This is a genomic window from Micromonospora sp. CNZ309 (assembly GCF_002846525.1).
This window is the reverse complement of the sequence record NZ_PJNG01000001.1, coordinates 2596347-2654017: the sequence shown is the minus strand read 5'-3', so window position 1 is coordinate 2654017 and position 57671 is coordinate 2596347. Positions and strand designations below refer to the sequence as shown.

Below are 57671 nucleotides of genomic sequence, written 5' to 3'. Positions count from 1 at the left end.
CCGCCCACTGCGCGTCGGTCAGGTCGTGCCGCCTCGTCACCGCTATGGTGGCCACGAGGTCTCCGGTATTCAGGTTCTTCTTGGTCGAAAAACCCTCTACCGGAGACCTCGCCGTCTATCGATCACCGACACGCCGCACCTGACTTCGAGACACTGCCTAGTAGTGCTTTGTTAGGTCGGCGTGTCGTTGGAGCGCCGGGAGTGTTCGGGTAGTTCGATGGTTGGTGTGACCCCTGATGAGCTTTCCGTTGTGCGGTAACGGCTTGAGGCGTTCGCTGCGGATGTGTTCATCCCGCTGGTGCGCTCGGATCAGCGGGCCAGGGGTGAGACTTATCTGCGGGGGCTGCTGCTGGACGGGCGGCGTGAGTCGATGCAGCCGATGGCGGATCGGCTCGGGGTGGATCATCAGGGGTTGCAGCAGTTCGTGACGACGTCGACGTGGGACATCACGGCGGTGCGGATGCGGTTGGCCCGCCGGGCGGTTGAGGTGGTCGAGCCGGTGGCGTGGGTGGTCGACGATACCGGCTTTCCGAAGGACGGTAAGAGTTCGCCGGGTGTGGCGAAGCAGTACTCGGGGACGTTGGGCAAGGTGGCGAACTGTCAGATCGGGGTGAGCGTGCACGCCGTCACCGACACGCGTCGTGCCCTCTGGATTGGCGGTTGTTCGTGCCGACGTCGTGGGATGATCAAGCCGTTGACGAGGCTGAACGGCCCGAGGTGGCCGCTGCCCGGGCTCGCTGCGCGATTCCCGCCGATGAGCGCCATCGGCCGAAGTGGTCGTTGGTCGTGGAGATGCTCGACGAACTGGCCGAGCACGGCCTGCGCCCACCACTACTGGCGGCGGACGCCGGCTACGGGGACAACAGCCAGTTCCGCAGCGCCTTGGACGAGCGTGGGATCGGCTACATCATGCAGGTCAAAGGCGACGCCCTCGCCCACAAGCCAGAGGTGCAACTGGTGCCGCGGGTGTGGTCCGGGCGTGGTCGCCCACCGACCCGCACGGAGCCGCGCTACCCGAAGACGGCTGTCAGCCTGGTCGAACACATCCGCGCCCCCGGCCGCTGTCGGCGACACCCTTCGGCCCGAGGTGCGCGAGGTCTGTGCGGCTGGCCATGCGGCGGGCGGCCGGGTCGACGCGGGTGCGGCGCCGACGAATCCACCGCCAGGCGACGGTCCCACCGACGGCCAGGAGCAGCAGGACGGTCACCTCGGCGACGGCGATGAGGGTGCAGGTGGTGGTCCAGGTGATGTCACCGCGCAGCACCGCGGCGGCGACCTGGATCGGCCCGCCGCCGGTGTATCCGGGCGGGCGGGCCAGCACGACGGGCAGCCACGCGCCGCTGGCGAGGACCAGGACCCCGGCGGCGATGCCGCCGACGATGAGGCCCGCGTCGTCGTGGCCACCGCGCGGCCCGGCCGGCCGGCTCATGCCATGGTCCAGCGGAAGTCGGTGTTGCCGAGCCGCATCTCCGTCTCGGTGGGTTCCAGGTGCACCGGGATACCCGGCCGCGATCCGACCTTGATCAGGAAGTTGCCACGGCCGACGGTGCCGCTGCCCTCAGCTGCGGTCCACGACGGCGGCGCCGACCAGGACAGCACCTCGCGCCGCTCGGCCTGCGACAGCGGCCGGACCCGGGCGACGGCGTCGAGTTCCTGCTCGGAGCACGGGCCGATCATCAGCACTGCGGATCGTTCGGCGAAGCCGCGAGCCTTGGCCCGGTCGTGAGCGGTGGGCAGCGCCTCCAGGTCGGCCAGGCTGTGGGTGATGAACACAGTGCCGGTGCCCTTCTGCCGGTTGAGGCGGGTGAGGCCGTCGGCGCGGTCGACCAGGCCGTGCCCTACGCGCAGCGCCCGCCACAGCTCGTCGAGCACGGTAAAGAAGGTGCGGGCCGGGGCTAGGTTGCGCCATCAGGTGCGCGGCTTCCACCTGGGCGAAGCCGTAGGACCAGGTCGACAGCAGGGTAGCCGGCGGTGCGTAGCTCGTCGGTGTCGTCGATGCTGGAGATGTCGACGCACACCGCCGGGGTATCGAGGCGGATCGGCGTGGTGGTCTGCCCTTCGAAGGTGTCGCCGAGCGGGCCGTGCAGCAGCGCCAGCAGGGTGCGGTGCAGGCCGGCGACGTCTTCACGGAACCGGGGGACGTCCCCGTCTTCCTGCCAGAGGGTGACCGCGCGGACCTCGGCGGGAGCGCCGCGGGGATAGGTGCGGTGGGGATCGGCTGGGCCGCGACGACCTGCTCCACGGTGACCAGCGGCGGGTGGGCGATCTGGTAGGAGATGACCCACTGCGGGGCGGCGTTCCAGCGCTGGACCTCGCGCTGTCGCGCGATGGTCCCATCGGGCGTGAGGTCATCGTGGTCATTGGCGCTGCCGGTTCCAGACTTGCCGGCCGGTGTAGCGGGGATTGGCCAGGATCGCCGCGACCGTGGTCAGCATCCAGTCTTGGCCGCTGCGGTGCCGGTTACGTGTCGGTCGGCGCTCGACGGACCGGCACACGCCGACCGCTCGTCGCTGCCTGACGGTGCTTGCAAACCTATGCCGATATGATTCCGGGATTAAGCAGAAAGCATTGTAAGATTGGCGCATGCTGTATCAGACACCCATGCTCGCCAATGACGACAAGCGCGTGCTCGGCGAACTCGAAACTATGCGAGACACCCTGCGGCATCAGATCGCCGAGCCGCACCGCTGGACGGGACAACTCCGACGTACCCTGATCGCCCATGCCATCCAGGGCTCGAATTCGATCGAGGGCTACCAGGTTTCTCTGGACGACGCAGCCGCAGCCGTGGCAGGGGACGAACCGGTGGAGACTAACCCGCAAACCTGGGAGGTCATCACCGGCTACCGGGATGCCCTGACCTACGTGCAACAGCTCGCCCGCTCGCGCGAGTTCACCTGGCAACACATGCTGATCAATGCGCTGCACTTCATGATGCTTCGGCATGACCTCGGCAAGTGGCCGGGCCGCTTCCGCCCGGGAGACATCCACATCGACGAGGCGCACACCGGCCGACGGGTCTACACCGGGCCGGACGCGGACGATGTTCCGTCTCTGATCTCCGAGCTGATCGACTGGCTGGCCGACGGCGAACCGGAGACCCCGCTGCTCGTACGGGCCTCAATGGCCCACCTAAACCTGGTCAAGATCCATCCCTGGCGGGACGGCAACGGCCGGATGTCGCGCTGCTTGCACACTCTCGTACTCGCCCGCGACGGTGTACTCGCCCCGGAGTTCTCTTCGATCGAGGAGTGGCTCGGCGTCGGGCGGAACACGTACTCCTACTACGACGCGCTCGGTGAGGTGGGCGGCCCAGGCTGGCAGCCTGACAACGACACCAGCAGGTGGATCCGGTTCTGCCTAAGCGCCCACCATCAACAGGCCCAGCTGGTCCGGCAACGCATTGATCAGGCCGCGCATCTCTGGGAACTGCTCGACATCTGGGTCCGGCGCAACGGGCTGCCCGAGCGGGTGGTCAGCGCCCTGCACCTGGCCGCTACTGGCAGCCGAGTACGCCGCACCGTCTTTCAACGCGATGAAAACCTCACCGACGACCAAGCAGCCCGCGACCTTCGCGCCCTAGTCCGGGCGGACGTGCTCGAACAGCACGGCGAGACCCGAGGTAGGTTCTACCTCGCCTCGCCGACCCTCCGCGATCTCGCCGCTCCAGCGCTCCGCCCGAAGGAGATCATTGACCCGTACCGACGGTGAGGCGCAGGCCGCCGCAACCGCGAGTCCGCGCAGGTCAGCCGCGCTGGCCTGGGAAATCCTCGGCTAGTGCTCTGACCGCGAACGTTTACGGTGTTGGGTCAGGCTGCGCGGGTGGCGGGTTGGCCCCAGCGTTGTTGTCTTCGCTGCGGACCGCCGCCCGTTACCTTTATTGTCGTCCCCAGCCGGGGACCCTCGGTCGCCCGGCCTGGTATGACTGCTTGCCCCTGTCGTTTGGATGATCCGGGGGGTGTTGTCGCCGGGTCGGGTGGCGTCGGTGGACCGCTGATAGGGACACGGTCACCCGTGTTGGGGTAGGTCTCTTCGTAACGTGGCTGCCGGCAGTCCGACGCCTGGACCAGCGGCCGGGGCCACGGGATCGATGCGTGGAGGCGGGTCTGGTGAGCGACGGATACGGTGTCTACCTCGGCTTGGACGTCGGCAAAGAGGGTCACCACGCGGTCGGGTTGAGCCCGGACGGCAAGCGGCTGCATGATGCGGCGTTGCCGAACACGGAGGCTCGGCTGCGGCAACTGTTCGACAAGCTCGCCCGCCATGGGCGGGTGCTGGTGGTGGTCGACCAGCCGGCCTCGATCGGCGCCCTGCCGGTCGCGGTCGCGAGGGCGGCCGGGCATCAGGTGGCCTACCTGCCCGGCTTGGCCATGCGCCGTATCGCTGACCTGCACCCCGGTGCGGCGAAAACCGACGCCCGGGACGCGTTTGTGATCGCTGACGCCGCCCGCACCCTGCCCCACACGCTGCGGCGGGTCGACGTCGGTGACGAGACCTTGGCCGAGCTGGAGGTCCTCGTCGGCTTCGACGACGACCTCGCCGGCGAAGCCACCCGCGTGTCCAACCGGATCCGGGGCTTGCTGACGCAGATCCATCCCGCTCTGGAGCGAGTCCTCGGCCCCAAGGTCCACCACAAGGCGGTCCTGGAGTTGCTGTCCCGCTGCGGCGGCCCAGTCGGGCTGCGCAAGGCCGGCCGCCGCAAGCTGGTCTCGATCGCCGCTGTTCATGCGCCACGCATGGGCGAACGCCTGGTCGAGCAGATCATGACCGCCCTAGACGAGCAGACCGTCACCGTCCCCGGCACCGCCGCGGCCGAGACGATCCTGCCTCGCCTGGCTGACAGCCTCCGAGATGTCCTGCGACAACGTGACCAGGTCGCCGGCGAGGTTGAGAGGATCCTCGATGCGCACCCTCTCGCTTCGGTCCTGACCTCGATGCCCGGCATCGGCGTCAGGACCGCAGCCCGGATCCTGCTCGAAGTCGGCGACGGCACCGCCTTCCCCACCCCCGGGCACCTCGCCGCCTACGCCGGACTCGCCCCCGTCACCCGACGATCCGGCAGCAGCATCCGCGGCGAGCACCCACCCCGAGGCGGCAACAAGAACCTCAAACGGGCCTTCTTCCTCGCCGCGTTCGCCGCCCTCATCTGCCTCGCCCGACGCCGCTGCGACGTCCTCTTCGCCATGCTCCGCGACAAGATCCCCTACCAGCCGCGCCCCACCAGCCCGGTCCCCGCTTGACGAAACCCATAGGGACACCCCCCTGGAGGCATCACCCCAGTCATCGCCGGGCGCGGCGTCGGCCACAGGTTCGGGCTCGGCACCCGACGGTGAGTCGTCGAACAGACCATCGCCCAGCTGATCGGGTCGAACTGCGCCAATTCCACCCCGTGTGACGGTCGGCTTTGACGGCATGTGGGACGAGGAGTGCCTGCACAGCCGTGCGCCCGCGACGCGGGGCAGCAGGTGCAATCGGGCCAGTACCTTCCAGGTCCTGAGGGTCGATATGGCGTGTTCGCTGAGAGCCCGGATACCAGGCGTGGGGCCGGTTAACCGCTCCCGGCCGACAGGGCAGGAGCGGATTAAGGTGATGGCGCTCGAACGAGGTGCGGCTCGTGTCGTCGGCATCTCTGATGCCCGATCACGGTCACCCCGTCGTCGTGCGCCTGCCGCTCTTGGAGAGGCGATGCCTGCGTTTGGTTGCGGCCACATCACGTCGATGGTGGGTTCGACACCGACGCTCAGGGTCGACCCGATGTCATCGAAGCCGAGTGGGCCTCCTATGAGCGCAGGCTGGGCCCGCAGGGAGTCGAACGAGCCGAACAGGCCGACTTCGCCCAGCCTCCGATTCCGGCGATCCTGCGGCTTCGAATGGTCCGGCGGCCGTCGGGGCGCCCCTGTTCGTGTCGGCGCCGAGTGGGATCGCGGGCCGGTTTCGACTTCCTGGCCCTGCCAGCCGTGTAACAGTGCTGTGAAAATTTCTGAACAGTCCCCTTCGCTGGGCTCCGCCAACCAGTACTTGCGGGAAGTCAACCGGAACGTGTTGCGGATCAGGTGCCAGGTCATGCTGCCGCGTCACCGCTAGGGTGTCCACGAGGTCTCCGGTATTCGGGTTCTGCTTGGTCGCTGAACTATCTACCGGAGACCTCGTCATATCTCGATCACCGACACGCGAAGATCCTCAAGCCCTGGCACTGACTTCGACGCAAGCCCAAAATGTTCCCGGCAAACAGGCGTAGGGCAGATGTCGTACCCCCACACGTCTGAAGAGACGGCGCTGCTCCTTGGAACGTCAGCCCTGCACAAGGTCGTCAGCGACTGGCAGGCGGTCAGGACAAGAAGAGTTCCCGGTAGACGGCAGCGGTGCCCAACGACCGCCCTCGATAGTATGATACGAAGCTCCCCGCGACGACTCCGAGGGATCTGGTCAGCGTGGCATCTACCAGGTAATCGGGATGGACGCCGTCGAGGCTCGTCCGGCGTTCGAAGCGCACTGTGATGACGTCGCCTTCGCACACGGCGAGGCTCTCATCGAACAACGGGAGATAGGCGGGCATCCAGTTGGTCTTGTCCAGGAGCGAGTCAATCGTCGTGTCTGCGCCGGGACTGGCGTCCAGCCGAATCCAGCACAGCAGCCCGTCGACCCTTCCGGCCCGCTCGATCCGGAGCTCCACCTCGGTCGTAGCGTCGAGTGGCTCCGAACGATCGAACCGGAGCTGCTCGACGGCCCTGCCGCTCGACAGTACGCAGCTCGGATCGGGGTTGACGACCGTCAGGCGGAGATCGAAGGGGCCGCCGTTGAAATCGAAGATCTGCCGCAGATACGGCAGCGCGTCGCTGGAGAAGGCGAGACCCGCCGGGAAGAGTTCGCGCAGGGAGACCGGTGCGACGAGCGTGTCGCAGGCGGCCGGGACGACTACCGCGCCAGGGTTTAGTAGGCGTGCGTGGGCGTCCGCCATCGCCGCCAGCATCCCCTCCGAGCTGGCGAACGAGCCGATAAGCTCTGCGACGCAGACGTCCGCTCGGAGGTCGAGGTCGTGGTCGAAGGAGAGCCCGTAGCGAAGTTCGACCTTCTCGCGCTCCGGTGACCGGGCCAGCCGCTCTGTCGCCACGGCGTGGCTGCCTGGCATGGCTTCCAGGGCGACGACACTCTTGGCCCCCTGACGGGCAGCCTCCAGCGCCCAGTGGACGTTCTCGCCAGTGCCGATGTCGAGCACCCGACGACCCGGGCAGGCCGGCAGTAGCGCCGCCCGGAAGGCGTCGTTCCGGACGGTGTCGTTGCTCATCGCGTAGTAGAGGTACGGATCGTAGATTGGGTATTCGCCGACCGAGGGCCAGATGGCTGGGCGGCTGCCGTACTCAGGTGAAGAGTCAACCGCGATGCCGATACGGCCATCGCGGTAGTTGTATGTCTCTCGGCTGAACGCCATGGTCCTTCCCCAGATCGTGTGGGCTGCGCCCTCGGACGGAGCGATCTGCCTGCGCGTCGCGACAGCCTAAGACCAGCGCGGCCAGCCTTCCAAGTCCGGAGGATATCGCGGTGGCCTGCCGCCCGACGTCACTTCGGGGCGTATCGATCGAGTAAGGTGAATCAGTGCCGAGTTGACTGTCTTGAGGTTCTTCAAGCAAACCGCAGTCTTCTAGGGCCTGTGTCGAAGTCGGCGGTGGTGGCTGAGCTGGTGTGACTGCTCGGCGTGTCGAAGTTCGAAAGTGCGTGAGGTCTCCGGTAGATGGTTCAGCGACCAAGCAGAACCTGAGACCGGAGACCTCGTGGACACCCTAGCGGTGACGGGGCGGTTCGATCTGACCGAGGTGCAGTGGGCGGTGTTGCAGCCGTTGCTGCCGGCGCCGAAGCGGTCGGGTCGTCCGTCGTTGTGGAGTAGGCGGCAGTTGATCGATGGGAAGCGGTGGCGGATCCGGGTGGGTGCCCCGTGGCGGGACGTGCCGCCGCAGTACGGGTCCTGGTCGGCGGTGTATGCCCTGTTCCGGCGGTGGCAGCGTGGCGGGACATGGCAGCAGGTGCTCACCGCATTGCAGGTACTCGCCTGCGCGGCCGGGCGGTGTCACCTGGGACCTCAGTGTCGACTCCACCAGCGCCCGGGCCTGAGTCCTGCCCTTATGCCTCGTCCGCGGTCACCACCTCGCCGGCAGGCCGGCGCATTCGACCATCCGCAGCCCCAGCGCAGGTTTCGTGGTGAATTCGACGTTCACGGCGCTGCCGGCCTCCTCACCGTGGGCGAGGTCGTCGCACCAGCCGCGGGGCAGATACAACTCCCGGTCGATCAGCGTGCGCCCGGCCGAACTGGCGTAGGCCAGAAACACCCCGAGCTGGCAGTTCTCCGTCCGTCCGGCCATGCCCGAGTACTGACGCTGCACCCCGGCCGACTTCATGCCCTGCTCTAGGAACCCGCTCTCATTGACGATGAGGTCGGGTATCCGGTATGGGTCAGGGGCACCAGGAGGGCAGCATCCCGCGCAGGCTGGCCGTGACGCCCTGGTGGCTGACCGCCACCAGGGCTGGGGCCTGATGGGTGTGCTAGATGTCGCCCGAGGTGGCTGCAGGGCAAGCATGAGCACGGGGCGTACTTCGTCGCTGGACCACCAGGCCAGGGCCACTAGGTGCACGTCAGGCGTGCGTCGAGATGATGTGATCCGTCTGCGCTGGTCAAGGTGCTGACGAGTTCTCGCCAACGTTCTTCGGTAGCGTTGATGCCCGGTCATTGCTCGGCCAGGCTGTACGGCGTGCGACACCTCACCTCGGTTGACAATCTGAGCGATGACGAGTTGTACCGGCTCGTCCGGCGATCCGCCTGGTATGCGGAGCAAGGTGAGGCCGTTGGGCAGGCGCTGCGCGGCCGGGTCGTCGGCAGCTACTTCCGGGCGACCTCGACTCGGACCCGGACGGCCTTCGCTTCGGCGGCGCTGAGGCTCGGTGCGGCCCACATCGCCTACGGACCGCACGATCTCCAGCTCAACACGGGCGAGACCATGGCCGATACGGCCCGGGTGCTCGGCACAATGCTGGACGCGCTGGTGGTCCGTACCGCCGGAGACCCGGCCGAACTGGCCGCCCTCACCGTGCAGGACGGCATGGCCGTGATCAATGCGATGACGGCCGACGAACACCCGACCCAGGCCATTGCGGACCTCTCCATGATCGAATTGCAGATCGGTCGAGTCGACGGCGTCCGGGTCCTGTACGTGGGCGAGGGCAACAACACGGCTGCCGCGCTGGCTCTCGCGCTGGCCCGGTTCCGCGACGTCAGGCTCTGCCTGGCCACCCCTAGGGGATACGGGCTGGAGCCGGCGTTGCTCGCCCGCGCCCAGCGCGCGGCGGAGGCCAACGCCAGCAGCATCACCGAGACGCACGAGCTGGCGGCCGGGCCGTCCGAGGTCGACGTCGTCTACACCACGCGCTGGCAGACGACGGGGACGTCCAAGCCGGATCCGAACTGGCGGGACACTTTCGCGCCGTTCCAGGTCGACGGTGCACTGATGGCCCGGTACCCGGAGGCGGTGTTCATGCACGACCTCCCGGCACACCGCGGTGAGGAAGTGACCAGCGCAGTCCTCGACGGACCGGGCAGCATCGCCTTCCGCCAAGCGGAGCAGAAGTTCCACAGCGCGAAGGCGGTCCTGGAGTGGTGCGTCGGCGGGACTGACAGCCAGTGAGTTGCCACAGCCAGTTCCGCACGATCGTCGCGGACCGGCCGGGCGCACCCGCGGTGGTCGACGGCCAGCGGATCCTGACCTACGCGGAACTCGACCGCCGCGCGGACGCGGTGGCGGGACTGCTGCGCGGCCAGGGAGTCGGCCCGGAGTCGCTCGTCGCGATCATGGTGGATCGTTCGGCCGCGCTGCCAGCGTGCGTACTCGGTGTCTGGCAGTCAGGTGCCGCCTACATCGCCCTGGACCCGCACACGCCGCGTAGGAGGCTGCGGTCGATCGGCGGCAAGCTGCGACCGGCCGCTGTCCTCACCGATTCGGGACTGCGCCGACGAGCGGACGCGCTGGGCGCTCCCGCCCTGGTCGTCGACGATCTGTGCGCACAGGACGACGACGGTGGCGCAGACGGCGTCCGCGACCGTGCCGCGGCGTCGCCGGCGGCACCAGTGCACCCCGACAACCTGGCCTACGTCATCCATACCTCCGGATCGACCGGCCAGCCGAAGGCCGTCGCCGTCAGCCACCGGTCGCTGCTGTCCCTGGTCGACTCCTACCGCCGGCTGTACGGCGTGGGGAAGAAGGTGACCAGGGTCCTCCAGCTCGCCGGCTTCGGCTTCGACGTCGCCACCGCCGACTTCGCGCGTACCCTGCTCACCGGCGGATGCCTGGTGATGTGCCCGGAGCAGACGGTGCTCAGCCCGCCGGACCTGGTCCGGCTCATCCGCGCCGCCGACGTCGAGTACGTCGAGATCACCCCCTCGGTGCTCCGCCCGCTTGTGGCGCACCTGGCGGCCGTCGGGGAGCGGCTGGACAGTCTGACCCACCTCGTCGTCGGTGGCGAGCTCTGGTCCGGCGCCGAGTACCGCGCGGCCCGTGCAGTCACCGGCCCGGGTGTCCGGATCTTCAACACCTGCGGTCTGACCGAGGTGACGGTCGACAACACCTGGTACGAGACGGACGCCGACGCCGGCTACGCCCAGGGCAGCGTGCCGATCGGCACGCCCTTCGCCTCGACCGAGGCGCTGGTGCTGGACGATGACCTGCAGCCGGTGCGGCACGGCGAGTTGTACCTCGGTGGTGATCAGGTCGCGCGCGGGTACCTGGGCGATCCGGCCGCGACCGCAGCCCGCTTCGTGCCCGCTCCGAACGGGCCGCCGGGAGCCCGCCTCTACCGCACCGGAGACGTCGTCAGCTACAACGCCGACGACGTTCTGGTGCACCGAGGGCGCCTCGACGACGTCGTCAAGGTCAACGGCGTCCGGGTGAGTCTCGCGGAGGTGCAGACCGCCCTGGCCGACTGCCCAGGCGTGGGCGCGGCCCGGGTGGACCTGCTCGAACACGACGCGCGGACGGTGCTCGCAGCCTATCTGGTCGCGGCCGATCCGACCGCCGAGCTGGACATCGCCGAGGTACGTCGGTGGATCGCCGCTCGCCTGCCCCGGGCGATGGTGCCGACCGTGATGGCGGTCGTGCCGGTCCTGCCGACGACCTCGGGCGGCAAGGTCGACCTGACCGCGTTGCGGTCCGAGGTGGCCGCCGGAGGGTTCGAGGCGGTGCCGGCCGAGGAGACCGCGCACGGTCATCGCGAGGCGCTGCGGCGGATCTGGTCGCAACTGCTCGCCGTCGACCGCGTACGCGGCACCGACGACTTCTTCGACTGCGGTGGAGACTCGCTCCGCGCGGCGGAGCTGGTGATCCGGGTCCGCGCCGAGCTGGGCGTGGAGCTGCCGCCCGGTGTGCTCTTTACCCAGCCCACCTTCGGCGAGCTGGCCGGACTGGTCAGCCGGGCCGTCGCTGCCGAACCGGTTCCGGTCGACCCCGCCGCCCTGGTCGGTCCGCTCGCTCCCGAGCAGCAGCGACTGTGGCTGCTGGACAAGACGGACAATGCCTCCTCGGCGTACAACATCCCGGTCGTTCTCGCTCTGCGCGGACAGGTGGACGTGCCCGCGTTGACTGCCGCCGTCGCTGGTCTGGTTCGCCGTCACCGCGCGCTGCACACGGCGTTCGAGGTCCATGACGGCCGGCCCCGGCAGCGGGTGCAGGACCCGGTCGCACCGCCGTTGCGTCAGGTCGAGGTGGCCGGCCCGCAGGAGGCCGAGGAGTGGATCACCGCCGAGATCCGGCGTCCGTTCGACCTGGCCCGGCCGCCGCTGCTGCGGGCCGCCCTGGTCCGGCTGCCTGATGCGGAGTCCCGGCTGGTGCTCACCCTGCATCATCTCGTCGCCGACGGGCAGAGCGTCCGGATCATCCTCGACGACCTGGGCCGGCACTACCGGGCCGTCGTCGCCGGGGGCCCTCCGCCGGCCGAGCCACCGGGCTCGTTGACCTATCTCGACTACAGCGCCTGGCAGGCTCGTCGCCTCGCGGCCGGAGCCTACGACGGGCAGCTCGCCGAACTCGTCGATCGGCTGGACGGCTGCGCCCCGGCAGAGCGCTTCCCAGCCCCGGCTGACGACCTGTCCGGGACGGTCACCCACCGCCGTGACCTCGGCGCAGACCGGACGGCCGAGCTCAGGGAGTTGGCGACCGAGTACCGGAGCACCATGTTCGTGACGCTGCTGGCCGCCTACGCCGGCCTGCTGCGTCGGTGGAGCGGGCAGGACGAGATCCTGATCGGGGCGCCGTTCGGTGCCCGTACCGTGCCGGGCACCGAATCACTCGTGGGGTTCTTCGTCAGCACCGCCGCGCTGCGGGTGATCCTGCCCGAGGCGCCCTCGTACGCGGACCTGATTCGCGCAGCGAGAGCGGCGGTGGCGCATGCGGCCGCCAACCCGGACGTGCCCTTCGAGGTGCTGCACCACCATCTGCGCAGGCGCGGGACGGACCTGTCCTTCACCTCCTGGTTCAACTTCCTCGGCGGCCCGGACATCGCCCCGGAGCTGCCCGGCCTCACCACCCGCGTGATCGACCAGGACCCGGCGGGGGCGATCTTCGACCTGAACGTCTACCTCACCGATCACGGTGACCGGATCGCGGTGACCGTCGTGCACGACCGGGCGACGATCGAGCCCCGCCTCAGCGCGGAACTGCTCGACCAGTTCATCGAGCTTCTGTCAGCGATGTCGATCGACCCCGAGCTGCCGCTCGACGGGCAGGTCCTGGGCGCCGGTCGCGGTGCGTCGGCACCTGCCGCGCTCCTGACCCCGGGGCCGGATCACGCCGGAAAGGTTGTGGTCAGCACGCGCTTCGCGGAGCAGTCGCAGCGCGTGCCGGAGGCGACGGCCCTGAGCGCGTCCGGCGGCACGCTCACCTATCGCGAGCTCGGCGACTGGGTCGGCGCCATCGCCCAGGACCTGTCGCTCGGCGAGGTGCACCGTCGGGACCTCGTAGCGGTGTTCGCGCCGCGGGGCGTCGCACTGGTCGCGGCGTTGCTCGCCGTCTCGTCGGTCGGCGCGCGGTTCTGCGTCCTGGACCCTGGATATCCGCCCGCCCGACTGGTGGCGCAACTCCGCGAGATCGCGCAGGCCCGAGCCATCCTCGTCGAGGGTGATCTGCCGTCCGCTCTCGCCGCGATCGCCCCGACCGTGATCCAGGTCGGCCCGGTCCGCGGCGGTGACCCGTTCTCCCCGGTGGCCGGCCCGGCCGGTCACGTGGGCTTCACCTCGGGTACGACGGGCAGACCGCGCGTCGTGCGGGCCGGCGACGCCCCACTGGCCTACTTCCTGGCCCGCTACACCGCGGAGCTCGGCCTCGGGCCGGCCGACCGGTTCGCCCTACTCTCCGGTCTCGGCCACGACCCGTTGCTGCGGGACGTCTTCGCGCCGCTGACCGTCGGTGCCTCGCTCTGCGTACCGCCCGAGGAGGTGATCCGCTCCCCGCACGAGCTGCACGCCTGGCTCGTCCGGGAGCGCGTCACCGTCGTCCACCTGACGCCACAGCTGCTGCGGCTGCTCCTGGTCGCGAATCTGCCGCTGCCGCACCTGCGTCTCGCCGTCGTCGCGGGCGACCAGCTCTTCGCCGATGACGTCACCGGAATCCGACGGTCGGCCCCGGGGGTGACGGTGGTCAACGCCTACGGGGCCACCGAAACTCCGCAGGTCGCGGCCTGGTCGGTGATCCGGCCGGGTCAGCCGGTGGGTCGACCGGATCGCCGGATACCGGTCGATTCCGGCATCCACGGCGGCGGTGTCATCGTGCTGGGCGGGCACGGCCGTCCGGCCGCGGTGGGGGAGCGCGGTCGCATCGTGGTACGCGGCGAATTGCTCGCCGAGGGGTGCGGTCCGGAATACCACACCGGCGACCTGGGTCGGGCGCTGCCGGACGGCATGATCGAGGTGCTCGGCCGGGACGACGGCCAGGTCAAGATCGCCGGATACCGGGTCGAACTCCAGGACGTGGACGTGGCGGCCCGGAGCCTGTCGTACGTGACCGACTGCATCACCGTGCTGGTGGGCTCGGGTGACGAGGCACGCCTGGTCAGCTATCTCACTTCCGTCGACGGCCAGACCGTGTCCACCGCCCGGCTGCGAGCGGACCTGCGTACCCTGCTGCCGGCGCACATGCTGCCGGTGGGGGTGGTGCGGTTGGACCAGCTGCCGTTGACCGCCAACGGCAAGCCGGACCGGACCCGCCTGCCGGCCTGGCGGCCCGACGGCAACGGAGCCTCGGAAGACACCCCCGCTCCGGTCTACGCCACGGCCGTCGAGGAGACGATCGCCCGCACCTGGCAGGAGGCGCTGGGCGTCGCGCAGGTTGGCCGCGAGGTCAACTTCTTCGACCTCGGTGGCACCTCGCTGCTGGCGATCGGCGTACAGCAGGCACTGGAGGAGCGCCTCGGACGCCCTGTGCCGGTGCTCAAACTCTTCGAACTTCCGACGGTTCGATCGCTCGCCGCCTATGTCGCGGGCGAGCAGGAGGCAGCGGTCGAGGTCCGTTCCGTCAGGCGACCGGTCTCTCTGGACTCCGCGCGCCGGCTGCGGATACGCGAGACATTGCGAAGGGACATGTCATGAGCGACCGGCACCACATCGCGATCGTCGGGATGGCTGCCCGATTCCCGGGAGCGGCGGATCTCGACCAGTACTGGGCCAACCTGCGGGACGGGGTGGAGAGCGTCCAGTTCCCCACGGACGACGAACTGCGCGCGTACGGGGTCTCGGAGGAGATGCTGCGGCATCCGGACTACGTCAAGGCCGTGGCCACGGCCCCGGGGGTCCAGGACTTCGACTCGGCGCTCTTCGGCTACACGCCGAAGGAGGCCGACTTCACCGACCCGCAGATCCGGATGTTCCTGGAGAGCGCGCACGCGGCGCTGGAGCACTCCGGTTACGACCCGTACCGCGAAGAGGCGACCATCGCGGTCTACGGCTCCGCCGGCACCAACCGGTACGTCGACAACCTGGGCCTGACCGGCGACGCTGCGGCGAGCACGAGCTTCGCGCTGACCTCCCTGAACAACACCGACTACGTCGCGATCACCGCCGCGTACAAGATGAACCTGCGGGGGGCGGCGATCTCCGTCTCCACGGCCTGTTCGAGCTCCCTGGTCGCCGTGCACCTGGCCAGCCAGGCGCTGCGTAACGGGGAGTGCGACCTGGCTGTCGCCGGTGGCGCAGAGGTGGAGATGCCGTTCGGGCACGGCTACCTGTGGACGCAGGGCAGCCCCTTCTCCCGCGACGGCCACGTGCGGCCCTTCGACGGCAAGGCCGACGGCACGCTCTTCTCCACCGGCGCCGGCGCCGTGGTGCTCAAGCGGCTCAGCGACGCGCTCGCCGACGGCGACACCGTGCATGCCGTCCTACGGGGCACCGCACTCAACAACGACGGATCGGCGAAGGCCGGTTTCACCGCCCCTTCCGTCATCGGCCAGGCGACGATGCTGGCCGAGGCGTTCGCCATGGCCGAGGTGACCGCGAGTGAACTGGCGTTCGTCGAATGCCACGCCACCGGCACCCCGCTCGGGGACCCGATCGAGGTGGCGGCGCTGCATCGCGCGCTGCAGGCGATGGGCGACGGCACCGGGACCACGGTGGCGCTCGGCTCGGTCAAGTCGAGCATCGGACACCTTGGTCATGCGGCGGGCATCGCTTCGCTGATCAAGGGCGTCCTCGCCCTCCGGCACGGTGCCCTTCCCGGCACGGTGAACTTCCAGGAGGCGAACCCCAAGCTGCACCTGGACTCGACGCCGTTCGTCATCGCCGACCGGCTCACGCCGCTGACCCGGGCACCCGGAGTGCCCCTGGTCGGCGGGGTCAGCTCCTTCGGCGTGGGGGGTACGAACGCCCACGTGGTCATCGAGGAGCCCCCGGTGCGCGCACCGCAGCCGGTGCGGGCACAACCCCGGATCGTGGTCTGGTCGGCGCAGAGCGAGGTCGCCGGGCGGCAGTACCAGGAGAACCTGGCCCGGTACTTCACCGACCACGACCCGCAGACGTTCCCCGCGGCGGTGCACACCCTGCAGCACGGTCGGCGGCCGTACCCGCTGCGCTCCGCGATCGTCGCGGACGACCCGGCGGTGGCCGCCGAGCGACTTGCCGCCGACGACGGCGTGCTGCGGGGAGCCGGCGCGGAGCGGCGGGACCTGGTCTTCGCCTTCCCGGGCCAGGGCTCCCAGCGGGCCGGAATGGGACACCGCCTCTACCGCGAGGACAAGGCCTTCGCCGACGCCATGGACGAGGTGCTCGACCTGTTCGGGACGCACGGGATCGAGGTCCGGGAGGACTGGCTCTCGGGCGACCCGGAGCGGCTGACCGGCACCGTCGCGACCCAGGCGTCCCTCTTCGCCGTCGAGTACGCGTTGGTGTGTGCCCTGCGGGCCCGGGGGGTCCGTCCCGGGGCGGTGCTCGGGCACAGCGTCGGTGAGCTGGCCGCCGCCGTGACGGCCGGGGTGTTCTCGCTGGCCGACGGGGTGGCCCTGGTGGCGGCGCGGGCCCGGGCCATGTCCGCCATCACGACGGGTGCGATGCTGGCGGTGGCCGCTCCCCTGGACGACCTCCCCACCGAACTGCTGGCCGGCCTGACGGTGGCCGTGGTGAACGAACCCCGACAGGTCGTCCTCAGCGGCAGCCGCGACGACGTGCTCGCCGCGCGGTCCGCGTTGCAGAGCCGCAAGATCCTGGCCACGGTCCTGCCGACCGCCGGCGCCTTCCACAGCCCGTTGATGATCCCGGCCGCCGTGCAGTTCGCCGCCGCGTTCGACGGAGTCGAGCTGTCGGCGCCGACGATCCCGTTCTACTCCGCCGCCGCCGGCGGTCTGATCGGCGAGGACCAGGCTGTCGACCCGAACTTCTGGGCCGACCAGGTGGCCGGCGTCGTCCGGTACGACCGGGCCGTGGCCGCCGTGCTCGCCGACGGGCCACGCCGCGTGCTCGAGGTCGGGCCGGGCCGCGTGCTCAGTGACCTCGGCAGGGGAACCGGGGGACCGGGCTCCTCGTTCACGCCGGCCCTGCCGCGAACCGACACGGACCTCGCCGGGCTGCTGGCGGTGGTGGCGCGACTCTGGGTCGACGGACACGACGTCGAGTGGCCCGAGCCGGACGACGCCGGCCCGGTCCGACGGGTGCCGCTGCCGGGCTACCCCTACCAGCGGCGCCGGCACTGGGTGGACGCACCGGCACTGACGACGCCCCCGGCGGTGGCGGCTGTCCCGGCGGTCGAGGCGGCCCTGCCGGTCAACGGTGAGCCGACCGAGGCCGGGACACCACTGTCGACCGTGGTGTGGACCGAGACGCAGGCGCTGCCGAGGAGCGCCGTGTCGGGGCTGTGCCTGCTCCTGGCACCGGCGTCCGAGGCGGACAGCCTTCCCGTCGTACTGGCGGTGCAGCAGGCCGGCGCCGCCGTGGCGATCGCCCGGCCGGCGGAGGCGTACGCCGAGGTGGGCGCGGAATTCCGGATCCGCCCCGGCTCCCGGGTCGACCTGGACCGGGTGCTGGCCGCGCTGGCCGGCCGGGGGACACCGGTCACGCTCGTGGTGCACGCCTTCACCGCTGGGCCCAACCCCGCACTGACCAGCGCGGGCGTGAACCGGGCCGTGGAGGCCGGCTTCACCAGCCTCTTCGTCACCGCCCAGACGGTCGCCGCCCTGCCGGCGGGCGGCGCGGCGGGCCTTCTGGTGCTCACCCGGGGAGCGGTCGACGTCACGGGCGCCGAGCCGCTCGACCCGACCGCCGCGATGCTCGTCGGGTTCGCCCGTTCGCTGGCGAAGGAGGCGCCCGAGCTGGGCTGCCGCGTGGTGGACGTGGCCTTGCCCGCCGACCACGAGCTCGCGTGCGAGCTGGGCCAGTGGCGGCGGCACGAGGTCGTCGCGCTGCGCGGTACGCGGCGCTGGGTGCCGACCCAGGTGGCATTCGACGCGGCGCCGTGGGAGTCGCCGTCGCCGCTGCGGCGCCAGGGGGTCTACCTGATCACGGGCGGCACCGGCGGACTCGGCATGGCGCTGGCGCGCGGTCTCGCCGGCACCGGGCTGCAGCCCCGGCTGATCCTGCTGAGCCGCACCGGCCTGGACGACGACGCGACGGACGAACGCTCCGAGCGTCTGCGCGCCCAGCTCGCGGAGATCACCGGACTTGGCGCACAGGTCCGCGTCCTGACCGGCGACGTCGCCGACCGCCGGGGACTGCGGCGGGCCCTCGACGTCACGGTGTCCAGGTTCGGGCCGGTCAACGGGGTCTTCCATCTGGCCGGGTTGCCTGGCGACGGCCTGGTTCGGCTGCGGGAACCCGACGACGTCGCGGCGGTGCTCAGCCCCAAGGTCCGGGGGACGGTGGTGCTCGACGAGGCGTTGCGGTCCGGCCCGCCACTCGACTTCTTCGCCTGCTTCTCCAGCCGGGCCGCCCATGACGGGCTCGTCGGCAGCGCGGACTACGCCGCCGCGAACGCCTTCCAGGACGCGTACGCCGTGACGCTGCGCCGGGCGGGGGTGCCCGCGGTCTCCATCAACTGGCCGTCCTGGGCGGAGGTCGGGATGGCCGCCGAGTACGGGGTGCGGACCTGGTCGACCACGATCGGTCCGGCGCTCAGCCCCATCATGGACGAGCACCGGCTGGAGGGCGCGGCGATCCTGCCCGGGACCGGTCAGCTGGACCTCATGCTGCGCGGCTACTGCGAGCTGACCGGGCGGGACCTGCCGGTGCGGCTCACCGACGTGGTCTACCACCAGGTCCTCGCCACCGAGGACGAGCGACGGGTGGAGATCCGGCTGCACACCGACGGCACCCTGGAGTCGTGGTCGCGTTCGGGCAGCGACCCGGGCGCCCCGGCGGTACGGCATGCCAGCGCCCGGGTCGCCGCGGCGGGTGAGCCGGGCGGGCCCCGGCCGATCGGGGAGCTGCGCTCGTCCTTCACCCACGAGCTGATGGAGTCGGAGGCTGACGGGCCGAGGCTGTTCCACCTCGGCCGCAGGTGGGACAACACCGTCGCCACCTGGACCCGGACGCCGGAGGAGACCTCCGAGTTGCTGGTGCAGCTGCGACTGCCCGAGGAGTTCGCCGACGACCTGGCGGTGCACCCGGTGCATCCCACCCTGCTGGACTCGGCGTCGACGGCGTTCCGGCGGCCCGACGACGGCTTCCACCTGCCGTTCTGCTGCGAGTCGATCGTCTTCCACGGCCGGTTGCCGGCGGAGGTGTTCGTGCATGTGCGGCGCAAGCCCAGCGGGCCGGGTGTGATCCGGGCGGATCTCGAGTTGCTCGGGTTCGACGGGCAGCCGCTCTGTGTGGCGACCGGGTACACCCTGCGCCAGATACAACCCGGCACGAAGGTGACCGCCCCGGCCGGCGGCGGGGAGAGCGGGGCGGCCGACGGGATCCCGCCCCGGCTGGGGGTCGCGCTGACCCTGGCCATCCTCGGTGCCCGGCATCCCGGGCAGGTGCTCGTGGAGAGCAATGCCCAGCCGCTGCGCGGCCGCGAGACGCCCGAACGGCCGGGGCCGACCGCTCCCGTCGTCGATCAGCGCCCGACGGCGGTGGCTTCCGCCGCGGCCGCCGAGGCACTGGCCGACACGGTCGCGGGGATGGCGTCGGCCGGACCGGTGGCGGCCACCGCCGGGCCGGGCGACGCGAACAGCCTGGAGTCCCGGATGAAGGCGCTGTGGGTCGAGGCGATCGGCGACCCGGACATCGGCATGGACGTCGACTTCTTCTCGGTCGGCGGCAACTCGCTCACCGCCATCGCGCTGATCTCCGCCATCCGGGAGACGTTCCAGGTGGAGCTCTCGATCGGGGCGATCTTCGATTACCCGACGATCGCGGCACTGGCCACGTTGCTGCGGGAGCAGGGACTTCGGTGAACGAACCCGTCGTGCTCACCAGTGACTGGGCGCTGTGGCCGGTGGCCCCGGTACGTGCCGCCGGCATGCCGTTCGACTGGCTCGCCGGCTTCGCCGAGGACGGGCTCGCCGCCGTCCGGGAGCTGCTGGCCGAGCCGGACTTCCTGGCCGCGCTCACCTGGCAGAACCCGGCAGTGGCCGAGTGGGCGCGGCGGCCCGGCTCCGCGCTCACCTCGTACCGGGCGGGTGTGCTGACCAGGTACGCCCAGCGGTACTGCGCGAAGAACGACAGCATCGGCTTCTTCGGGCCGGTCGGCTGGGCCACCTTCGGTGGTGCCGGCGACTCGCTGGAGGTGACCGGGACGGCGGGGGTGCGCAGCACCAGCGCCTCGTTCGAACTGTGGGCGGTGCGCGCGCTGGCGCAGCGGTGGGCCGAGGATCCCGCCATCCGGCCGCACCTGCCGGTGCGACGGGTGCCCAGCGTCAGCGTCCACGAGGGACAGGCGTACCGGCCGTTCCAGGTGCCGCTGGCGTTGGCGCCGGCGCAGCTCGCCCTGCTGGACCGTCTCGCCAGGGCCGGCTGCACCGAGGCCGACCTCGACGCCGACGAGCGGTCGGCCCTGGCCGGACTGGTCGCGCACCGGATCGTCGTCGCCGAGTTCGTGCTGCCGCCGTGCGCGCATCCGGAGCGGGAACTGCTGGCCCAACTGGTGAAGCTGCCGGAGAGCGGGGCCCGCGACCAGGCGGTCGCGGACCTGACCGGCCTCATCGACCAGCTCGCGGCGGCCGAGCGGTTCGTCCGGCAGCCGGCGGAACTGGCTCCGGTGTTGTCCGCGGTGGAACGGCGGTTCGCCGAACTCGCCGGCCAGACCGCCCAGCGGACCAAGGACGAGGCGGCGGCCGGACGCACCCTCGCGTACGTCGACTGCCGTCGGGACCTCGACGCGGTGGTGCCCGCCGGGCTGGTCGACCAGGTGGCGGAGCCGCTGGGGCTGCTCCTGCAATCGGCGCGGTGGCTGACCGCCGAGGTGCGGGCGGCCGTGGACGAGCGGCTGTGCGAGACGTACGCGGAGCTGCGGCACCGGCGGGAGACCGTCCTCCTCTCCGATCTGCACATCGCCGCGGCGGACGTCCTGGCCGGCGCCCCCGGTACGCTCATCGACGAGATCGGCGAGGACTTTCGGCTGCGGTGGTCGGAGATCCTGCGCGACGCGACCGGCCCCGATCCGGTCCAACTGGCCAGCGAGGACATCGAGGCGCTGGTCGACCGGCTCTTTCCCCCGTGCGAGCCCGGCTGGGCGGCGGCCCGGCAGCACAGTCCCGACCTCATGCTCGCCACGGGCCGGGGGCGGCCGCTCTGGGTCCTCGGTGAGCTGCACACCGCCATGAACACCCTAGAGTCGCGGTTCTTCCACACCCTCGCGGACGAGCCGGGGCGACTGGTGGAGCTGACGGCCCGGGACATGGCCGGTGGCCGGATCGTGCCGAGTTACCCGTACGGGCCGCAGATCGACTCGCGTCGGTATCCGCCGCTGACCGTGCACGTGCCCGACCGGTACCTGTACTGGGCGCACAGCACGGACATGGGCGCCCCGGACGGTGTGTCGGTCCTGCCGGCGACGGGACTCGTCGTCCGGGACCGGGACGAGGGGCTCACCGCCGGCCCCCGGGACGGGCGGTGGGAGCTGCCGGTCGCCGAGTTCTTCGGCGAGTTCCTCTCGGCCATCACGGTCAACCGGTTCCGGATTCCCGGGCCCGGCCCGCGGATCACCCTGGACGACCTGGTCATCCGGCGGGCGACCTGGGCATTCGCGGTCGACGACCTGCCGCCGAAGGTGCTCGGTGCCCGTGGCTACCGGCCCGAGGTGCTCAGCGACTTCCTCACCGAGCGGGGCCTGCCACGGCACCTGTTCGCGCAACTGCCGGGTGAACCGAAGCCGTTCTACGTCGATCGTGACGCGCCGCTGCTGGTGACGAACCTGGCTCGCAGTTGGCGGCGGGCCGCCCGGGGGCCGGTCGTCCTCCAGGAGATGCTGCCCGGCCCCGACCAGCTGTGGCTGCGGGACGCGGCAGGACGGCGTTACACCAGCGAGTTCCGCATGGTCGCGGTGGACCGTAAGGCGCGGGTGCTGCCCGGCCTGGCTGACGCAGGGCGAACGGAGAACCCATGTTGATCCTCACCAGCACCGACGTGCGCGCGGCCCTGCACGGCAGGGAGGCCGAGGTGCTGCATGCGGTGGAGCAGGCGTACCTCGCACACGAGGCGGGGCGGTCGGCGCTGCCGCACTCGGTGTTCCTCCGGTTCCCCGACGACGACCGGAACCGGATCATCGCGCTGCCGGCGTACCTGGGCGGCCCGGAGCCGACGGCCGGGGTCAAGTGGATCTCGTCGTTCCCGGCCAACATCGGGCAGGGGGTGCCGCGGGCGTCGTCCGCCATCATCCTCAACTCGATGCGCACCGGGCAGCCCGAGGTGCTGCTCGAAGGCGCCCGGGTCTCCGCCTGGCGTACGGCCGCCAGTGCCGCCCTGGCGGCCCGGCTCCTGCCCGCCGAGACCGACCAGGCCGGGGTGACCCTGCTGGGCTGCGGGGTCATCAACTTCGCCGTGCTGCGGTTCCTCAGCCAGGTCGTCCCCGGCCTCACCGACGTCACGGTGCACGACGTCAGCACGGAGCGGGCCACCACGTTCCAGGCCCGGTGCGCGGAGGTCCTGCCCTCCCTCACGGTGCACGTCGAGACGGACCAGGGGCGGGCGTTGGGCCGCAACACCCTGGTGAGTGTCGCGACCAACGCGCTGACGCCGTACCTGGACACCCGGCTGCTGCGGCCGGGCACGCTGGTGTTGCACGTCTCGCTGCGGGACGTGCTGCCCGACGCCGTTCTCGAGGCGGTCAACGTGGTCGACGACGTCGACCACGTGCTGCGTGCCGCCACGTCGGTCGACGTCGCCGCACGACAGGTCGGTCACCACGACTTCATCGCCGCCACCATCGGTCAACTCGCGGCCCGGCCGCAGACTCCCCCGAGGGATCCGCACCGGGTCACCGTCGTCTCTCCGTTCGGGCTCGGCGTGCTCGACCTGGCGGTGGCCGGGCTGGTCGTCGAGATCGCCCGGGACACGGGCCTCGGCGCGCGGATCGAGAACTTCGTCCCGGCGAAGGAGGACCTGTCGTGAGTGCCGAACTCTCGCCGCTCCAGCGGCAGTTGCTCGCCCAGATCATCAAGGGCGGGGGCGTGGGCGCACCGATACCGGCGCCGGCGACACTGCCGCGCCGGCGCGGCAACGATCCGGTGCCGCTCTCGTACGCCCAGGAGGCGGTCTGGCACCTGCACCAGATCGCTGGTGACGTGCCGCTGTTCAACGTGGTCGCCGCCGACTGGATGGCCGACGGCACGGACGCGGCGAGCTTCGTGAGGGCGCTGCGCGGGGTCGTCGAGCGCCACGACGCGATGCGGATGGCGATCCAGGCGGACGCCGACGGCAGACCGCTGCTGACCGTGGCCGCCGAGGTGCCCGTCGAGGTGGAAGAGTTGACGGCGGCGGACGGGGACGGTCCCGACGGCGTGTTCGCCACCGCCCTGGCCGTCACCGCCCGGCCGTACCGGCTGGACCAGGCGCCGCTGTGGCGGGCCGCGGTCATCACCACGCCCTCGGGGCGCCGGCTGGCCCTGTTCGCCGCGCACCACATCGCCCTGGACGCCGCGTCGCTCGCCCTCGTCATCGACGACATGGCGACCGGGGGGAGTGCGCCGCCCGTCGGGTTCCTCGACTTCGCCGTCTGGCAGCGGGAACAGATCCGCGACGGCGGCGCGAAGGCCGACCTGGACTACTGGCGCGGACGGCTCGCGGCGCTGCCCGATCCGCTGGCGTTGCCGACCGACCGGCCCCGGCCGGCGCACCGCGACCTCTCCGGCGCGACCATCCACCGGGACGTGCCACGGGCGGTCGTGGACCGGGTGCACGCCGTCGGCCGCGCGTCCGGCGCGACCACCTACATGACGATGCTCGCGGCCTACTTCGTGCTGCTGCACCGCTACACCGGCGACTCGGATCTCATCGTCGGGGCCAGCGTGTCCGGTCGGGTCCGGCCCGAGCTGCAACGGATGATCGGCATGCTGGTCAACGTGGTGCCGATCCGCGCCACGGTCACCAGCCGGGAGAGTTTCCAGACGCTGCTGCCCCAGCTCCGTGACCGGGTGGCGGAGGCCCTGGAGCACCAGGGCGTGCCGTTCGCCGTGGTGGTGCGCGAGACCAGCCCGACGCACAGTCCCAACCAGCCGCCGCTGGCCCAGGTCGGCTTCAACATGCCGACGCAGGAGAACAACGCCTACCGGGTGCGGCCCGCGCTGCCGATCACGCCGCAGGGGTCGCTGCTCGACTTCACCGTGCACGTCGTACCGGCCGCCCAGGGCGCCCTGCGGGTCGAGCTCGAATACTCCACCGCGCTGTTCGACGAGTCGACGGCCACGGACCTGCTGACCACGTACGTCGAGCTGGTGGACCGGCTCACGGCGGACCCGGCGCTCGCGGTGGGCCAGGTACCGGTCACCGCCAGGTCGGCAGTCACCGGCGGGACCGGGACGCCACCGGCGCTGTTGCCCGAACTCGTCGCCGCGCAGGCCGCCCGCACCCCGGACGCCGTGGCGGTCGAGGACGGCGGCACCTCCCTGACCTACCGGGAGCTGCTGGACCAGGTGCAGTCGCTGGCCGCCCGGCTGGCCGAGCGGGGGGTCGGGCCGGAAACCCCGGTCGGGGTCCACCTGCCGAGGGGCGCCGCCGCGGTGGTGGCCCTGCTGGCGGTCTGGCGGGCCGGGGGCTGCTACGTCCCGCTCGACCCCGAGCACCCGCGGGCGCGCATCGAGACGATCGTCGCCGACGCGGGCGTACGGACCCTGCTCGCGGCCCCGGCCGACACCGGACGGTTGGCGGAGCTCGGAGTCACAATCCTCACGGTGGACGGATCAGCGCGCGGCGTCCCGTTCCCCCAGGTCCGGCTTGCGGCGGAACACGCGGCGTACGTGATGTACACCTCCGGCTCGACCGGGCGGCCCAAGGGCGTGGTCGTCACCCACGGCGGCATCGCCAACCGGGTCTGGTGGCCGGTCAACCGGCTCGGACTCGGCGCGGGCGACCGGGTGCTGCAGAAGACGGCGCTGACCTTCGACGCCGCGGGCTGGGAGATGTTCGGCCCGCTGATCAGTGGCGGCACCGTGGTCGTCGCCCCGCCCGACGCGCCGCGTGACGCGGCGGTGATGCTGCGCGCGGTGGCCGAGGGGGCGGTGACCGTGCTCCAGGTGGTGCCCTCGGTGCTGCGGCGGTTGCTCGCCGCGGACGGATGGGCCGACTGCACCTCGCTGCGGCTGCTGTTCAGCGCCGGCGAGCCGCTCACCGGTGAGTTGTGTGCGCAGGTCCGCGACCGGGTCGACGTCACGGTCGTCAACACGTACGGACCCACCGAGTGCGCGATCGACGTGACCGCGCACCGGTGGCCGCAGGAGCAGCGCCGGGGACCCGTGCCGATCGGCAGCCCGCTGGACGGGCTGCGGGCGGTCCTGCTCGGCCGGGACGGCGAACTGGTGCCCCGGGGGGCCGTCGGGCAGCTCTACGTCGGTGGCGTCAACGTCGGCCGGGGGTACGTCGGGCGACCCGACCTGACCGCTGCCCGGTTCGTGCCCGACCCGTACGGGCCACCCGGATCGCGGATGTACCACACCGGCGACCTGGCGCGGCAGCGGTCCGGTGGGGAATTCGAGTTCGTGGGCCGGGCGGACGATCAGATCAAGATCAACGGTGTCCGTGTCGAGCCCGGCGAGGTCGAGCGGGCGCTGGAGACGCATCCCCTGGTGCGGGCCGCTGTCGTGCTGGGGCGTCCGCGTCCCGACGGGGGGCGGCAGCTCGTGGCGTTCCTGGTCACCGACGCCGCCATCGAGGCCGGTGCGCTGCGGGCGCACCTGCGTCGGACCCTGCCGGAGGCGATGCTGCCCGGGTTGTTCGTCCGGGTGGACGCGATACCCGCCACGTCCAGTGGCAAGACCGACGCGGTCGCCCTGCTGAACGGGACTCCAGACGGTTTGCCGCCCGGCGAGCGGGCGTTGCCCACCGACGAGGTGGAACAGGTCGTCGCGCAGGAGTGGGCCACGGTACTGGCGAGCGCCGGCACCGTCGGCAGGCACGACGACTTCTTCGCGCTCGGCGGGCACTCCCTGCAACTCGGCGAGCTGGCGGCCCGGCTGCGGGCGCGTACCGGTGCGGACGTCTCGCTGGCGCAGCTGTACCAGGCCACCACCGTCGCCGCCCAGGCCGACCTGCTGCGCCGGGACGCGGCGGCGGCCGGCGGCGAGAACGACGCGGCGGGTCGACCCACAGCACCCGAGATCGAGGTGCTGCCCAGGACCGGGCTGCTGCCGTTGTCGGCCGGACAGCAGCGGATGTGGATGGCGGAGCAGCTGAGTCCGGGCAGCCCGGAGCAGATGGTGCCGGTGGTGGTGCCGCTGCCGGAGCGGATGACGCTGGCCGAGGTGAGCGCCGCACTCGCCCGCGTGGTCGAGCGGCACGAGATCCTGCGTACCCGCTACGAGATGGTCGACGAGCAGCTCAGCCAGGTGGTCGATCCGCCCGCCCCGGTCGAGATCGAACTCGTCGAGGCCACCGGCGAGGACGCGGCGACCCGGCAGATCAGGGAGCTGACCCAGCGGCCCTTCGACCTGGCCACCGATCCGGTCCTGCGCGCCCGCCTGGTCCGCTCCGGCCCCGACCGGCAGTCGCTGGTCCTGCTCGTGCACCACATCGCCTGGGACGGCGTGTCGACGGAGATCCTCGCCGCCGAACTGTCGTCCCCCGACCCGGCCGCCGCACCGGCCGTCCAGTACGCCGACTACGCCGCCTGGCAGTCGGCCTGGTTGCAGGGCCCGCAGGCGGCCAGCGGGCTCGAACACTGGCGGCGGCAGCTCGACGGGGCACGCGCCACCGAACTCCCCACCGACCTGCCCCGTCCCGCCCAGTGGCAGGGCCGGGGCGCGTTGTACGTGTTCCGGGTGCCGGCCACGGTCGCCGCCCCGGTCGTCCAGGTCGGGCAGCAACTCGGCGCCACCCCGTTCATGACCTTCCTGGCCGCCTTCAACTGCCTGCTCGCAGAGCTGACCGGCACCCGGGAGATCGTCGTCGGCGCACCCGTCGCCGGTCGGACCAACCCGGCGGTGGAGAGGCTCATCGGCTACTTCGCGAACATCCTCGTGCTGCGTACCGAGGTGGACCCCGGCGACGACTTCCGGGCCGTGCTGCGGCGCACCCGAGAGACCTCCCTGGCCGCCTACGCGCATCAGGACATCCCGTTCGACCGCGTCCTGGACAGCCTGCGGATCGCCCGCGACCGCTCCCGTAATCCCCTGTTCCAGATCATGTTCGAGGTGGGGCAGGCGCGGCCGTCGTACCTGCCCGACCTGCCGGAGCAGCTGGATCTGTTGCCGTTGCCGTGGCCGACGGCGATCTACGACCTCACCGTCACGCTGAGCGAGGAACCGGACGGTGGTTACCTGGGGCTCGTCGAGTACTCGACGGACCTCTTCCGGCCGGCGAGCGTCGAACGGCTGATCCGCCGCTACCGGCACCTGCTCCAGCAGGTCGCCACCGATCCGGACGCGTCCGTCGGCGGGCTGGCCGTCCGTACCCTGCCCGAACTGCTCCGGCGTCAGGCGGCGGCGCGGCCGGACGCCGTCGCGGTCGAGCAGGGCGGCGACCGCCTCAGCTACGGCGAGTTGGCGCGGCGGGTCGATGTGGCGGCGGCCCGCCTGCGCGCCGCCGGGGTGGGGCCCGAGTCGATCGTCGCGGTCTGCCTTCCCCGTGGCCTGGACCTGATCGTGACCGCGCTCGCGGTGATGGCTGCCGGCGGTGTGCACGCCCCGCTCGACGTCGCCGGACCCGGAGCGCGGCTGGCGTCGATCGTGGCGTCGCTGGAATCCGCCGTCGTGGTGGTGACGCCGGACGCCGTCGGGTTGGTGCCCTCCGGTGGTCCCGCGGTGCTGGTGCCGGAGGACCTGCGGACGTCCGCGCCCACCGACGGCGGGGGAGAGCGCCAGGCCGCCGTCGTCGCCGGACAGCTCGCGTATGTCATCCACACGTCCGGCTCCACCGGCGAGCCCAAGGGCGTGCAGGTGGAACACGGCGCGTTCCTAGCCCACTGCGAGGACGTGGCGCTGCGGTACGGGCTGGCCGCCGACGACCGGATCCTGACGACGAGTCCGCCCTTCGTGGACGTCGCGATGGAACACCTCGGCGTGACCCTGGTGTCGGGCGCGACCCTGGTGCTCGCCGCCGCTGGTGGGTGGAGCCCGGCCGACCTGCCCGACCTGGTCGCCGCCACCCGGATCACCTTCCTCGACCTGCCGCCGATGGCGTGGCGGGACATGCTCGACCGGGTTGTGAAGGCCGACAGCCGGCTGGACACCCTGCGCGCGGTCAACATCGGCACGGACGTGGTGTACGCCGAGGACGTGCACCGGTGGCACGAACTCGGCATCGACGCGCGCTTCATCGCCTGTTACGGGCCGACCGAGACCGTCGTCACGTCGACCCTTTACGAGGTCACCGAGGCGCGTGCCGCCAGCCTGCCCCCCGGGGCGGTCGTGTCGATCGGCACCGAGGTGGGCCGCACCGTCGGCTACGTGCTCGACGAGCGGCTGCGACCGGCGCAGCCCGGTGTCCGGGGCGAGCTGTTCCTGGGGGGCAGCCTTGCGCGGGGCTACCACGGACGCCCCTCGCTGACCGCCGAGCGCTTCCTGCCGGATCCGTTCTCGACGGTGCCCGGGGCCCGGATGTACCGCACGGGTGACGTGGTCAGCCGAAACGCCGACGGGGTGCTGGACTTCCACGGCCGGGCGGACCGTCAGGTAAAGATCAACGGCTTCCGGGTCGAGCCTGCCGAGGTCGAGGCGTGCCTGCTCACCCACCCGGGTATCCGGGCGGCGAGCGTCACCGCCGCGATGCGGGACGGCGCCACGCAGCTCGTCGGCTACGTCGTGGCCGCCGAAGCCACCCCACCGGACGCGCGCGATCTCGGTGCGTACCTGCGGGCGCGGCTGCCGGAGGCGATGGTCCCGCGGCACTGGGTCTTCCTCGCCGAGCTGCCGAGGACCGGGGCGGGGAAGGTGGACCTGCGGGCGCTCCCGCCGATCGCCGCCGACGACGAGGGCGAGCGCACCGGGGAGGCATCCGCCGAGGCGACCGTCGAGGAGCTGATAGCCGAGATCTGGTGCGCCGTGCTCGGTCTCCCCGCGGTCGAGCACGACGCCGACTTCTTCGCGATCGGCGGCAACTCGCTGCTGGCCACCCGGGTCCGTACCCGCATCCAGGACCTCTTCGCGGTGACCATCCCGCTCGGGGACCTGTTCGGGGCGACGACGGTCGAGCAACAGGTGGACCTGGTCACCCGGCTCGTCGTCGACGAGGTCGACGCGCTGCCCGAGGACGAGGTGGCCGCGCTCCTGCTGGATCAGGACGAGCCTGGGGAGAGACGATGAGCGACACCGCGGGGCCACGTCCGGCAGCCGACAGCGGGGCCGAGCTGCGTCGCCGGCTGGTGGCGCAACGCCTCGCGGGCCGGGTACGGCGGCGCGACGACGGACCCGCCGCCGATGCCGCTGCCGGCGTGACCGACACCGGTCCGGCGCCACTGTCGTCGGCGCAGCGCCGGATGTGGTTCCTGGACCAACTCGCGCCCGGCGGGGTGGACTACCTGGTGCCTCTCGTGCTGCGGCTGCGCGGCGTGCTCGACGTCGAGGCGCTGCACGTCGCGTTGACCAGCCTGGCCGCCCGCCACGACATCCTGCGGACGAGGTACGAGCTGCGCGACGGCGAGCCGGTCCAGGTGATCGATCCACCCGCGCCGGTCGACCTGCCGGTCGTGACCACCGACGAGGCCGGGCTCGCCGCCCTGCTGGCCGACCAGGCCGGGCGCGGATTCGACCTCGCCACCGGCCCGGTCTGGCGAGCGGTCCTGGTGCGGTTGGGCGACGACGAACAGGTGCTCGTCGCACACCTGCACCACATCGCCTGCGACGGCTGGTCCGTGCAACTGCTCTGCGCCGACCTCGCCGAGCTCTACCACGCGGCCCGGACCGGGGCGCCGCAGCCTGCCCGGCCGGGACAGTTCGTCGATCACGCGAGGTGGGAGCGGCGACACCTCGGCACCGCGGAGGCACAGGCCGGTCTGCGCTGGTGGCAGGACACCCTGGCCGAGCTGACCGAACTCGACCTGCCCGCCGACCGGCCCCGCGCGGCCCCGCGGGATCCGGCCGGCGCCCGGGTGACCTTCGCGGTGCCGGCGCACGTCGATCGGGCCTGCGCCGAGCTGGCCCAGCGGCACCGGACCACGCCGTACGTGGTGCTGCTCGCCGGTTTCGCCGCGCTGCTGGCCCGGCTGACGCGGCAGGACGACGTCGTCGTCGGCATGCCGGTGAGCGGACGGACCCGGACGGGAGTGGACGCCGTCGTCGGCCCCTTCCTCAACACGCTGGTGCTGCGCTGCGACTGCTCCGGTGAACCCAGCTTCGACCTGCTGGTCGATCGGGTGCGGGACACGCTGCACGCCGTCGTCAGCCACCAGGACATCCCCTTCGACCGGGTCGTCGACGCGGTCGCGGCGGAGCGGGACCTGTCCCGCAACCCGCTGGTGTCGACGATGTTCCTGTTCGAGGACGAGAACGGGGGGCTGCCGGGCCGCTTCGACGACCTCGACGTCGTCGACGTCGCCACCCCGCCACGGGGCGTCAAACTCGACCTGAGCATGGGGCTGCGGCGGACCGCCGACGGGCTGTTCGGCGCGATCGACTACGCGACCGCCCTGTTCGACGAGCGGACCGTCGACGAGCTCGTCACCCGTTACCTCGTTCTGCTGGAACACGCCGTCACCGCGCCGGGGGCGTCGGTCGGCGCGCTGGACGTCCTCGACGAGGTTGAGCGTCACCGGCTGCGGGCGGTGCTGACCGGTGCCCGCCGGGATGTCCCCGACAGCCCCCTGCACGAGCTGGTCCGGGACCGCGTCCGGCGGGACCCGGCGGCGGTCGCGGTACGGGAAGGGCGGCGCAGCTGGAGCTACGCCGAGCTGGACCAGCTCTCGGACGCCCTGGCTCACACCCTGCGCCGGCACGGCGTCGGCCGGGGCGACGTCGTCGGGGTCTGCCTGCCCCGCAGCGCGGAACTCGTCTGCGCGCTGCTCGCGGTCCTGAAGTCCGGCGGCGCCTACCTGCCCCTCGACCCGGAGGATCCGGCCGCGCGCCGGGCGGAGGTGGCGACCGACGCCCAGGTCCGCGCGGTGGTGGCCGGAGCCGACCACGCGGCCGGCTTCGGCGACGTGCCGGTGGTTCCTCCGTTGGCCCCGGGAGACGGGGCGACCGACCTCTACGGGCAGCTTCCGGCACTGACCGCTCACGACCGGGCGTACGTCATCTACACCTCCGGCTCCACCGGGCGCCCCAAGGGCGCGGTCATCGACCACGGCGGGATAGTCAACCGGCTCACCTGGATGCAGGAGAGCTACCAGCTACGACCCGGCGACCGGGTGTTGCAGAAGACGCCGTTCACCTTCGACGTGGCCGTGTGGGAGTTCTTCTGGCCGCTGATCACGGGCGCGACCATCGTGGTGACACCGCCGGGCGTGCACCGGGACCCGCTGGAACTGGACCGCCTGATCCGGGCCGAGGCGGTGACGCACCTGCACTTCGTGCCGTCGATGCTCGACGCCTTCCTGGCTGTCGTCGCGCAGGCGCCGCCCAGCCTCAGGCACGTGTTCTGCAGCGGCGAGGCGCTGCGTACCGTCACCGCCCGGCGCTTCGCGGCCTGGTCGTCGGCGGCGTTGCACAACCTGTACGGCCCGACGGAGGCGTCGGTCGACGTCACCGCCCAACGGGTCGACGAGCGGCTGCTCGCCACCCTCGACACCGCCGGCGTGCCGATCGGCACGCCGATCAGCAACATCCGCGTCCACATCCTGGACGAGCGGCTGCGGATGGTGCCGATGGGCTGGCCCGGTGAGCTCTACCTGGCCGGCGTCGGGCTGGCGCACGGGTACCGCAACCGGCCCGGCACTACCGCCGAGCGGTTCATGCCGGACCCGTTCTCGTCCGTGCCGGGCGAGCGGATGTACCGCACCGGCGACCTGGTCCGGCTGCGCGCCGACGGGACCATCGACTTCCTCGAACGCATCGACGCGCAGGTCAAGCTGCACGGCGTCCGGATTGAGCTGGGTGAAATCGAAGCACGGCTGATGGAGCACCCGGCGGTTGCCGAGGCGGCGGTCGCCCTGCACCGGCCCGCGGACCTGCCCGCCCAACTGGTCGCCTACGTCGTGGCACGCGACGGCGCGGACGCCACGCCGGACCGGCTCCGCGCCGGGCTCTCCGGAGTGCTGCCGGCGGCGATGGTGCCCGGCCGGTTCGTGTCCCTGGACGCACTTCCCCGGACCAGCAGCGGGAAGATCGACCGTCGCGCCCTGCCCGCCCCGGAGCAGGGCCGCACGACCAGCACCGCGTACGTCGCGCCCAGCACCCCGGAGGAACACCTGGTCGCGCGGGTATGGGCCGAGGTCCTCCAGGTGCCGCAGGTGGGCGGCGCGGACGACTTCTTCGCCCTCGGCGGCGACTCGATGCGCGCCATCAGACTGGTCGGCGCGCTGCGCGAGGCTGGCCTGGCGGTGAGCGTGCAGGACCTGTTCCAGCACCGCACCGTCGCCGCCGTCGCCGCCGTGGCCCGACAGTGCATCGACGAGCGGCCGGACGACCTAGTGACCGAGGAGTTCGGGCAGATATCGGCCGCCGACCGGGAGAAACTCCCGGAGGACGTGCTCGACGCCTACCCGTTGTCGGACGTCCAGGCCGGCATGCTCTACGAGCTGATGGCCGACGAGGAACGCCGGCCGTACCAGAACGTGACGCTGTACTTCGTCGACGACGGTAAGCCGCTGTCGGCCGCCGCCCTGCGTACCGCGGTGCGGCAGGTCGTGGCCCGGCACGACGTGCTGCGTACCTCCTTCGACCTCACCAGCTACGGCGAGCCGCTTCAACTGGTGCACGCGGAGGCCCGGGCCGAGGTGGTGGTGCAGGACCTCGACGGGCTCGACGAGGCCGAGCAGGAGCTGCTCATCCGGGAGGAGGCCGCCCGGCACCGGCTGGCTCCCGTCGTGCTGGACCGGGCACCGCTGTGGCGTCTCTTCGCGTACCGCACCGGCGCCACCCGGTGGGTGCTGGCCTGGGTGGAGTGCCACGTCATCCTCGACGGCTGGAGCCACAACTCGCTGCTCGGCGAGCTGATGGACCGCTACGTGGCGGTGCGGGACCAGCGGACGCCGCCGTCGATGGAGCGGCCGACGCGCCGCTGGGCGGACTTCATCGCCATGGAACGCGCGGTGGTCGCCGATCCGCAGAGCCGCGAGTACTGGACCAGCGTGCTGGACCGGTACGAGACACTGCGCCTTCCGCAGGAGTGGGGGGCGGCCGGCGCCGGTGCCCCGCACACGGTGGCGCAGCCGCTCGGCACCGACGTCGACCGGCTGCGCGAACTGGCCGCGGCGATCGGCGTTCCGGTGAAGAGCGTCTACCTGGCCGCGTTCTTCAAGACGATGAGCGTCCTGAGCGCCGGGGACGGCTTCCTGTGCGGCCTGGTAAGCAACGGCCGCCCTGAGGTCAGCGGCGGTGACGAGGTGCTCGGGATGTACCTCAACACGCCGCCGGTGGTCGGCCCGCGCCCGCGCGGCACCTGGCTGGACCTGATCCGGGCCGCGGCCGAGGCGGAGACCGCACTGCTGCCCCACCGGCGTTTCCCGCTGCCCCGGCTCCAGTCGCTGGCTGGTACGACGCAGCCGCTGGTCGAGGCGGTCTTCAACTTCCTCGACTACTACCTGCTGCGCGACACGGCGGTGCAGACGACCCAGACCGAGGACGACAGTCCCAACGAGTTCCCGCTGGCTGTGACCGTCCTGCCCGGGTACGTCATGTTCACCGCGATGCCGGAGCGGGTACGCCCGGAACGTCTGAACTGGCTGGCGCAGGCGTACCACCGGGTGCTGACCGACATGCTCGCCGATGTCGGCGGGTCCGCCACCGGGCCGCTGCTCTCCGGCGCCGAGCTCGCGCGGCGGCTGTCCGGACCGGTGGCCGCGCCGCTCGCCCTGGCCGAGACGACGCTGCACGGAGGCGTCCTCCGGCAGGCGGCGGCGACCCCGGACGCCGAGGCGGTCCGTGACGACACCGGGACGGTCACCTACCGGGAGCTCGTCACCGCCGCCACGGCGCTCGCCCGGCGACTGGCGGGGGCGGGGGCGGGGCCGGACCGGCCGGTCGCCGTCTGCATGCGGCGCAGTGTCCACCTGGTGACCGTGCTGCTGGGCATCCTCCAGTCGGGTGCGGCGTTCGTGCCGCTCGATCCGGACGATCCGGCGGCGCGGCTGCGGCAGCGGCTGGTCGGCGCGGACGTTGCGCTGGTGGTGGCCGACGAGGAGCTGCACGAGGTGCTGGCCGGCGTCGTGCCGGTGCTCGACCCCCGCCCGGGCGGTCCGGAGCGGACACCGGCCGAGGTGACCGGAGGCCACCCCGCTTTCGTCCTGTTCACCTCGGGGTCCACGGGCGGCCCGAAGGGTGTCGCCGTGCCGCACCTGGGCGCCGCCAACTACGTGCACTGGCTGCAACGGGCGCTGCCCCTGCGCGGTGGCGACCGGGTCGTCCAGAAGACCCCCTACACCTTCGACGTGTCGGTCGGCGAGATCTTCCGGCCGCTGGTCGCCGGGGCGACGCTGGTGATGGCGCCCGACAAGCTGCACCTCGACCCGCTGGGTCTGGCCGCGTTCATCGAGCGGCACCAGGTCAGCCACGCGGCCTTCGTACCGTCGATGATGAACGCGTTCCTCGACGCCGTACCGGGGATCCCCGCCTGTCTGCGTGAGGTCATGCTGCTCGGGGAGAAGTTCACCCTGTCGACCGCCCGGCGCCTGGCCGAGCGGACCGACGCCAGGGTGTACAACCTCTACGGGCCGACCGAGGGATCCATCGCCTGCACCTGGTACGAGGTCGCCCCGCAGCCGCACCCGGGGGCGACGAGCGTGCCGATCGGCCGTCCGATCGACAACGTGACGAACCACGTCCTCGACGTCGACCTCAACCCGGTGCCGGTCGGCGTGCCGGGCGAGCTGTATCTCGGCGGGCACTGTGTCGCGCAGTCCTACCTGGGACGACCGGCCGAGACCGCCAGTCGGTTCGTGCCGGACCCGTTCGGTGCACCCGGTGGGCGGCTGTACCGGACCGGTGACCTCGTACGGTGGCTCGACGGCGATGTCATCGAGTACCTGGGCCGGCTCGACCAGCAGGTGAAGATCAGTGGGGTCCGGATCGAGCCGGGCGAGATCGAGCGGGTGCTGTCGGCTCATCCCGCGGTGCGGGCCGCCGCAGTGACCGTGGTCTCCGACGATGGCGCGCCGCGCCTGGCCGCGTACCTGCTGGCCCGCCCCGACGTCGAGTGGGACGTCGACGCGGTGCGGGCGCACGCCCGCGCCCAGCTGCCCGCGCTGCTGGTTCCCGCGTACTTCGTCGTGTTGCCCGAGTTCCCTATGACCGTGAGCGGCAAGATCGACCGGCGGGCGTTGCCCCGCCCGGAGGACGACGGCAGGACGGCGGCGGACCACGTCCCCGCGCGCAACGCGCTGGAGCGGACGATCGCCGGGGTGTGGCAGCGCGAGCTGGGCTGCGGCGAGGTCAGCGTCGAGCGTGACTACCTGGAACTCGGCGGGGACTCGCTCGGGGCGATGCGGATCGCGATCCGGCTCGGCCGGCAGCTCGACATGGTCATCTCACCGACGGACATCCTGGTGCGGCGGACGGTGGCGGCCCTGGCCGAGCTGCTCGCCGGGCGGCAGGGCACCGCGCCGGAGGCCGCCCGTACGAGCCTCGACGGTGCCTGGCAGCAGCCCGATCCGCGGCCCGCCGCCCCGTCGCCGTCCCCCGGGCCCGACCGGCCGGCGCCCGACCCGCGGGCGAAGGTGCTGTCCGTGGTCGGGACGGCCGATTCCAGCCAGATCCGGGTACGCCGCAACGGCAGCCGGTCGGTGCTGCACTGCGTGCACCCGGGCGGGGGAAGCGCGCACTGGTACGAGAATCTGGCGCGGCACCTGCCGGAGAGCCTGGACGTGGTCGCGTACCAGCATCCCGGCCTGTTCGATCCGGGGGAGGCGGCTCGCTCGACCGCGGACCTGGCCCGGCGCTACCTCGACGAGCTCCGTGCCGATCAGCCGCAGGGGCCCTACCACCTCTTCAGCTGGTGTGGCGGAGGGCCGATCGCCTGGGAGATGGCCCGAGGGCTGCGCGCGAGCGGCGAGAGCGTGACGCTCATCCTTCAGGACCCAGTGCTCCAACTGCCCGACGTCCCCGCCGACGGCGGCGAGAACCTCCGGCTGCTGGCCCGGTGCGATCGGGCGTACCAGGAGCTCGCCCAGGACCCGCCGCCCGGACGCGCCGCCGAACTGCGGGCGGAGATCGCCGGTCTGCTGCCGCGCATCGTCGTGGAGGGCTTCCACGACGCGCTGCGCGATCCCGATTTCGACCACGTCTGGCCCCTGGCGGTGCGGTCGTGGCGGCAGCAGATGGAGGCCCGGCTCTCGTACCTGTACCAGCCGTACGACGGGCCGCTGCACCTGCTCACCTGCGACGACCTCGTCAACGGCACGCACGAGAGCCTGACCGGTCTCGAGCCTGAGGGCTACGTCGGCCGGTGGCGTCGCCTGGTGCCGGCCGGCGTCGAGGTGCACCGGATATCCGGTGGCAACATCACCGCTATGCTGCCGCCACACATCGAGGGTCTCGGCAAGGTCGTCGCCGGCATCATCGGACATCTTGAGGAGACTGCCATGGGACACCCTGAGGAGGTGCGTGCCACATGACCAGCCCCGTGGTGACGGTGCGCGGCCTGCGGCGCTGCTACGGCACGGTCGTCGCGCTGGACGGCATCGACCTGGACATCCAGGAAGGTGAGGTGGTCGCGTTGCTGGGGCCCAACGGCGCCGGCAAGACGACGACCGTGGAGATCCTCGAGGGGCACCGGCGGCGGGACGCCGGCGAGGTCCGCGTGCTCGGCGTGGACCCCTGGCGAGCCCCGTTGGCCTGGCGGTACGGCATCGGCATCGTCCTGCAGGAGGCCAGCGACGCGGGGGAGCTGACGGTGCTGGAGACGCTGCGGCACTTCGGCGGCTATTTTCCGTCCCCGCACGATCCGATCGACCTGCTGCGGCAGGTCGGCCTGGCGGAGGCGGCCGGGCGCCGGGTCCGCACCCTCTCGGGCGGTCAGCGGCGTCGCCTCGACGTCGCTGTCGGAGTGGTGGGCCGACCGCGGCTGCTGTTCCTCGACGAGCCGACCACCGGGTTCGACCCGCAGGCGCGCCGGCAGTTCTGGGACCTGGTCCGCAGCCTGCGAGACGAGCAGGGCACCACCGTGCTGCTGACCACCCATTATCTGGAGGAGGCCGAGGCGTTGGCGGACCGCGTGGTGGTGATCGCCGACGGGGTCGTCCGTGCCGACGGTGACCCGGCGACGCTCGGCGGCCGGATGAGCGGGGAGGCCACGGTGAGCTGGCTGGAGAACGCCGAGGCGCGCAGCGCCCGGACGGCCGACCCGGGCGCGTTCGTCAACGAGCTGGTCGCCCGGCTCGGGCCGTCCGTGCCCGGGCTGACGGTCAGCCGCCCCCGACTGGAGGACGTCTACATCGACCTGGTGGGAGGGAACAAGCCGTGACCACGCATGCGACGACAACCTCGTTGACCCGTACGGGCCGGCTCGGGCTGGCCCGTGGGGCCGTGGAGATCAGGACCTTCTTCCGGGAACGCGACACCGTGTTGTTCACATTCGCGTTGCCGATCGTCCTGCTTGTGCTGCTTGGATCGATCTTCTCCACCGAGTACGCCGGAACCGGTGTGACCGCGAGTCAACACATCACGGCGAGCATGATCGCGGCGGGCATCGCCTCCGCCACCTTTGTCACTCTCGCTGTGGGCATTGCTGAGGACCAGGCCAATGGGACGCTGAAGCGGTTGCGCGGAATGCCGGCCCCGCCGGCCGCGTATGTGCTGGGCAAATTGCTTCTCGTGCTGGTGGTCAGCGTCACCGAGGCCGTGCTGATGGTGACCACGGGCGTGCTGCTGTTCGACCTGGCGCTGCCGGCGGACGCCGGGTCCTGGCTGACCCTGGCCTGGGTGTTCCTGTTGGGAGCCACGGCGTGTTCGTTGCTGGGTATCGTCCTGAGCGGGCTGGCCAGATCGGTCCGGGGGGCGAGCGCGGCGGCGAACCTGACCTATCTCGTCCTGGTCTTCACCTCGGGCATCTTCGTCACCCCGATCACCGTGCTGCCGGCGCCGTTGACCACCTTGTCGTCCCTGTTCCCGCTGAAGTGGATGGGCCAGGGGTTCCGGGCGGCGTTCCTGCCGGACACGATGGCGACGCAGGAGTTGGCTGGCTCCTGGGAACTGGGGCGGGTGGCCCTGGTCCTGGGACTGTGGTGCATCGTCGGCCTGCTGCTGAGCCTGGCCGTCGTCCGGCGTGGCCTGCGGCGGCGCGAGTGACGGGTCAGCCGGCCCGCGGCGGCTCGCTCGCCTTGAACGACAGGCCCTGCCGGCGGAACGATCGGATCGCGGATTCGACCGCATCGAGCAGGCCGACCTTGGCCAGCCAGGCGTCGTCGTAGACCGTGTCCTCGTACTTGCTGGCGTCGTCCGGCATCAGCAACAGGGGGAACGCCGGAGCCGCCGGTCCGAACAGGTCGGTCACACATGCGGTCAGCACGCAGCCCGCCGACCCGCCGATGCCGATCATGGTGTCCTCCCGCAGCATCCGACACATCGCGATCGCGTCGCTGTCGCGGATCTGGTGGCGGCCGTCGACGGAACCCGCCTCGAGGAACGACGACCGGCGGCTGGCGCCGATCCCCGGGAGGAGACGGGCGGTCGCCGGCATCTCCGTGCGCGGACCCGGGCAGACCTCGCTCGCCAGCGAGTGGAACACGTCCACGGCGATCACCCGGATCGCTCTACCCGAGCCGCGGACGTGTCGGGCGATCCCGGCGGCGGTGCCACCGGTGGAGACCGCGACGTAGACGGCATCCAAATGCTGGCCGCCCTGCTCGATGATCTCCGGCGCCGTGCTCTCCTCGTGGATATCCGGATTTGCCGGGTTTTCGTACTGGTTCGGCCAGCGGTAGTCCGGTCGTGACCGGAGGATCCGCCGTACCGCGTCGAGCCGGGTGAGCAGGTATCCACCCTGACCGTCGTGCTCCTCGACGAGGTGCAGTTCGGCGCCGGCCTCGGTGAGCGCCCGCAGGGAGACGGCCGGGGTCTTCGGGTCGACGACCGCGATGAAGTGACAACCGATGTCGGCCAACAGCCCCGCCATCGCGATGCCCAGGTTGCCCGATGTGGACTCCACCACCACCGTGCCCGCCACCAGGGGGCGCTCCCGGTCGAGGGCACGCAGCAGGCCGAGGGCGGTCCGTTCCTTCACTGAGCCGGACGGATGTTGGCACTCGTGCTTGAGGAGTACCGTGTGATTGTCGCTGCCACGCGTCACGAGAAGCTCTGAGACCGGGGTCGGCGCGATCCTCCGATTCCTGTCCAGCATTGTCAAAGGATGCAAGGTCGCCTGGTGGCCGGGAAGAACCTGGCGAGTTGTCGCCAGGAACTCGCCGCGACCTTGATGCGTGGACCACGAGAAACAAGCATGTGCCCCATGGCGCATCAGGCTGGTCTTGATCCCGTCGCCCGGACGGCTGGACAACCCATCGCGATTATCGGTATGGCGGGTCGATTCCCCGGTGCCCGCTCCGTTGAGGAGTTTCGCGACAACCTTCTCGACGGCGTCGAGTCGATCTCCTTCTTCGACGACGAGGAGTTGCGGGCCGCCGGCGTGACCGACGCCGAGTTGGCCGACCCGGCGTACGTGCGGGCAGCTCCGGTCATCGGCGATGTCGACATGTTCGACGCCGCCCTGTTCGGGCTCAGCAGCCGCGAGGCCCAGCTGGTGGATCCCCAGTTCCGGGTGTTCCTTGAGACGTGCCACTCGGCGCTGGAGAACGGCGGCGTGGTCCCCGGTCAGGACAGCGACCGGATCGGTGTCTACGCCGGTTCGCGGCCCAACAACTACCTCGAGGACAACATCTACCGCAGCGCGCAGGCGATGCGCAGCGCCGGAAACCTGCTCGCCTCGATCAGCAACCACACGGACTACCTGGCCACCAGCGTGGCCTACCGGCTCGGCCTGACCGGCCCGGCGATCAGCATGGTGACCGCCTGCTCGACCTCCCTGGTGGCCGTCCACGTCGCGGTGCGGGCGCTGCGCGCCGGTGAGTGCGAGGTCGCTCTCGCCGGCGGCGTCGAGATCTGCCTGCCGGAGATCGGCGGGTACGCCTACAAGGAAGGCGGGATCTTCTCGCCGGACGGCCGGATCCGGCCGTTCGACTCCCAGGCCCAGGGCACCGTCTTCGGCAACGGATGCGGTGCCGTCCTGCTCAAGCCGCTGGCCGCCGCGCTGGCCGACGGCAACCCCGTGCACGCCGTCATCCGCGGCACGGCGATCAACAACGACGGCAGCGACAAGGGCGCCTTCTCGTCACCCAGCGCCTCCGGCCAGGTCGCGGTGGTCCGCGCCGCGTTGCGGGACGCCGACGTGCATCCCGCCACCATCGGCTACGTCGAGGCGCACGGCACGGGCACCCTCGTCGGCGACCCGATCGAGGTCGGCGCGCTCAGCACCGCGTGGCGTGAGCAGACCGACGAGGCCGGCTACTGCGCGATCGCGTCGGTCAAGGCCAATGTGGGTCACCTCGGGGCGGCGGCCGGCGTCGCCGGTCTCGTCAACGCGGTCTGCACCGTTCGGGACGGGGTGCTGGCCCCGGTTATCAACTTCGACGAGCCCAATCCGCGCATCGACTTCGTCAACGGCCCGTTCTACGTCAGCACCGAACTGCGCTCCTGGCCGGCGTCGGAGCGCCCCCGGCGGGCCGCGGTGAGCTCGTTCGGGATCGGTGGGACCAACGCCAACGTCATTATCGAACAGCCACCGGCCCGCGCGGCGTCCCGGCCCGGACGGCGTGCCGTCCAGCTCATCCCCGTCTCCGCCCACACGCCGGAGGCGCTCGACGCGCTCACCGACCGGCTGGCCGACTGGCTGTCCGGCACGGACGAAGAGCTCGCCGACCTCGCGTACACCCTAAGCACGGGCCGCCGAGCGCTGACGCTGCGCCGCTTCGTGGTGGCCGCTGAACCGGCGGAGGGCGCCGCCCGGCTGACCGTCGAACTGCCCGCCTTCCGGGCCACCGCGGCACGCGGCGCCACCTTCCTCTTCCCCGGTCAGGGGGCGCAGTACCCGGGGATGGCCAGGGAGCTGTACCACTCGGAGCCGGTGTTCCGCGCGGAGTACAACGCCTGCGCGGCGGCGCTGCGCGCCACCCACGACGTGGACCTGCTGCACCTGCTGCTCAAGGCGGACAGCGAGACGCAGAACCAGACGCGCAACACCCAGCCGCTGCTGTTCGCTATCGAGTACGCGCTGGGCAGGACGATGCAGAGCGTCGGCATCCAGCCGACCGCGATGCTCGGGCACAGCATCGGCGAGTACGTGGCCGCGACCCTGGCCGGGGTCTTCAGCCGGGACGACGCGGTGCGGCTCGTGGCGGAGCGGGGTGCGCTCATGCAGACGGCCGAGAGCGGCTCGATGCTCGTGGTGACCCTGCCCGAGGAGCTGCTCGTCCCGATGCTGGACGACACGCTGGACATCGCGGCCATCAACGCACCCGGCGTGTGCGTGGTTGCCGGCCTGACCGAGGACGTGGAACGGTTCGAGGACGAACTGATGCTGCACGGCGTCTCCAGCCGCCGGGTGCACACCTCGCACGCGTTCCACTCCCGGACGATGGACGGCATCCTCGACCGCTTCGAGGAGGCGGTACGGAAGACCACCCTGCGCCCGCCGACGATTCCCTTCGTGTCGAACCTGACCGGCACCTGGATCGCCGACGACGAGGCGACCGACCCGCGCTACTGGGCCCGGCACCTGCGCGGCTGCGTCCGGTTCGCCGCTGGCGTGGAGCTGCTGACCACCGACGGCAACCGGGCCTTCGTCGAGGTGGGACCCGGCCGGACGCTCACCGGCTACGTCACCGCCCAGGACCGCTCGGCGGTGGCGGTGGCGACACTGCGCCACCCGAAGCAGCAGCAGTCCGACGCGGAGACCCTGCTCGGCGCGGTCGGCCGGCTCTGGGCCGAGGGCGTGCCGGTGGACTGGGCCGGGTTCTGGTCGGACGAGCGGCGCAACCTGCTGGCCCTGCCCGAGTACCCCTACCAGCGTCAGCGCTACTGGATCGAACCTGACGAGGAAGAGCCGGCCGCCGTCGGCGGGACGGCCGTCGCGGCCGGACCGGTCGGTGCGTACACCTCACCGGTGTGGCTGGAGACCCCGGCACCGGACCCGGCCGCCGCGGAGGGGACCTGGCTCGTCCTCTCCCCGCCGGACGACACCGTCCTGCCCCGGGTGGCGGAGCGGGCCAGGGCCGCCGGCGCCAACGTGCTGCTGGCGACGACGGACGAGCAGGCCATGGCGCTCCTGGCCGACCTGCCCGCGGACCTGCCGACGCCGGTGACGCTGGTGCACGGGCTCTGCGTCGGGACCCGGCCCGAGGGCCTGACCGAGGCCACCGCCGCCGAGCACTGGCTCAGGAACGGCTTCCACAGCGTGCTGCGAATGCTCCAGGAGGCCGTTCGCCGGCTGCCGAGTACGCCCGTCGAGCTGGTCGTTGTGACGAGCCAGATGCAGGACGTCACCGGCGACGGCCTGGTCGAGCCGGCCAAGGCGGCGGTACTGGGCGTGGTGAAGCTCGCGCCGAAGGAGCTCGAATCAGTCACCAGCCGCAGCATCGACCTCGGCGGGACGTACCGCGAGGACCTGGCGGTGGCACAGCTCTTCGCGGAGATCGCCGGGAAGGGCCCGGAGCAGCAGGTCGCCTACCGTGGTCGCAAGCGCTGGGCCTGGTCGTACGCCGGGATATCGGTGACGGCGCCGGCGGGTGCCCCGCCGGCGCTCCGCCAGGGGGGTGTCTACCTCCTCACCGGCGGCCTGGGCGGGCTCGGCCTGATCCTCGCCCGTCAGCTCGTCGACCTGGTGTCGGCGAAGGTGGTGCTGCTCGGCCGCAGCGGGTTGCCCGACCGGGCGGAGTGGCCGGCCGTGCTGGCCGACACCCCGCAGGCGCCGGTCGCGCACCGTATCCGCGCGGTCCAGGAGATCGAGGAGTCAGGTGGGCAGGTTCTGACGCTGGCGGCGGACGTCACCGACGCCGACAGCATGCACGCGGTACGCGACCGGGTGCTCGACCACTTCGGGCCGGTCGACGGGGTGTTCCACCTGGCGGCCGTGGCCGGTGGCGGCATGCTCGAGACCCGGTCCCACGAGGACGCGCAGGCGGTGCTCGCGCCGAAGGTGCGCGGCACGTACCTGCTCGACGAGATCTTCCAGCCCGACCTGATGGTGCTGTACTCGTCGATCGCGGTGCTCTCCTCCGACTTCGGCCTCGGCGACTACGTCGGCGCCAACGCGGTGCTCGACGCCTTCGCGCAGGCACGGTGGGCGGAGGGCCGGCACACGGTCTCCATCAACTGGCCGCCGTTCGCCGAGGTGGGCATGGCGCAGGAGGTCGAGGCCCCGTCGGTCTTCGCCCAGATCGCCTGGGGGGAGCAGCCCGCCGCGGCGGACGCCCGTCCGGTGGCCCACCCGATGCTCTCCGCACGGACCAACGTCGACGACTCGCTCAGCACCTTCGACATCGACCTGTCCGCGACGAACTGGGTTCTCGACGAGCACCGGATGACCGGCATCCCGACGATGCCCGGCACGGGGATCATCGAGCTGGTGCGTGCCGCGTTCGCCGAGCTGACCGGCGAGCAGCACGGTGAGATCACCGACCTCATGCTCATCCAGCCGCTGGTCGCCCACCCCGGCCTGCGGTGCCAGCTCGATCTGCGCCGGCAGCCCGACGGGTTCGAGGTGGTGCTGCGCAGCCCCGACGGCAACCAGTACGCACAGGGCCGGGTCAGCCCGGGCGGCACCGTCGACCCCGCCAAGCACGACCTGGCGCAACTCCGGGCCGAGGCGACGGAGATCTCCGTCCCCGATCTCGCCAACTTCGAGGGCGTGCTCAAGTTCGGACCCCGCTGGTCCGGAATCCGGGGCCGCTGGTCCGCGCCGGGCATGGAGCTGGTGACCGTCGAGCTCGACGAGCAGTTCCGCTCCGACCTCGACGAGTACCACCTGCACCCGGCGGTCCTGGACTGCAGCATCGGGATCGGCCAGGTCATCCGGGGCGAAGGCTTCTACCTGCCGTTCAGCTACGGCCGCATCCGCGTCCACAGCGCGCTGCCCGGCCGGGTGCACGCCATCATCCGGCACCTCGACGACACCCTCGGCGAGACCGCCAGCACCGACGTGACGCTCGTCGACGACGACGGCAACGAGGTCCTGACGGTGGAGCGGTTCACCATCTTCCGGATGCCGGAGGATCTGCCCGAGCGGACCCAGGGGACGGCGGTCGCCGCACCGGCAGTCGCCGAGCCGCTGGACGAGGTCACCCCCGAGGCCGGGGCGGAGGCACTGCGGCTGATCCTCGGTGGCGCGGTGGGCCCGCAGGTCATCTGGTGCCCGGAGGGCCTCGACGTCCGGTTGCGGCGTACCTCGAAGGTCAACCGGGCGGCGGTCACCGAGCAGTTGACCGCCGGCGGTGCCTCCACGGGCACGGCACGGACCCTGTCCACGCCGTACGTGGAGCCGAGCACCGACCTCGAGCGGGCCCTGGCGCAACTCTGGTCGGACACGGTCGGCGTCGAGCAGATCGGGGCCGAGGACGACTTCTTCGACCTTGGCGGCAACTCGTTGTTCGCGGTCCAGCTGGTGTCCCGGATCCGGCAGCGCTTCTCGGTCGACGTCTCGGCCGCGCAGCTGTTCGACTCCCGCCACGTCCGGGGCCTGGGCCAGGTCATCGAGGCCGCCCTGGTGGCGAAGATCTCGGCGATGTCGGATGAGCAGGTCGCGCAGACGATGGGGCTGACCACCGATGCCGGCTGACCGGCCCGCCATCGGGGCCGTGGTGGGCGGCCAGGGCATGTCGGCGCAGCACATGTTCAGGCTCACCAGCGACGTGGAACAGCTGGGCATGGACTCGGTGTGGCTGCCGCAGATGCCCAATCAGCTTGAGGTCGGCACGCTGCTCGCCGGGCTGGCCGTCAGGACGGAACGACTGCGCCTGGGCACGGCGATCCTGCCGATGTACTCGCGCCCTCCGGTGGTCATGGCGCAGACCGCGGCGACCATCGACGAGATGTCCGGCGGGCGGGTGAACCTCGGGCTGGGACTGGGCCACCGGGGGATCGGCGACTGGATGGTCGGCGGCCGTTCCGTGCCGGCGCTCGCGGGGACCCGCGAGTATCTCGGCGTCGTCACGCAGCTGTGCCACGAGGGCGAGGTGAACGTCGACGGCGAATGGTACGGCGGGCACGCCTCGCTTCCGCCCGGGCGGCGTGACGACCTGCCCGTCCTGCTCGGCGCCTTCGGCCCGCGGATGCTCGAACTGGCCGCGGAGGTCGCCGACGGGGTGATCCTCTGGATGTGCACGCCGCAGTACGTCACCGACGTCGTGCTGCCCGCGTTACGTCGCGGCTGGGCGAAGCGGGGTGGGCGCCCGGACGGCTTCCGCGTGGTCGCGATGATGCACGCGGCGGTCAGCGACGAACCCGACCGCGACCGCGAACTGTTCGGCCGGCTCCTCGCGTCGTACCTGCGGGTGGCGACCTACCGCGCGCTGTTCCGCAACAGCGGGTTCGCCGACTGCGTCGAGACGGGCAGGGCCGACGCCGGGATGGTGTCGGCCCTGGCCGCGATCGGCCCCGAGGAGGCGGCCCGTGGTCTGGCCGCCTTCCGGCGGGCCGGCGTCGACGAGGTCGTGATCGCCCCGGCGGGCACCGCTCAGCGCGGCTACGAGACCTGCCTTCAGACGCTGCGCGCCACGTACGGGATCAGCGCCAGCGCATGATCCCCGATCATCTGCTTCCGTTGGGCGACGAGGAGTTCTCGGTCTGGCGTCGGTTCTGCCTGCGTAGCACCGGCATGCCGTTCGAGTGGGTCGCTGACCCGGAGATCGTCCGGCAACCGTCGTTCCTGGAGGCGCTGACCTGGCAGCACCTCGAGGTCGCCGAGCTGACCCGGCGTCGGGTCACCGACGGCAGGCCGATGAAGCGGGATCTGTTGAGGACGCTGGCGAGCTACCGGTCGCGGTACTGCGCGAAGAACGACTCGATCGGGTTCTTCGGACCGACGGCCTGGGGCCGCTGGACCGACGGTGACACGGTCGTTCCCGAGCAGGGGTCGGTCACCCGGGGGCAGGTGTTCTTCGAGATGTGGGCCGTCCAAGCGGTGGGCCGGGCGCTCGCGGAGCGCTACGACCTGCATGACTGGACGGTCCCGCAGGTGGCCTCGGCCGTGGCACCGGGGCCGGGCGGCGTCCACCTGGGCGACGGGTCGTTCCTGTCCCTGTCGGAGTTGGGCCAACGGGTCCTCGGGGCGGTCGACGGCTTCCGGACCGTGGCGGATGTGGCGGCTGTCCTGGACGACGGGACCACCGACGCCGCGCGGGTCGTCACCGAGATCCGTAAGTTGCAGGCGATGGGGGTGCTGACCCGTGGGTTCTTCATTCCGCAGGCCCAGCATCCCGAGCGCCGGCTGGCCATGCAGTTGGCCCGGGTGGCCGATCCCGCGCGCCGGCAGGCGACACAGGACGAACTGACGTCGCTGGTACGGGCCCGGGACCGGGTCGCGGCCGCGGTGGGCGACCCGGCCGCGGTGGCCTCCGCGCTGGAGGCGCTGCACGAACGGTTCACCACCGTCGCCCTGGAGTCGTCGCGGCGGCACGACGGCAGGTACTACGCCGGACGGACGGTCGTCTACGAGGAGTGTCGCGCCGACACCGTCCCGGAACTCGGGGCGGAGCTGCGGGCTGACGTGGCACCGGCCCTCGGCCTCCTGTTGCAGAGCGCGCGGTGGTTCTCGGTCGAGATCGCCCGGGGATACCGGTCGTTGGTCGGCGAGCTGCTCGCGCAGGAGCCCGACCAGTCGGCCGACGGCTACCCCCTGCCCAGGTTGCTCGCCCAGCTCGCACCGACCTTCCAGGACAGTACGACCGGACCGACCGGCGCCGCAGCGCGTGAACTGCGCCGACGCTGGACGGAGATCCTGGCCCCCCATCCGATGGCCGGGCCGGTGACCTATTCGTCGCAGGAACTGCGGGACAAGGTCCTGACGGCCTTCCCCGCCACGGCACCGGGCTGGCCGACGGCACGGTGGCACAGTCCGGATCTCATGCTCGCGGCGGCCAGCCCGGAGGACCTGCGCGACGGCCGGTGGTTGGCCGTGCTCGGCGAGGTCCATCCCACGATCAACTCGCTCGACCAGTTGTGCTTCTCGTGGTCGCACCCCGACCAGGCGGGGCTGCGCCGGGACATCGACAGCGACATGCCGAAGCGGATCGTCCCGCTCTACTCGATGACCGACGGCCTGGTGAACTCCCGTACCGGGCCGCCCGAGGCGTACCACTCGCCCGGCTACACCTACCTGGGGGTCTCTTCCGAGCAGTCGTACGCGCCACCGCGGGCGAACGTGGTGGCGGCGGGCGTGCTGCGGGTGCACCGGGAGGGTGGCCGGCTGGTGGTCCGCTCCGTGGTGGACGACTTCGAGGCCGATCTCATCGAGGTGCTGGACGACTACCTCGCCCTGGCCGCGTTCAACCGGTTCGGGCTGCTGGCCCCGTCCCCGTACCAGCCTCGGATCCAGATCGACCGGGTCGTCGTGTCGCGGGAGCGGTGGCAGCTCCCGTTCACCGGGTTCGCCGAGTTCGCGCAGGCCCGGTTGGCGACGGTGGCGTCGCACGTGCGGCAGGTCGCGGCGGACCGGGGGCTGCCCGACGTCGCGTTCTGGGTCGTCGCGGGTGAGGCCAAGCCGATCTACGTCGACCTGCGCGACGACACCCTGATCGACACGCTCTGGGCGAAGCTGCGCCGTGGCCGGCAACGTGATCCCGGTGGCAGCGTCTCGGTCACCGAGATGCTGCCGGGACCCGACCAGTTGTGGCTGCGCGATTCGCAGGGCCGCCGCTACACGGCGGAGTTCAGGCTGACCTGCGTCGACAGTCAGCAGTACCGAGGCGAGAACGGAGAGTGAGCAGGTTGTTCGACGACGACGGGCGCACCTATCAGGTGGTCATGAACGACGAGGAACAGTATTCGATCTGGCCCGACGACCGCCCGATCCCGGCCGGGTGGACGGCGTCCGGCCCCTCCGGCCCCCGGCAGGAGTGCCTCGACCACATCGCCACGGTCTGGACCGACATGCGGCCCCGCAGCCTGCGCCTGCTGATGGAGGCCGACTCGGCATGACCGTCCGCCCCCAGTCCACCATCGTCCGGATCGGTGCGGTGACCGACCCGCGAGTCCGGCTGCTGTGTTTCCCGCAGGCCGGCGGCGGTACGGCGACCTTCCGGCCGCTCAGCGCCGTCTTCCCGCCGAGCGTCGACCTCTGCGCCCTGCGACTGCCGGGCCGGGAATCCCGCCGACGGGAGACCCCGCTCACGGACATGCACGAGACCGTCGCGGAGGTGATCAAGACTCTGGACGAGTGGGACGACGTGCCGCTGGCCTTGCTGGGCTACTGCTCGGGGTCGTTCGTCGCCTACCAGGTGGCGCGCGAGCTGACCCAGGCGGGCCGCCCGCCCGTCCGGCTCATCGTGCTGGCCTCGCCCGGGCCGAGGGTGGTCGCCCCGGAACGTCGCATACACACGCTGGCCGAGCCGGACCTCATTACCTACCTGCGGGACTCCCGCATCACCCCCGAGTCGGTGCTGTCGGACCGGAACCTCTTCGGCATGTTCGAACCGGCCATCCGCGCCGACTTCGCCGTCTACGAGAACTGGGACTACCAGCCCGGTGCGCCACTCGGGATGCCGGTCACGGTCGTCGGCGCCCGGGAGGACGCGTCGGTGGACTTCGCGGACCTCGCGATGTGGCAGGACCACACGAGCAAGGACTTCACCCTGCGGATCATGCCGGGCGGGCACGACTTCCTCGGGTCGGCCTCGGCGCGACTCGGCGAACTGTTGCTGGCCGAGCTCGACCTCTGACATCCACGAAGGACGAGAGGAACGCACATGGCCGAGATGGCCATCCAGGTACGTGACCTGGTCAAGAGCTACCCGCGGGGCGTCCGGGCCCTCGACGGGCTGAGCTTCGTGGTGCCCGAGGGCACCCTGTTCGGGTTGCTGGGGCCCAACGGGGCCGGCAAGTCCACCGCTGTGCGGATCCTCTCGACGCTGGCCCGCGCGGACTCGGGGCAGGCACTCGTCGCCGGGTACGACGTCGTTCGGCAGGCGACCGAGGTGCGTAGGCGGATCGGGCTCGTCGGACAGCGCCTCAGCGCCGTACCGACCGCCACCGTGCGCGAGAACGTGCTTCTCCAGGGGCGGATGTTCGGACTCAAGGGCCGGGCGTTGGCGACCCGCACCGACGAGGTGCTCTCGATGCTGGCGCTCTCGGACGTCGCAGGCCGGCAGGCGGGTTTCTGCTCCGGTGGCATGAAGCGTCGGGTCGACATCGCCATGGGGATCGTGCACCGCCCCCGGGTCCTCTATCTCGACGAGCCGACGACCGGCCTCGACCCCGACATCCGCGTGCAGCTCTGGGCCGACCTCACCGCGCTGGTCCGGCAGGAGGGGATCACCATCCTGCTGACCACCCACTACCTCGAAGAGGCCGACGCGTTGGCGAACGACGTGGCCATCATCGACCGCGGCAAGATCGTGACGACGGGCAGTCCGGAGACGCTGAAGCAGAAGCTGCGGGGGGACACCCTGCAGGTCGAGTTCGAGTCCGACCAGTCCGAGGAAGCGATCCGCGGCGCGCTGGCAGGGCTCGACGGTCTCGACGAGATCCGCGTCGACGGGCGCCGGCTGCATGCACGGGCGCCAAGCGGCGGGGCGGCGGTGCCGGTCGTCCTCGCGCGGCTCGGCCAGGAAGCCATGGCGGTACGGTCGGTGAGCGTGTCCCAGCCGACCCTGGATGACGTGTACCTGGCGTACACGGGACGCAGATTCGCCACCCAGGTGGATCCCGGGGCGACCGCCGGAGGGCAGGCATCGTGAGTGAGCTCGTCGGGCAGTCCGCCTACATCGCGCGTCGGCACATCCTGCACACGTTTCGTCAACCGTGGCTCATCGCGATCAACCTCGTCCAGCCGTTCCTGTGGTTGCTGCTGTTCAGCGGGACCTTCCGCCGTATCGCCGACATTCCCGGATTCGGGTCGGACAACTACGCCCAGTTCTTCCTGCCGGGGCTCATCGTGATGACGGTCCTGCTCGCGAGTGGCTGGAACGGCTTGTCCCTGCTGGCGGACATGGAGCGGGGCACCCTTGACCGGCTGCTGGCGTCCCCGGTGCGCCCGATCGCCCTGATCATCGGTCCGCTGGTGCAGCAGGTGGTCAACGCGGTGATCCCGACGGCCATCCTGCTCGTGGTGGGCTACGGGCTCGGGGTGAGATTCCACGGGGGCGTGCTCGGAGTTGTCGTCATGATCCTCGCGCTCGCGGGGGTCGCCTGCGCGCTCGCCGCACTGTCGAGCACCGTCGCGCTGATCGTGGGGCGGGAGGAGTCCCTGATCGCGATGGTCAACTTCATTGTGATGCCCCTGACGTTCCTCTCCAGCGCCTTCATGCCCAAGGACCTGGTGCCGGGCTGGGTCGCCGCGGCGATCGCCGCGAACCCGGTCAACTGGGCGGTGGAGCTGTGTCGCGACTCGTTCAACGACAGCCTGGAGCTGGGGAAGGTGCTGACGGGCCTGGGCCTGCTGGCGGGGTTGGCGGCGGTGGCCATGGCGACGACCGGCGTGGCGTTGGCCCGCCATCGTCGGCGTTCCTGAGCGGTGCCGGTACCCGGTCGTGGCGCGCATGCCTGAGAAGGGCTCGCGTCGGCGACGGGTGGCGAGGCGGGGTAGCCGACCGCGACGGCGGCAGCATCTCCACGCCGATGCTATGAGACTTCGCCGACCCGTGTGTCGGTCTGCCCAGCACCACCGGGTCTGCTCGTTGACGCGCGTCGCCATCACCCGGCTCGGGCCCGGAACTCCTCGCGCAGTTCGTGGGAGCGCTTTCGATCGGCGAATACCGCGCCACGGTACCCCTAATTGACGCCTCATACCTATCGAAAACCCTTACTAGCCACCCCTTGTCTGTTTCGTCCGGAAGCTGGCTGTGGTGTCGGGCGGGGTCCAAAACGGGATGATCGGAATCGGACGGCAGTGAAGCGTTTGTTCCGCCAGTGCGAGAGTAGCCCCATTTGTCGCTGGCTAATCCCCACCTTGGGTAACCCGGCGACTGCGTGAAGTGCAGGTCTTTTGCTGTTTCGTGATAATCGCCACTGAGCGTCCTTCTGGCAGAATGAGCGTCGCGTTGGGTGGTCGGCTTCAGCGTCGAAGTCCGCCCTTGCCTCGTGGTAACTGCTGGATAAGGAAGATGGGATGACGAAGAGTAAGTTCGGCGGAGCGGTTCGTGACCGGGCTGGCAGTGAAGCTTTTCCTCTGAAGCCGATTCCGCCCCACCTGGATGTAATCGTCGCGGCCTTACTCAGTGGGGCAACTGACGTCGCCGCTAGCCACCAGTTGAATTGTTCGCCTAGGACTTTCAGTCGGCGAGTCGGCGAACTGTTGGAGTATCTCGGGGTCCAGACCAGGTTTCAGGCCGGGGTCAAGTTGGCTATGCCGCAAAGTGGCCCGCTAAATTATTGGGGTGCCGCAGGGGATTCGGGGATTCCGCCGTCCTTGCCCTAATGCTCCAGCCGTAGTTGCCCGATCTTAGGTTTCAGCAGCTACCGGCTTGATCGACGTTTGAGTCATGTCAGCCGTGCAGTCGCGACGTCGACGCTATTTGAGATTTATGTGTCGGTACCAGGCGTCGTATCGGCGGACCTGGTAGTGGTCGAGACCGACCTCAGTCTTCGCGGTCTGGAAGCACTCCTCGATCGCCCGACGGGTCCCGGCGACCCGGGTTAGGTCCTCGTCGAGCGTCTCGGCGGGGCCGAAGCACAGGTAGTAGGCCAGGTCAGCGGGGTTGGTGATGCTGCGGCGGATCAGCAGCCAGTGGTCGTGTCCGTCGACGGTGCCGGGCAGGGATGCCACGGCCCAGTCGTAGAGCCGTGGGTCCCTTGGCGCCCTCGCCGCAGCTGCGGCGCTTCCATGCCAGGGTCGGCGCGGCGGCGGCGAGAACGTCCGGGTGGGAACTGCCCCTCACGGTCGGGATCCGCTGGTCGCGGGGCACTGCGAGGACGTAGCCGACGCGCTGTCGCTGCAGCCGCGCCCGGAACTTGGAGTCCTGCCCGTATGCCTCGTCCGCGGTGACCCACCGCGCGGGCAGTCCCGCCTCGATGGCACGTTGAAGCATCCGCAGGCCCAGCACGGGTTTCGTGGCGAATCCGACGCTGCGAGCGATGCCGGATTCCTCACGGCGAGCAGCGTCGTCGCACCAGCCGCGGGGCAGATACAACTCCCGGTCGACGGCAAGGCATCCCAGACCAACGAGTACGACGCGGCCTCCGACCTGACGCACCCGGCGGTCGCGATGACCGACTCGACGGTCGGCAGGTTCGAAGCGGAGTACGACGCTGACGGGCAATTCGTGCGGGAGGAGTGGCCCAACGGGGTGCTTGTCACGGCCCAGGTGAACGAGGCGGGGACGACCGTCGGGCTCACCTACGACAAGCCCGGCTGCGGAAGCGCGAACTGCGTCCTCTACGCGGATTCGGTGCTGCCGTCGGCGCACGGGCAGTGGCGGGAACGCCAGTCGACGATCTCCGGTCAGCGGTTGGCACATGACGACGCGGGGCGGCTGCTCTCGGTGCGGGACACGGTCGGGTCGCAGTGCGAGACGCGGACGTACGCGTACGACGGGAGCACGAACCGTACCGGGGTTTCGGCCTACGCACCGGCGGCCGGCGGGGCATGCCAGGAAACCGTCGTATCGGCGAGCCGAGAGTGGGAGTTCGACACTGCCGACCGCGCGAGTGGGGGCTACAGCCACGACACACTCGGCCGGGCGGTGACGGTGCCCTCGGTTGACTCGCCGACCGTCGCTGAGGGGAACATCAGCCTGAGCTATTACTCCAGCGACCTCGTCAGGTCGATCAGCAACGCGTCCGGCCAGACCGAGTACACGGTCGACGTGATGGGTGACCGTGTGCGGTCCTGGACCACGACGGGCTCGGGCGGCAGCGGCAGCGGCACCCACCACTACGCCTGTGACGGCGACAGCCCTGTCTGGACGGCCGAGGGGGCGGGGCGGTGGACGCGGACCGTCACCGGCCTGGCGGGCACGGCGGGGATCTGGGACAGCGTGAGCGGAGGCACCTGGAAGCTGGCCAACCTGCACGGGGACTTCGTCGCGACAATCCCCGAGGGGCAGTCCACACCGTCGGCGACCCACGAGGCGACCGAGTTCGGAATGACCCGCTCCGGAACCACGGCCGATCAGCGGTACGGCTACCTCGGCGCGTACCAGCGGGCGACGGATCCGACAGCGGGCCTCACCCTGATGGGGGTGCGCCTCTACAACCCGGTGAGCGGTCGTTTCCTCCAGGTGGATCCGCTCGTGGGTGGCTCGGCGAATCCCTACGAGTACGCCGGTGGCGATCCCTTCATCAACCTCGACACGGACGGTCGCGCCTGGAAGTGCGAGATCCAGTGCAACCTTGAGGGCATGGGTGGTAAGAGCGTGTCTCAGGTGGCAGTCGGCTGACCTTGGTGGTAGATCTCTTCTACTGTGGACGACCGGTTGATCTCAGAGCGGGTGCCTGACGAGTTGTGGAGCCTGGCCGCCCCGCTGATCCCGCCACCGCCTCGACGCCCGCAGGGCGGCGGCACCCCACCGATCGAGGCACGGGCGGTGTTCGCCGCGATCGTGTACGTGTTGACCACTGGCTGTGCCTGGCGGCACCTGCCACCCGGGTTCGGAGTCTCCAAGGCCACCGCGCACCGCCGGTTCGTCGCCTGGACCCGGGCCGGGCTGTGGCGCAGGCTGCACGTCGCCGCCCTGGACCAACTCGGCACGAAGGGGTTGATCGACTGGTCCCGGGCCACCGCCGACGCGGCGTCGGTGCGGGCGAAAAGGGGGGCGACCTGACCGGACCGAGCCCGGTCGACCGAGGCAAGCCCGGCAGCAAGATCCACGCCCTGTCCGACCGCAACGGGCTGCCTCTGTCCGTCGGCGTGTCCGCCGCGAACACCCACGACAGCCGCTGCCTGGAATCCCTCATCCAGGCCATCCCCGCCGTCCGCTCCCGACGCGGACCCCGCCGCCGGCGCCCCGACAAGCTGCACGCCGACAAGGGCTACGACTACCCCCACCTACGCCGCATGCTCCGTGCCCGCGGCATCCGACCCCGCATCGCCCGCCGCGGCATCGAATCCTCACACCGGCTCGGGCGGCATCGATGGGTGATCGAGAGAACCTTCGCCTGGTTCACCGGCTACCGCCGGCTGACCATCCGCTACGAACGCTCAGCCAGCCTCTACTGCGCGTTCGTCACCCTCGCCGCCGCTCTCACCTGCCACAAGCGCTACCTCAAACTCACCACCTGAGACACGCTCTAAGTACCCCTGGTGCAATGGGAAGCGCGTCTACGGGTACGGCGAGGGTAAGACGCAGTCCGAGGCAGTCGAAAACGGGAAGCATGATGCGGCGAGCAAAACCCCGAAAGGCTGTTACCCGCGCCACTGCAAGGCGACGAAGTGCTCGAAGAACAAGTTTATGCAATGGATCAGGGGCATCAGCCGCGGGGCTATCTACAGCAAGAACGGGGCCGCCTGGCAGATGAAGCTGAACTACTACAGCGGCGGCGTCGTTATTGCCGCGAGATCGTGGCGGGTGAGACCAGCGGTCTGGACACGAATCTGGGTCGCCAACCGCAGACCTCGGTCGTGGAAGAAGACCGGGTGCCGCCGGCGTGGCTGATCACCGGCGATCTGAGCCACCCCCGCTTTCATGGAGCTTCTTGACCATGGTCTGATGGCCGTGGGGGAGGAAGTCGTCCGTGGCAGCACCGAAGAAGTACCCCGATGAGCTACGTCAGCGCGCTGTGCGTTTGTACCGCGAGTCGGACCCGAAGCCGGTGATCCGGCGCCTGGCCGAGCAGCTCGGCGTGCATCACGAGGCGCTCAGGAACTGGATCCGGCAGGCCGAGGCCGACGCCGACGAGCGTCACGACCGGCCGACCAGCGAGATGGCCGAGGAGAACCGCCGGCTGCGCCGGGAGGTCGTCGAGCTGCGTCGGGCGAACGAGATCCTGAAGGCGGCGAGCGCGTATTTCGCGGCGGAGCTCGACCCGACCCGGCGACGGTCATGAGGTTCATCCACGAACATCGTGACCAGTTCGCGGTCGCGCTCCTGCTACGGGTCCTGAACATCGGCGCCTCGACCTACTACGCGTGGGTGAAGCAGGCCGAGCAGCCCTGCGACCGCGACGTGGTCGACCTGGGGCTGATCTCCAACATCCACGAGATCTGGGAGACATCGGGGCGCACCTACGGCGCGGACCGGGTGCATCGGCAGCTGCGCCGTGACGGCATCCATGTGGGCCGCAAACGCGTCGAGCGGTTGATGACGCAGCAGGGCTGGCAGGGGGCGTTCCTGCGTCGAGGCTGGCGCGGCGGCTCCACCCGGCAGGACCCGCGGCACATCCCGGCGCCGGATCTGGTCAACCGGCAGTTCACCGCAGCGGGGCCGAACCGCCTGTGGGTCGCCGACGCCACCCGCATACCGTGCGGCGAAGGGGTGTTCTGGCTCGCCGCGGTCCGGGATGTGTTCTCCCGCCGGATCGTGGGGTGGAAGACCTCCGACCGCTGCGACACCGACCTGATCCTCGCCGCCCTCGAATACGGCATCTGGTCGCGCGACGTCCGCGACGGCCAGTTGATCCACCACTCGGACAGGGGATCGAACTACACGTCGTTCCGCTTCTCAGAACGCTTACAGGACAACGGGATCCTGCCCTCCATGGGCTCCGTCGGCGACTCATACGACAACGCGCTGATGGAGAACTTCTGGTCAACGTTGAAGATCGAACTCGTCTACCGCACCTCGTGGCGGACCCGCGACGAGGCCGAGAACGCGATCTTCGCCTACATCGACGGCTGGTACAACACCCGCCGCATCCAACGCGAGCTGGGCTACCTCAGCCCGAACGAGTACGAGACCGCCTGGCACAGCCGCCAGACGCAACCAGCTGAGCCGCCTATCGCCATCCCGGCACCAGCCGGGAGCAGGTAACCACCGCTCCATCAAAGCGGGGGGAACTCAATCATCCGTGCGCGCCAGCCGGCCAGAACACCGGGGTCGGCGGGATAAGCCAGACCATCATGCTCGTTGGCTTGCAGGACCGCCGCAACCTGACTGCACCCCTGCGCGTTCAGCGCATCCCGGATGGCTGTTAGGACCATCGCTGGCTGCAGCTTCACGGCTAGGTCATGTGCTTCGAGGAGTGCGGCCTGCCCGTCGGCCAGGACATCTACGCATGGGCGGAGCAGCCACGGGCGCTGCGGAGCGCCACGGCCTTCGCAGCGTACGTCCACGCCGATTCGCGCGTCGCCGGATCCGCGGGGGTGCCGGCGCCATGCCATGAACATGGGGTTGCCGCCGCTGGTGCGTGAGGCGCGGGCCCCGCTGGCATCGTGGGCGCGGCGCAGGTCGGCGTTGACGGCCATGGCGGTTCGCCGGCTTACGAGGTCTGGGACGTACCAGCCGGTGGCTTGCCCGATGAGGCCGTCGGCCTCGGCGTCCCAGGTACGTAGAACGGAGGCTATCTCGCGTGCCAGCCACGCGGCATGGGCGTCATCGCAGGACTGCCAGGCGTCGAAGAGGGCGGTCAGACTCAAGGGCTGCCACGGTGCCGGCGGGGTTGCTTCGTCGCCGTGGAGGGTGCAGTAGAACCGTCGTGGGGCGGTTGGCTCGACGTTCTCGGCCCATACGTTGTACCGGTCGAGTTGGTCGCCGTGAACGTCGGATGCGCCCTTCATCTCCAGCACGGCGACCGGCTTTCCGCTGTCCTGCCGCCGTAGGACCAGGTCAAGGCGGCCTTTTCCCTTGCCGGCTTGGACCTCGCGCTGACAGGTGTAGGGCCCACCGTGCAGGTTCAGTAGGCGCAGCAGGGGCCGCGGGTCTATTTCGAAGAGGAAGGCAAGCAGGTCGCTGGCAGTGTTCTCGTGTGCGACCAGACGTCCGAGGGCATTTCGACGGCGCTCGCTGGTCTCCGCCTCGTCAAACTGTTTCATCTGCAACCACCGTTGTGAGACAGGGCCGTTGGCAAGACGGCTCTGGTATGAGGAGCCAGCCCGCCATTTCACGTACGCGGACAGGCGCCGGACTTCAGCGAGCGTCGGAGTTGCTTCCGATCCACTCGTCGGGGATCAGAGCATCGCCGCGCCAGTTGTGGCGTACAGCTTGCTGGAACCACGGTTCGGGGAGGTCAGCGTGATCGCACACGATGATTTGCATGTCGGGTGCCAGCTCGCTGGCGACGTCTCGCATGAACTCGAACAGGCGACGTACCGCGGCACGGTCATCGTCATGGCTGGGGATGCCGCGGTGCTGGTCCACCTCGGACGGGTAGTACGCCTGAGTGGGCTGGTCGAGCATGAGCAGGTGAGGCACCGGTCGGCGCTG

The 57671-nt window shown here is 70.9% G+C and carries 33 protein-coding genes and 4 pseudogenes (2 of these 37 cut by a window edge); 26 read left to right on the top strand and 11 right to left on the bottom strand.

Translation table 11 applies throughout. The features are described from left to right. Positions 1-55, bottom strand: a pseudogene (locus CLT72_RS10455) (IS5 family transposase) (its annotated part extends 463 nt beyond the left edge of the window); the annotation flags it as partial. 228 nt (positions 56-283) lie between these two features. On the opposite strand from CLT72_RS10455, the pseudogene CLT72_RS10450 reads away from it, so the two are divergent. After that, a pseudogene (locus CLT72_RS10450) lies at positions 284-1062 on the top strand (IS701 family transposase); the annotation flags it as partial. Here the strand turns inward: CLT72_RS10450 and CLT72_RS10445 are convergent. Beyond that, a complete protein-coding gene (locus tag CLT72_RS10445) occupies positions 1028-1429 on the bottom strand; it encodes a hypothetical protein (protein WP_486484393.1) in 402 nt (133 codons plus the stop codon). The pseudogene CLT72_RS10450 and the gene CLT72_RS10445 overlap by 35 nt on opposite strands. Then, positions 1426-1872: a hypothetical protein gene (locus tag CLT72_RS32660; RefSeq protein ID WP_486484218.1), complete on the bottom strand. Its 447-nt coding sequence runs from the start codon at positions 1870-1872 to the stop codon at positions 1426-1428. Before CLT72_RS32660 ends, CLT72_RS10445 begins: the two co-directional genes overlap by 4 nt. 209 nt (positions 1873-2081) lie before the next feature. On the opposite strand from CLT72_RS32660, the gene CLT72_RS32655 reads away from it, so the two are divergent. After that, complete coding sequence (locus CLT72_RS32655; RefSeq protein WP_486484217.1) at positions 2082-2273, top strand: hypothetical protein; 192 nt, start codon at positions 2082-2084, stop codon at positions 2271-2273. Between the two features lie 84 nt (positions 2274-2357). Here CLT72_RS32655 and CLT72_RS32650 read toward each other — a convergent pair whose 3' ends face one another. After that, entirely contained in the window at positions 2358-2585 is a 228-nt protein-coding gene (locus tag CLT72_RS32650) for a recombinase family protein (RefSeq protein WP_474608588.1), read from the bottom strand. Between CLT72_RS32650 and CLT72_RS10430 the strand changes: the two genes are divergently transcribed. Both CLT72_RS10430 and CLT72_RS10425 read left to right on the top strand, forming a co-directional pair. Further along, positions 2584-3711, top strand: coding sequence for a Fic family protein (locus tag CLT72_RS10430; RefSeq protein ID WP_474608589.1), 1128 nt, complete (start codon positions 2584-2586; stop codon positions 3709-3711). The genes CLT72_RS32650 and CLT72_RS10430 overlap by 2 nt on opposite strands. A 398-nt stretch (positions 3712-4109) precedes the next feature. Next, positions 4110-5240 (top strand): IS110 family RNA-guided transposase, encoded by a 1131-nt coding sequence (locus CLT72_RS10425; RefSeq protein ID WP_101415081.1) that lies wholly within the window; start codon positions 4110-4112, stop codon positions 5238-5240. Positions 5241-6328: 1088 nt separating this feature from the next. On the opposite strand, the gene CLT72_RS10420 is transcribed toward CLT72_RS10425, so the two are convergent. Then, the gene (locus CLT72_RS10420) at positions 6329-7429 is read right to left on the bottom strand and encodes an SAM-dependent methyltransferase (protein WP_101411197.1); all 1101 of its coding nucleotides are present in this window, start codon (positions 7427-7429) and stop codon (positions 6329-6331) included. 280 nt (positions 7430-7709) lie between these two features. Here CLT72_RS10420 and CLT72_RS32645 point away from each other — a divergent pair. Beyond that, positions 7710-7961: pseudogene (locus tag CLT72_RS32645) on the top strand (transposase); the annotation flags it as partial. 157 nt (positions 7962-8118) lie between these two features. Here the strand turns inward: CLT72_RS32645 and CLT72_RS32640 are convergent. Then, a pseudogene (locus CLT72_RS32640) lies at positions 8119-8426 on the bottom strand (transposase); the annotation flags it as partial. A gap of 315 nt (positions 8427-8741) precedes the next feature. Between CLT72_RS32640 and CLT72_RS10405 the strand changes: the two are divergent. The 9 genes from CLT72_RS10405 to CLT72_RS10365 are packed head-to-tail and all read left to right on the top strand — an operon-like array spanning position 8742 to position 38457. After that, positions 8742-9671 (top strand): ornithine carbamoyltransferase, encoded by a 930-nt coding sequence (locus CLT72_RS10405; RefSeq protein WP_474608590.1) that lies wholly within the window; start codon positions 8742-8744, stop codon positions 9669-9671. Further along, entirely contained in the window at positions 9668-14617 is a 4950-nt protein-coding gene (locus tag CLT72_RS10400; RefSeq protein WP_101411191.1) for a non-ribosomal peptide synthetase, read from the top strand. Before CLT72_RS10405 ends, CLT72_RS10400 begins: the two co-directional genes overlap by 4 nt. Then, positions 14614-19890 (top strand): type I polyketide synthase, encoded by a 5277-nt coding sequence (locus tag CLT72_RS10395; protein ID WP_101411189.1) that lies wholly within the window; start codon positions 14614-14616, stop codon positions 19888-19890. Before CLT72_RS10400 ends, CLT72_RS10395 begins: the two co-directional genes overlap by 4 nt. Further along, positions 19887-22043 (top strand): lantibiotic dehydratase, encoded by a 2157-nt coding sequence (locus tag CLT72_RS10390; protein ID WP_144082230.1) that lies wholly within the window; start codon positions 19887-19889, stop codon positions 22041-22043. The genes CLT72_RS10395 and CLT72_RS10390 overlap by 4 nt, the downstream gene beginning before the upstream one ends. Beyond that, the gene (sbnB, locus tag CLT72_RS10385) at positions 22037-23044 is read left to right on the top strand and encodes a 2,3-diaminopropionate biosynthesis protein SbnB (RefSeq protein ID WP_101411185.1); all 1008 of its coding nucleotides are present in this window, start codon (positions 22037-22039) and stop codon (positions 23042-23044) included. Before CLT72_RS10390 ends, sbnB begins: the two co-directional genes overlap by 7 nt. Beyond that, entirely contained in the window at positions 23041-29385 is a 6345-nt protein-coding gene (locus CLT72_RS10380; protein ID WP_101411183.1) for a non-ribosomal peptide synthetase, read from the top strand. The genes sbnB and CLT72_RS10380 overlap by 4 nt, the downstream gene beginning before the upstream one ends. Continuing rightward, positions 29382-36785 (top strand): non-ribosomal peptide synthetase, encoded by a 7404-nt coding sequence (locus CLT72_RS10375; RefSeq protein ID WP_101411181.1) that lies wholly within the window; start codon positions 29382-29384, stop codon positions 36783-36785. Before CLT72_RS10380 ends, CLT72_RS10375 begins: the two co-directional genes overlap by 4 nt. Then, the gene (locus CLT72_RS10370) at positions 36782-37633 is read left to right on the top strand and encodes an ABC transporter ATP-binding protein (protein WP_101411179.1); all 852 of its coding nucleotides are present in this window, start codon (positions 36782-36784) and stop codon (positions 37631-37633) included. Before CLT72_RS10375 ends, CLT72_RS10370 begins: the two co-directional genes overlap by 4 nt. After that, entirely contained in the window at positions 37630-38457 is an 828-nt protein-coding gene (locus tag CLT72_RS10365; protein ID WP_474608596.1) for an ABC transporter permease, read from the top strand. Before CLT72_RS10370 ends, CLT72_RS10365 begins: the two co-directional genes overlap by 4 nt. A gap of 4 nt (positions 38458-38461) precedes the next feature. Here CLT72_RS10365 and CLT72_RS10360 read toward each other — a convergent pair whose 3' ends face one another. Further along, positions 38462-39664 carry a cysteine synthase family protein gene (locus CLT72_RS10360; RefSeq protein ID WP_158242011.1) on the bottom strand — a complete coding sequence of 401 codons (1203 nt, stop codon included), beginning with the start codon at positions 39662-39664 and terminating at the stop codon, positions 38462-38464. Between the two features lie 18 nt (positions 39665-39682). Between CLT72_RS10360 and CLT72_RS10355 the strand changes: the two genes are divergently transcribed. Genes CLT72_RS10355 through CLT72_RS10325 form a run of 7 tightly spaced genes read left to right on the top strand, consistent with a single transcriptional unit; the run spans position 39683 to position 50884 of the window. Further along, entirely contained in the window at positions 39683-44995 is a 5313-nt protein-coding gene (locus CLT72_RS10355) for a type I polyketide synthase (RefSeq protein WP_158242010.1), read from the top strand. After that, complete coding sequence (locus CLT72_RS10350) at positions 44985-45959, top strand: LLM class flavin-dependent oxidoreductase (RefSeq protein WP_101411175.1); 975 nt, start codon at positions 44985-44987, stop codon at positions 45957-45959. The genes CLT72_RS10355 and CLT72_RS10350 overlap by 11 nt, the downstream gene beginning before the upstream one ends. Further along, positions 45956-48139 carry a lantibiotic dehydratase gene (locus CLT72_RS10345; protein ID WP_101411174.1) on the top strand — a complete coding sequence of 728 codons (2184 nt, stop codon included), beginning with the start codon at positions 45956-45958 and terminating at the stop codon, positions 48137-48139. The genes CLT72_RS10350 and CLT72_RS10345 overlap by 4 nt, the downstream gene beginning before the upstream one ends. 5 nt (positions 48140-48144) lie before the next feature. After that, the gene (locus tag CLT72_RS10340) at positions 48145-48354 is read left to right on the top strand and encodes an MbtH family protein (RefSeq protein ID WP_101415078.1); all 210 of its coding nucleotides are present in this window, start codon (positions 48145-48147) and stop codon (positions 48352-48354) included. Continuing rightward, on the top strand, positions 48351-49094 hold the full coding sequence (locus CLT72_RS10335) for a thioesterase domain-containing protein (RefSeq protein ID WP_101411172.1): 744 nt from the start codon (positions 48351-48353) through the stop codon (positions 49092-49094). Before CLT72_RS10340 ends, CLT72_RS10335 begins: the two co-directional genes overlap by 4 nt. Positions 49095-49121: 27 nt before the next feature. Then, the gene (locus CLT72_RS10330) at positions 49122-50111 is read left to right on the top strand and encodes an ATP-binding cassette domain-containing protein (RefSeq protein WP_101411170.1); all 990 of its coding nucleotides are present in this window, start codon (positions 49122-49124) and stop codon (positions 50109-50111) included. Next, positions 50108-50884 (top strand): ABC transporter permease, encoded by a 777-nt coding sequence (locus CLT72_RS10325; RefSeq protein ID WP_158242009.1) that lies wholly within the window; start codon positions 50108-50110, stop codon positions 50882-50884. Before CLT72_RS10330 ends, CLT72_RS10325 begins: the two co-directional genes overlap by 4 nt. A 999-nt stretch (positions 50885-51883) precedes the next feature. On the opposite strand, the gene CLT72_RS32230 is transcribed toward CLT72_RS10325, so the two are convergent. Beyond that, positions 51884-52138 (bottom strand): hypothetical protein, encoded by a 255-nt coding sequence (locus CLT72_RS32230; RefSeq protein WP_199184822.1) that lies wholly within the window; start codon positions 52136-52138, stop codon positions 51884-51886. Beyond that, a complete protein-coding gene (locus CLT72_RS10320; RefSeq protein WP_486484216.1) occupies positions 52062-52502 on the bottom strand; it encodes a transposase in 441 nt (146 codons plus the stop codon). Before CLT72_RS10320 ends, CLT72_RS32230 begins: the two co-directional genes overlap by 77 nt. Between CLT72_RS10320 and CLT72_RS10315 the strand changes: the two genes are divergently transcribed. The 5 genes from CLT72_RS10315 to CLT72_RS10300 all read left to right on the top strand — a co-directional run bounded on the left by CLT72_RS10315 (position 52392) and on the right by CLT72_RS10300 (position 56279). Next, a complete protein-coding gene (locus tag CLT72_RS10315; protein WP_486484215.1) occupies positions 52392-53750 on the top strand; it encodes an RHS repeat-associated core domain-containing protein in 1359 nt (452 codons plus the stop codon). The two genes, CLT72_RS10320 and CLT72_RS10315, sit on opposite strands and share 111 nt — an antisense overlap. A gap of 36 nt (positions 53751-53786) precedes the next feature. Beyond that, positions 53787-54592, top strand: a protein-coding gene (locus CLT72_RS10310) for an IS5 family transposase (protein WP_486484214.1) whose coding sequence is annotated in 2 segments (ribosomal slippage) — positions 53787-54122 and positions 54125-54592 — 804 coding nt in all. Because the reading frame shifts where the segments join, the coding sequence is not laid out codon by codon here. A 150-nt stretch (positions 54593-54742) separates the two neighbouring features. Beyond that, on the top strand, positions 54743-55009 hold the full coding sequence (locus CLT72_RS31520; RefSeq protein ID WP_144082229.1) for a hypothetical protein: 267 nt from the start codon (positions 54743-54745) through the stop codon (positions 55007-55009). 35 nt (positions 55010-55044) lie between these two features. Then, positions 55045-55356, top strand: a complete 312-nt coding sequence (locus tag CLT72_RS10305) for a transposase (protein WP_101411064.1) — start codon at positions 55045-55047, stop codon at positions 55354-55356. Next, positions 55353-56279: an IS3 family transposase gene (locus CLT72_RS10300; protein WP_101411066.1), complete on the top strand. Its 927-nt coding sequence runs from the start codon at positions 55353-55355 to the stop codon at positions 56277-56279. Before CLT72_RS10305 ends, CLT72_RS10300 begins: the two co-directional genes overlap by 4 nt. An 11-nt stretch (positions 56280-56290) precedes the next feature. Here the strand turns inward: CLT72_RS10300 and CLT72_RS10295 are convergent, their stop codons facing one another. Both CLT72_RS10295 and CLT72_RS10290 read right to left on the bottom strand, forming a co-directional pair. Continuing rightward, positions 56291-57280, bottom strand: a complete 990-nt coding sequence (locus CLT72_RS10295; RefSeq protein ID WP_101411164.1) for a hypothetical protein — start codon at positions 57278-57280, stop codon at positions 56291-56293. Between the two features lie 94 nt (positions 57281-57374). After that, a protein-coding gene (locus CLT72_RS10290) for a DUF3732 domain-containing protein (protein ID WP_486484213.1) crosses the window boundary here: on the bottom strand, positions 57375-57671 show its end. It continues 1374 nt past the right edge of the window; only the last 297 of its 1671 coding nucleotides appear in the window; its start codon lies off the right edge, out of view; its stop codon occupies positions 57375-57377.

Excerpts from the sequence above, each read along its gene's own strand:
- CLT72_RS10445 (WP_486484393.1), bottom strand. The coding sequence starts at position 1,429 with ATGAGCCGGCCGGCCGGGCCGCGCGGTGGCCACGACGACGCGGGCCTC.
- CLT72_RS10430 (WP_474608589.1), top strand. The coding sequence starts at position 2,584 with ATGCTGTATCAGACACCCATGCTCGCCAATGACGACAAGCGCGTGCTC.
- CLT72_RS32650 (WP_474608588.1), bottom strand. The coding sequence starts at position 2,585 with ATGCGCCAATCTTACAATGCTTTCTGCTTAATCCCGGAATCATATCGG.
- CLT72_RS10420 (WP_101411197.1), bottom strand. The coding sequence starts at position 7,429 with ATGGCGTTCAGCCGAGAGACATACAACTACCGCGATGGCCGTATCGGC.
- CLT72_RS10395 (WP_101411189.1), top strand. The coding sequence starts at position 14,614 with ATGAGCGACCGGCACCACATCGCGATCGTCGGGATGGCTGCCCGATTC.
- sbnB (WP_101411185.1), top strand. The coding sequence starts at position 22,037 with ATGTTGATCCTCACCAGCACCGACGTGCGCGCGGCCCTGCACGGCAGG.
- CLT72_RS10375 (WP_101411181.1), top strand. The coding sequence starts at position 29,382 with ATGAGCGACACCGCGGGGCCACGTCCGGCAGCCGACAGCGGGGCCGAG.
- CLT72_RS10370 (WP_101411179.1), top strand. The coding sequence starts at position 36,782 with ATGACCAGCCCCGTGGTGACGGTGCGCGGCCTGCGGCGCTGCTACGGC.
- CLT72_RS10355 (WP_158242010.1), top strand. The coding sequence starts at position 39,683 with ATGGCGGGTCGATTCCCCGGTGCCCGCTCCGTTGAGGAGTTTCGCGAC.
- CLT72_RS10350 (WP_101411175.1), top strand. The coding sequence starts at position 44,985 with ATGCCGGCTGACCGGCCCGCCATCGGGGCCGTGGTGGGCGGCCAGGGC.
- CLT72_RS10345 (WP_101411174.1), top strand. The coding sequence starts at position 45,956 with ATGATCCCCGATCATCTGCTTCCGTTGGGCGACGAGGAGTTCTCGGTC.
- CLT72_RS10335 (WP_101411172.1), top strand. The coding sequence starts at position 48,351 with ATGACCGTCCGCCCCCAGTCCACCATCGTCCGGATCGGTGCGGTGACC.
- CLT72_RS10330 (WP_101411170.1), top strand. The coding sequence starts at position 49,122 with ATGGCCGAGATGGCCATCCAGGTACGTGACCTGGTCAAGAGCTACCCG.
- CLT72_RS10300 (WP_101411066.1), top strand. The coding sequence starts at position 55,353 with ATGAGGTTCATCCACGAACATCGTGACCAGTTCGCGGTCGCGCTCCTG.
- CLT72_RS10295 (WP_101411164.1), bottom strand. The coding sequence starts at position 57,280 with ATGAAACAGTTTGACGAGGCGGAGACCAGCGAGCGCCGTCGAAATGCC.